At 66.5% G+C, this 42,329-nt stretch carries 31 protein-coding genes, 1 tRNA gene and 3 pseudogenes (1 of these 35 only partly in view); 24 read left to right on the forward strand and 11 right to left on the reverse strand.

What is annotated here, in order from left to right:
- Together IPP98_15725 and IPP98_15730 are read right to left on the reverse strand one after the other, a co-directional pair.
- Window positions 1–748, reverse strand: the 5' portion of a protein-coding gene (locus IPP98_15725; GenBank protein MBL0180541.1) for a TolC family protein. Its footprint begins 578 nt before the window's first position; only the first 748 of its 1,326 coding nucleotides appear in the window; the start codon lies at window positions 746–748; its stop codon lies beyond the left edge, outside the window.
- A gap of 314 nt (window positions 749–1,062) precedes the next feature.
- A complete protein-coding gene (locus IPP98_15730) occupies window positions 1,063–1,251 on the reverse strand; it encodes a hypothetical protein (GenBank protein MBL0180542.1) in 189 nt (62 codons plus the stop codon).
- Between the two features lie 9 nt (window positions 1,252–1,260).
- Here IPP98_15730 and IPP98_15735 point away from each other — a divergent pair, with 9 nt between their 5' ends.
- From IPP98_15735 to IPP98_15755, 5 genes are all read left to right on the forward strand, one after another.
- Entirely contained in the window at window positions 1,261–3,210 is a 1,950-nt protein-coding gene (locus IPP98_15735; GenBank protein MBL0180543.1) for a copper-translocating P-type ATPase, read from the forward strand.
- Window positions 3,207–4,232, forward strand: a complete 1,026-nt coding sequence (locus tag IPP98_15740) for a type II glyceraldehyde-3-phosphate dehydrogenase (GenBank protein MBL0180544.1) — start codon at window positions 3,207–3,209, stop codon at window positions 4,230–4,232. The genes IPP98_15735 and IPP98_15740 overlap by 4 nt, the downstream gene beginning before the upstream one ends.
- Window positions 4,233–4,342: 110 nt before the next feature.
- A complete protein-coding gene (locus IPP98_15745) occupies window positions 4,343–4,624 on the forward strand; it encodes a hypothetical protein (GenBank protein MBL0180545.1) in 282 nt (93 codons plus the stop codon).
- Window positions 4,625–5,099: 475 nt separating this feature from the next.
- Window positions 5,100–5,387 (forward strand): helix-turn-helix transcriptional regulator, encoded by a 288-nt coding sequence (locus IPP98_15750; protein MBL0180546.1) that lies wholly within the window; start codon window positions 5,100–5,102, stop codon window positions 5,385–5,387.
- A gap of 43 nt (window positions 5,388–5,430) precedes the next feature.
- Complete coding sequence (locus tag IPP98_15755) at window positions 5,431–6,150, forward strand: cation transporter (GenBank protein MBL0180547.1); 720 nt, start codon at window positions 5,431–5,433, stop codon at window positions 6,148–6,150.
- A 224-nt stretch (window positions 6,151–6,374) separates the two neighbouring features.
- Here the strand turns inward: IPP98_15755 and IPP98_15760 are convergent, their stop codons facing one another.
- The gene (locus IPP98_15760; protein MBL0180548.1) at window positions 6,375–6,773 is read right to left on the reverse strand and encodes a DUF2911 domain-containing protein; all 399 of its coding nucleotides are present in this window, start codon (window positions 6,771–6,773) and stop codon (window positions 6,375–6,377) included.
- A gap of 61 nt (window positions 6,774–6,834) precedes the next feature.
- On the reverse strand, window positions 6,835–7,167 hold the full coding sequence (locus IPP98_15765; GenBank protein ID MBL0180549.1) for a YnfA family protein: 333 nt from the start codon (window positions 7,165–7,167) through the stop codon (window positions 6,835–6,837).
- Between the two features lie 805 nt (window positions 7,168–7,972).
- Between IPP98_15765 and IPP98_15770 the strand changes: the two genes are divergently transcribed.
- The 9 genes and pseudogenes from IPP98_15770 (at window position 7,973) to cadA (ending at window position 23,794) form a co-directional block, all read left to right on the forward strand.
- Complete coding sequence (locus tag IPP98_15770; GenBank protein MBL0180550.1) at window positions 7,973–9,247, forward strand: TolC family protein; 1,275 nt, start codon at window positions 7,973–7,975, stop codon at window positions 9,245–9,247.
- 367 nt (window positions 9,248–9,614) lie between these two features.
- Window positions 9,615–10,751, forward strand: coding sequence for an efflux RND transporter periplasmic adaptor subunit (locus IPP98_15775; protein ID MBL0180551.1), 1,137 nt, complete (start codon window positions 9,615–9,617; stop codon window positions 10,749–10,751).
- Entirely contained in the window at window positions 10,741–13,893 is a 3,153-nt protein-coding gene (locus IPP98_15780; GenBank protein ID MBL0180552.1) for a CusA/CzcA family heavy metal efflux RND transporter, read from the forward strand. Before IPP98_15775 ends, IPP98_15780 begins: the two co-directional genes overlap by 11 nt.
- Window positions 13,890–14,475 (forward strand): annotated as a pseudogene (locus IPP98_15785) (HupE/UreJ family protein). The gene IPP98_15780 and the pseudogene IPP98_15785 overlap by 4 nt, the downstream one beginning before the upstream one ends.
- Window positions 14,476–14,494: 19 nt before the next feature.
- Window positions 14,495–15,125, forward strand: a pseudogene (locus tag IPP98_15790) (transmembrane anchor protein).
- 746 nt (window positions 15,126–15,871) lie between these two features.
- Window positions 15,872–17,101, forward strand: a complete 1,230-nt coding sequence (locus IPP98_15795; GenBank protein MBL0180553.1) for a TolC family protein — start codon at window positions 15,872–15,874, stop codon at window positions 17,099–17,101.
- Between the two features lie 35 nt (window positions 17,102–17,136).
- Window positions 17,137–18,261, forward strand: a complete 1,125-nt coding sequence (locus tag IPP98_15800) for an efflux RND transporter periplasmic adaptor subunit (protein MBL0180554.1) — start codon at window positions 17,137–17,139, stop codon at window positions 18,259–18,261.
- Window positions 18,262–18,277: 16 nt separating this feature from the next.
- Window positions 18,278–21,396 (forward strand): annotated as a pseudogene (locus IPP98_15805) (efflux RND transporter permease subunit).
- Entirely contained in the window at window positions 21,389–23,794 is a 2,406-nt protein-coding gene (gene cadA, locus IPP98_15810; GenBank protein MBL0180555.1) for a cadmium-translocating P-type ATPase, read from the forward strand. The pseudogene IPP98_15805 and the gene cadA overlap by 8 nt, the downstream one beginning before the upstream one ends.
- 224 nt (window positions 23,795–24,018) lie before the next feature.
- Here the strand turns inward: cadA and IPP98_15815 are convergent, their stop codons facing one another.
- From IPP98_15815 to IPP98_15830, 4 genes are all read right to left on the reverse strand, one after another.
- A complete protein-coding gene (locus IPP98_15815; protein MBL0180556.1) occupies window positions 24,019–24,561 on the reverse strand; it encodes a hypothetical protein in 543 nt (180 codons plus the stop codon).
- A 462-nt stretch (window positions 24,562–25,023) separates the two neighbouring features.
- Window positions 25,024–25,305, reverse strand: a complete 282-nt coding sequence (locus IPP98_15820; protein MBL0180557.1) for a hypothetical protein — start codon at window positions 25,303–25,305, stop codon at window positions 25,024–25,026.
- 577 nt (window positions 25,306–25,882) lie between these two features.
- Window positions 25,883–26,857 carry a hypothetical protein gene (locus IPP98_15825; protein ID MBL0180558.1) on the reverse strand — a complete coding sequence of 325 codons (975 nt, stop codon included), beginning with the start codon at window positions 26,855–26,857 and terminating at the stop codon, window positions 25,883–25,885.
- A gap of 17 nt (window positions 26,858–26,874) precedes the next feature.
- Window positions 26,875–27,081 (reverse strand): hypothetical protein, encoded by a 207-nt coding sequence (locus IPP98_15830; GenBank protein ID MBL0180559.1) that lies wholly within the window; start codon window positions 27,079–27,081, stop codon window positions 26,875–26,877.
- Window positions 27,082–27,655: 574 nt separating this feature from the next.
- Here IPP98_15830 and IPP98_15835 point away from each other — a divergent pair.
- The 4 genes from IPP98_15835 to IPP98_15850 all read left to right on the forward strand — a co-directional run bounded on the left by IPP98_15835 (window position 27,656) and on the right by IPP98_15850 (window position 31,144).
- Entirely contained in the window at window positions 27,656–28,735 is a 1,080-nt protein-coding gene (locus IPP98_15835) for a site-specific integrase (GenBank protein ID MBL0180560.1), read from the forward strand.
- Window positions 28,736–29,176: 441 nt separating this feature from the next.
- Window positions 29,177–29,251, forward strand: a tRNA-Arg gene (locus IPP98_15840).
- 154 nt (window positions 29,252–29,405) lie between these two features.
- Complete coding sequence (locus IPP98_15845) at window positions 29,406–29,789, forward strand: TM2 domain-containing protein (GenBank protein MBL0180561.1); 384 nt, start codon at window positions 29,406–29,408, stop codon at window positions 29,787–29,789.
- Window positions 29,786–31,144 carry an MATE family efflux transporter gene (locus tag IPP98_15850; protein ID MBL0180562.1) on the forward strand — a complete coding sequence of 453 codons (1,359 nt, stop codon included), beginning with the start codon at window positions 29,786–29,788 and terminating at the stop codon, window positions 31,142–31,144. Before IPP98_15845 ends, IPP98_15850 begins: the two co-directional genes overlap by 4 nt.
- Window positions 31,145–31,149: 5 nt before the next feature.
- Here IPP98_15850 and ypdA read toward each other — a convergent pair whose 3' ends face one another.
- Together ypdA and IPP98_15860 are read right to left on the reverse strand one after the other, a co-directional pair.
- A complete protein-coding gene (gene ypdA, locus IPP98_15855; protein ID MBL0180563.1) occupies window positions 31,150–32,184 on the reverse strand; it encodes a YpdA family putative bacillithiol disulfide reductase in 1,035 nt (344 codons plus the stop codon).
- A complete protein-coding gene (locus tag IPP98_15860; protein ID MBL0180564.1) occupies window positions 32,181–33,545 on the reverse strand; it encodes an alkaline phosphatase family protein in 1,365 nt (454 codons plus the stop codon). The genes ypdA and IPP98_15860 overlap by 4 nt, the downstream gene beginning before the upstream one ends.
- 183 nt (window positions 33,546–33,728) lie before the next feature.
- On the opposite strand from IPP98_15860, the gene IPP98_15865 reads away from it, so the two are divergent.
- The 6 genes from IPP98_15865 to apaG all read left to right on the forward strand — a co-directional run bounded on the left by IPP98_15865 (window position 33,729) and on the right by apaG (window position 40,467).
- Entirely contained in the window at window positions 33,729–34,631 is a 903-nt protein-coding gene (locus tag IPP98_15865) for a hypothetical protein (GenBank protein MBL0180565.1), read from the forward strand.
- Entirely contained in the window at window positions 34,631–36,664 is a 2,034-nt protein-coding gene (locus IPP98_15870; protein MBL0180566.1) for an acetoacetate--CoA ligase, read from the forward strand. The genes IPP98_15865 and IPP98_15870 overlap by 1 nt, the downstream gene beginning before the upstream one ends.
- Window positions 36,665–36,700: 36 nt before the next feature.
- Complete coding sequence (locus IPP98_15875) at window positions 36,701–37,627, forward strand: phenylalanine 4-monooxygenase (GenBank protein ID MBL0180567.1); 927 nt, start codon at window positions 36,701–36,703, stop codon at window positions 37,625–37,627.
- 102 nt (window positions 37,628–37,729) lie between these two features.
- Window positions 37,730–38,857: a 4-hydroxyphenylpyruvate dioxygenase gene (hppD, locus tag IPP98_15880; protein MBL0180568.1), complete on the forward strand. Its 1,128-nt coding sequence runs from the start codon at window positions 37,730–37,732 to the stop codon at window positions 38,855–38,857.
- Window position 38,858: 1 nt separating this feature from the next.
- Window positions 38,859–40,052 carry a homogentisate 1,2-dioxygenase gene (locus IPP98_15885; protein MBL0180569.1) on the forward strand — a complete coding sequence of 398 codons (1,194 nt, stop codon included), beginning with the start codon at window positions 38,859–38,861 and terminating at the stop codon, window positions 40,050–40,052.
- A gap of 16 nt (window positions 40,053–40,068) precedes the next feature.
- Window positions 40,069–40,467, forward strand: a complete 399-nt coding sequence (apaG, locus tag IPP98_15890; protein MBL0180570.1) for a Co2+/Mg2+ efflux protein ApaG — start codon at window positions 40,069–40,071, stop codon at window positions 40,465–40,467.
- A gap of 190 nt (window positions 40,468–40,657) precedes the next feature.
- On the opposite strand, the gene IPP98_15895 is transcribed toward apaG, so the two are convergent.
- The gene (locus tag IPP98_15895; GenBank protein MBL0180571.1) at window positions 40,658–42,211 is read right to left on the reverse strand and encodes an STAS domain-containing protein; all 1,554 of its coding nucleotides are present in this window, start codon (window positions 42,209–42,211) and stop codon (window positions 40,658–40,660) included.
- Between the last annotated feature and the right edge of the window lie 118 nt (window positions 42,212–42,329).

Raw genomic sequence — 42,329 nt, forward strand, 5'->3', positions numbered from 1 at the left:
CAAGGGCCATCCGCTCGAGGGAGTCGGCAACCGCCAAGTCTGCCGGAAAAGCTGGCAGGATGGGCGATGGTACCGGGGTGTTGGATGGTTGATCAAGCAGGGCGTTCAACCGAGCGGCGGCGGCTCCACGCATGGCCCGCATCCGCGCAATCTCCTCGGTCATGCGGTCGACTTCAATTTGCGCGCGCAACACGTCCGCCTGACGCCCTTCGCCCACGGAATACATTGTCCGTGCCGTCGTGCCGATGTCACGGAGCAGCGCCTGGGTGGCCACCGCCACTTCGATGCTGCGGTCCACCTGATAGAGCTCGTAGAAGGCCATGGCGCCCCGAGCGCGAAGTTCCCAAGTCAGTTCGGCGGCGCGGCTCGCCGCTGCCCCCGCCTGCGCCGCCGCCACGCGACCCGCCAGCCCGAGTTGACCGGCGATCGGGAGCATCTGCATCACCTGCACTTGATTCATGCCGAGCGGATCCTGCAGGCCGAAACCAGGAAGATTCCGGTTCATCAAGCCGAACTGGACTTGCGGATCTTGCAGCGTCCGGGCCGGGTCGACGCGCGCGGCGGCGGCGGCGGCCATCTGGCGTGCCGCCTCGAGGCGAGGATTCTGTCTGTCGAGGATCGTGAAGACGTCGGCGAGGGAGAGACCGCGCGTTGCGCTGCTGGTCGGTGTCTGCGCCGCCACCGCCGGCGCGAGCAGCCAGAGCCCGATGATCCACAACGCTCGTCCCCACCGCGGTAGTTGCTGCACTCACTGCCTCCTCGCGTTCATGGACTTGTCGGCCGAGGGCCAGGCGACGAACTCCGGCGAGAAACCTATTGGGCACGATGGGTGGCGGCCATGAAGGACAGATTAAGGAGCGTTGAGTTTGTCGGGCGCGTATGCGCGAAGAAAGTCGCTCTCTGGGACTAATTGCTTTGGGGGAGAACACGGCCCGGAGGAGTGTGCCACACTCGGCGATGCTGGCAGGGCATCAACATTTCTTAACCTTCTCGTCATGGCCTCTTTCGAATCGGCTCCTATCCTTGAGTGATCAGCGCACGCCGTACCATGACCATGAGTCGTCAGGTTTTCCATTGTTTGACATCGGATGATTCACGCAGCGCGCGACCCACTGGAGGATCGCTCACATGACGGACGCAGGCCAGGAACACAGCCATCACACTATGCAGGCCAGCGCTTCCCCCGACGTGGACGCCGCCCATGAGAAGGCCGATCCGCCACACGGAAGTCATGACCAGCACGCCGGCCATCGTCCGGAAATGTTCCGCGATCGGTTCTGGCTCTCGCTCGCTCTCACCGTGCCGGTCGTCGTCTGGTCGCGACACGTCGAGGAGCTGCTGGGATATGTGGCACCGGTCTTCACCGGCTCGGCGTGGATTCCAGCGGTACTGGGCACGGTGGTGTTTCTCTACGGCGGGTTGGTTTTCCTGAATGGGGCACGGCGGGAGCTGGCGGCGCGTCTGCCGGGAATGATGACGCTGATTGCCCTCGCCATCACGGTGGCATTTGTCTTTTCCTGGGTCGTCCAGCTCGGCGTGATCACGGCCGATGCCCTCTGGTGGGAACTCGCCACCCTGGTCACCATCATGCTGCTCGGTCACTGGATCGAGATGCGCTCGATTCTCCAAGCCCAGGGTGCGCTCCAGGAGCTCGCCAAGCTGCTGCCGGACAGTGCCACTCGGCTCGCTGGCGAAGTTGAAACAGTGGTACCCGTCAGTGCGCTCCAGAACGGAGATGTGCTCCTGATTCGCCCCGGTGAGCGAGTGCCTGCGGATGGAATCGTGCGGAAAGGGGAGAGCGATCTCAACGAATCCATGATCACCGGCGAATCGAATCCGGTTCGGAAGCAGGAGGGGGACCCCGTCATCGCAGCGACCATCAACGGACAGGGGTCGCTGCGCATCGAAGTCACCGGTACGGGCGACAAGACCAAGCTGTCGGGCATCATGCGCCTCGTGGCCGACGCCCAGAAGTCCAAGTCCAGGGCGCAGCACCTGGCCGATCGCGCGGCGCAAATCCTGACCGGAGTGGCCATCCTCTCCGGCATCGCCACGCTCGTTGTCTGGCAGTCGCTGGGGGCAAGCATCGACTTCACAATGGTTCGTGTCGTGACCGTTCTGGTGATTGCGTGTCCCCACGCGCTCGGGTTGGCCGTGCCATTGGTCGTCGCCATCTCGACCACGATGGGCGCCCGGAACGGTCTCCTGGTGCGTGATCGACGCGGACTGGAAGAGGCCAGAAACCTGAACACCGTGATTTTCGACAAAACGGGAACCCTCACCCTGGGTGAGTTTCGCGTCGTGGACTTGGCGGTCGCTGACGCGGGGACCGAGGACGCCATGTTGCAGATCGCGGCGAGTGTGGAAACGGAATCCGAACATCCCATTGCCCGCGGCATCGTCAAGACGGCGGTTGACCGGAAGCTCGACGTCACGATCGCCAACGGTTTCCGCGCACTCCCCGGCAAGGGCGTCGCCGCTTTGGTCGGCGGGGCCGAGTATCACCTCGGCGGCCCGGCACTTCTCGCGACCGAGAACGCGCAGGTGTCAGCTCCACTGCAGCAAGCCGCGGACGCCGCGGCCAGCCGCGGTCAGGCCGCCATCTATCTGATCAAGGATGGCAGGGCGATGGCGGTGTTTGCGGTGGCCGACGCGATCCGAGAAGAGAGTCGTGAGGCGATCAGGGCCCTGCACGAGCGTGGCATCGAGGTCGCAATGCTGACGGGCGACGCGCAGGCGGTGGCCGACGCCGTGGCCGCCGAATTGGGGATCGACACGGTCTTCGCCCAGGTCCTCCCGGGCGACAAGGCCGCCAAGGTGAAGGAACTGCAGGCCCAGGGGAAAAAGGTGGCCATGGTGGGCGACGGGGTGAACGATGCGCCAGCGCTTGCGACGGCGGACATCGGGATTGCGATCGGTGCGGGTACGGATGTGGCGGTGGAGGCCGGGCACATCGTGTTGGTGCGTTCGGATCCCAGGGACATTCCGCGGATCATTACGCTGTCACGAGCGACCTACCGGAAAATGCTGCAAAACCTCTGGTGGGCGGCAGGCTACAACATCGTCGCCATTCCGCTGGCGGCCGGAGTCCTCTCCGCGTGGGGTATCCTCCTCACACCGGCGCTGGGTGCGGTGCTGATGTCGGCGAGCACGGTGGTCGTGGCCGTCAATGCGCAGCTGCTGAAGCGGGTGAAGCTGGAGGCACCGTGATCAGAGTTGCCGTCAATGGATATGGCGTGATCGGTCGCCGCGTGGCGGACGCAGTGGTGCTGCAAGCCGACATGGAGCTGGTGGGGGTCGCCGATGTGGCGACCGACTGGCGTGGTCGCATCGCGGCCCGTCGGGGCTTCCCACTGTTTGCGGCCACGACCACTGCGCACACCGAGATGATCGCCCGCGGATTTGAACCCCGGGGCGATCTCGATGCCCTGCTCGACGTGGCCGACATCGTCGTGGATTGCACGCCGAAAGGTGTGGATGCCGGCAACAAGCCTCGGTATGAGCAGGCAGGCATTCGAACAGTTTTTCAGGGTGGTTCAGCGCATGAGCTGGCAGGCCACAGTTTCGTGGCGAGCGCCAACTACCGCTCCGCACTCGATCGCCGAATGACCCGCGTGGTGTCGTGCAACACCACGGCCACGGTGCGTACGTTGTTCGCGCTGCAGCAGGCAGGGCTTCTCCGACGCGCGCGGGGTGTGCTGGTGCGGAGAGCCACCGATCCTTGGGAGAGCCATCGGGGCGGCATCCTGAATACGATGGTGCCGGAGCCGGACATTCCGAGCCACCAAGGGCCCGACGCGAAGACCGTGATCCCAGGGCTCGACGTCATCACGATGGCATCGAAATCCCCGCAGAATGTCGCCCACCTGCACCATTGGATGGTTGATCTCACTCGCATTGCGAGTCGGGATGAAGTGCTCGCCGCGTTTCGAGCGGTCCCGCGGATCGCCTTCGTCCGGGTTGATGATGGGGTCGAGGCGCTCAATGTCACCGCCGAGATCATGAAGGAAATCGGACGGCCACGGGGTGACATGTGGGAGGTGGCAATCTGGGAAGACATCCTGGCGGTGGAGGGTCAGGAACTCCTCTATGCGTATCAAGTGGATAATCAGGCCATCGTGGTCCCCGAGACCATCGATGCAATCCGTGCCCTCATGGGGACGGAGCGGGACGCCAGTCGGTCCATCCGGATGACGAATGAGGCCCTGGGCGTCTGCCAGGAGTTCCCATGAGCAACTGCGGCGTGGCAAGTGGGTGGCCGGGCTTCTGCGACCAGGCGTGCGACCGCCGGACCTGACAACGGACAATTGCGATTACCCCCGGGATGGAGCGGCCACCAATCATGATAAACACTAAGGTCTTGGCTTGGTCTTTGGGTGTGTTCGGGGCCGTGATATTCATCACGTGCGTGCTCTATGGTTTGATTGCACCCGAATCGCTGCACATGGGCCGCGCCCTCGGCGTCCTCTTGCCGGGGTTCACCTGGCTCACGCCGTCCGGACTGCTTATTGGGCTGGTCGAGGCGTTCCTCTACGGGGCATACGCTGGCCTCGTGTTCGCCCCGATCCACAACGCATTGGCGCGCCGGTGGGGAGGCGTCGGGCTACCTGCAGAAAACCAATAACGTGTTCCCCGCAAAGCAACGGGCGATCAGGTTGCGGACGCAGCGTCATGCTCGCGTCGCCCCCGTTGTCCAGCAGAGCTTCGTCGCCAGCGATCGGACCTAAGGCGCGCGGCGCGTGTGGCGCGATGTGCTCGCAGCGGGTCATCCCGTGGGAACTATCGCGAGCGTGAAGAGGACAGCCCCGAGCCGTTGCGGCGCGGGTAGCCGCCGACGCGCTAGCCCGTGTGTCATGAGTGATACTCCGGTCCAGCGTGCATCTCGGATGTCGAACGCTGGGGCGCAGATTCCGAAGGAATGGTGGATGTTCGTGCCTACAGGTTACCTTGTTTGTATGAACAGTTATTCACATGAGCCGCCGACTGGCATGTCAATTAGCGGTCCAACCCCCCACGGATCCTGCCAGATCCGCGTTCTTGACCGCGACCGGCTTCATGCCGCACGAGCACGCCTCCCTGCACCCCAAGACTCGGCCCGGGTGGCGAGTATCCTCGGGGCGATCAGCAGCCGAACTAGAGTCCAGATCCTTTTCGCTCTGGGGCATGCCGAACTGTGCGTCTGCGAGATTGCGGAGTTAACCGGAACGTCCCAATCGGCAACATCCCATGCGCTTCGAAAGTTGCGAAGTGCCGGGGTGGTCGTATTCCGTCGCGACGGGAAGCTTGCGCACTACCGCGTGGCCGACGTTTCGGTGTTGGAACTCGTCCGCGCTGCGTCCGCGATACTGAATAGCGACCGGCCGGAGCGCCAAACTCTTCGGTCATGACACCATTTCTTGAAGACGCGGGGCGGTCTCGGGCACCGGCGATATGCCAAGCGTTGGGCGTGATCGTCGTGCAGCGCCTGACTCGCGTCGCGCCTACTTTTGCGGGTTCCCAGGCGTCGCTCGTGGCTCCGCTTCTAACGCGAGCCCTTTCGACAAATCCGGGGACACATCATTGACCCTTCAGCCGCCTGAAAGCGGACACGCCCCCGGATTAGGCAAGTCGGACGCGTCGGTTCTGCGCGTGGCTCTCGCCCTCAACGCGACGATGTTTGTAGTTGGCCTGGGTGCAGGGATCATCGCGGACTCCCTGGGCCTGGTGGCGGATTCGCTGGACATGCTGGCGGACGCGGGGGCGTATGGGCTGAGCCTCGCGGCAATTGGTCGGCCCATCCATTTCAAGACGAGGGTCGCGCGGATCAGCGGGATCTTGCTCTTGGTCCTGGGCGCTGGCGTCTTGACCGACGCGATTCGTCGATCGGCTGGGGGGAGCGATCCTGATAGCGGAATCATCATCGTCATCGCCCTGGCCTCGCTGGTCGTCAACGCCTTCGTGATCAGGCAGCTGACGCGATTTCGGCGAGGAGAGGTGCACCTTCGTGCAGCGTGGCTGTTCACCCGGGCCGACGTGGTCGCCAACCTCGGCGTGATTTGCGCAGGCCTCATCGTGATGGTGACAGGCAGCGCTGTGCCGGATCTGATCGCCGGGGTGGCCATCGGTTTGTACGTCATGAACGAAGCGCGAGGGATCCTTCGTGCCACCTGAGGGAGAAGACCCCCAACGGCTAAGGCACGCCCGAGTATGGAACGGTGTCGTAGCATAGGTGCAGTGACCCCGGGGCGGCGCATCTGTGGCGCGCAGTTGTAGCGAGGCCCGCGGCTCCACAACTACGGTATCTCGATGCAGAAGGCGAGGACCGTGTACACTGTGGGTCGCACGGCGGTGCCGTGGTCAAGGCGCCGGACCGTGCGGTCAATCGGCGTGCCCCATCATTGCACTCCGCGATTGACCACAATTTGCCAGTCGCGCGAATTGGGGATCGCGGTCACCGTGTGCCATCCGGCCTCGACGGCCACCCCGGCGATGGTGCCGGCCGTCGGCAGGAAAATCGCCGTGGCCTCGTCCGCACCCATCCGCAATGGTGCCCCGAAGGGGACCAGTCGGCTCATAACGGGGCGGCCGAGCTTCCGCGGGCGGCTGTAGCACGCCTTGACCTGATGATTGCCGAGCAACACGGACGTCGAATCGAACGGACTGGCACGAATCTCCAGATCCGCGCGCGGCCCCTGGACCCAGCGTGGCGGCAATGTCGCCGGGGTTTGTGCCGAGGCGGCACCGATTGGCGGCAAGACCGATGCAATGCAGAGGATGCCGAAATGACGGGTCATGCAGAGGGCTCGACGTCGCGTAGGAGAAACGGAGAACCGTTGGTCGCTACGTGGCCTGGACTCAGCGGGACGGGGCACCAAGGATGATGATCAAGAGGCCGGTGAGAATGACGGCACCGCCGAGCAGATCGCTGGGCCGTGGTGACACTCCGTCGACGACGCGGAGCCACACGAGTGCCGCCACGACGTAGACGCCGCCGTATGCCGCGTAGACACGCCCCGACGCGGTGGGGTGCAGGGTGAGCAACCAGGCGAAGGCCGCCAGTGACAGGGCAGCAGGAAGGAGGAGCCAAGCGCTCCCCCGTTGCCGCAACCAGAGGTACGGAAGGTAGCAACCGATCAACTCGGCGAGGGCTGTGACACCGAAGAGCGCAAGGGTCCGGAAGGGATTCATGCCCCAAGCCCACCGATCTGCAGGCTGGCCTTCCGGCTGCGGACGCCCTGCCATTGCTCGCGCCGATCCATGACACTCCCCACGTTCGGGTGCGACCGTCACCAACCTTGCCAATGACTCGGTTGCAACATATCATCGGATGACTATGCCACGCCTCCGGTGGACCGCTCACACCCTGATCGCACTGCTGCTTGCTGCCGGTGGCGCACAGCCGGCTGTGCAGCTGTGGCATCTCGCTGTGCACGCGGGCGCGGCCCTGGACCACGGAGAGCATCATACCACGAAGCAGGACCCGGTGGGTGACTCCACCTCTCACATCGAGGCCCAGGCGCTCAGCCACGAGCACCTCTCTTTCGATTCCTCGTTCCGGACACCACCAGATCAGTTGACCATCATCGGCCCGCCGACTGGTGCGCCACTGGTTATCCGGCTGGTCGTCGCGACCGCGACAGCCCCGCTCCCCGCACCACCCGGACACGTTCCGAGGCCTGAACCAGGCCACGACGTGCGATCCCGCCCCCCGCCGACCGTCTGACCCGGCGTGGCCATCAGGCCGCGCCCGTTGTGCATCCCCATATCACCACCCCGCGTTCACGATCTCGGCCCGGCCGGGCCGTGTCGTTCGTCCTCCTCAGGGGCAACCCGGAGTCTGGCTACTGTGAGCTGCAATTCTGGCAGGACACTTCTGCGCGACACAGCCTTGGGTCGTCGATGGCTTGGCGCGCTGATCGCCGTGACATTGGTCGCGGGCTGCGGCACGGCGGGCGTGGCCCCGTCCACGCGCCCCGTGGCGCGGAGCGAACCGATGACACCGGAGGGTTCGTCGTCGGAACGGCGTGCGGACAATCCTGTTGGCGACATCACCCTCCAGGACGCGATCTCGCTGGTGGTGCGACAGCGTCCCGAGCTGGCGGCGTTTGGATGGGAGCGGAGTGCGCGCGACGCACAGCTGCGCCAAGCGGGAGCCTATCCCAACCCGGTCGTCGAGGGCGTCGCCGAAAATGTGGCTCCCAGCGCTGCCCTGCGCCCGTTCAGCGGCGTCGGCGGCGTCGTGCAATCTCAGACGACCGTGACGCTCTCGCAGCTGATCGAGCTTGGTGGTGAGCGTTCGGCCCGTCGCGAGGCCGCGACCGCGCAGCGTGATGTCGCGACGGCGGACTACGACCTCGCGCGACTGGCCGCGCAGGCCGACGCGACGCAAGCGTTCCTTGCGGTCTACGTCGCGCAAGAGGCCGTGGCACTCGCGGACCAGACGGTGCAGCTGGCACAATCGGCCGAAACGAATGTCGGGGCGCGGGTCGAGGCCGGCGACTTGGCGCCGATCGAGTCCACCCGCGCCGCGGTGGTGCGCGCGGCGGCAGCAGTTGAATTGGCACGCGCGCGGCGCGACTTGGCGATGCACCGCGAACGCCTCGCGGCGATGTGGGGGAGCTCGACCGCCACATTCGGGCGGGCAGTCGGGGATCTTCCCACACCGCTCGAGCCCCCCGTGCTGAGCGCGCTCGCCGCACGTCTGCCGGAGGCTCCCCAGGCCATCCGTCGCGCGGCGCTCGTGCGCAGCGATCGGGGACTGCTCGCACTCGAGCGCGCGAAGCGGATTCCGGATGTGGCGCTGGCGGCTGGCCTGCGACGCTTCGGTGACTTGCAGGGCCAGGCCTATGTCGTGGGCGCCACGCTCACCTTGCCGCTGTTTGATCGCAATGGGGGAGGTATCGCCGAAGCGGTCGCGCGGGTCGCCAAGGCGGAGGAGACGTCGCGCGCGGACCAACTGCACGCGGGGGTTGCCGTGGCCGCGGCGCACCGGGCGGCCCAGACCGCATTCGACGAACTTCGTGCGCTCGACACCACGGTCCTCCCCGGAGCCATCGCAGCCTTTGACGCCGTGACCGAGGGCTTTCGGCTTGGCAAATTTGGGTATCTGGACGTCCTGGAGGTGCAACGCACCCTGATTGCCTCCAAAGGACAACGGTTGCGGGCACTGTTGGACTACTACCATGCGACGGCGGAGCTTGAGCGTTTGCTCGGAAGCCCGATCGATCCCACCCCACGCCCGTCTCCGCCACCCGGCGAGGAGTCGTGATCATGTTGCGAACCAGGACGACGACCGTCATCGTCGCGATCATCGGCGTGGGGCTAGCCTTGACCGCGCTCATCCTCGTCAACGGGCCGCGCGGCACGACGAGTGAAGCCGCCGAAGCCGCCGAGGCGCCGGCCTACCCTCGAGGTCCCCACGGCGGTCGCCTGCTTTCCGAGGGGCGCTCCAGCTCGAGGTCACCATCTACGAGACGGGTGTCCCTCCGCAGTTCCGGATCTACCCGTTCGATGGGCAACTCCAACCGGTGCCACCCAGCGCGGTCGCCTTGCAAGTGGAATTGCACCGACTTGGGGGGCGCATCGACCGTATCGCGTTCCGGTCGGAGGCAGATTATCTGCAGGGGCAAAATGTTGTGGAGGAACCCCATTCGTTCGACGTCAAAGTCTCGGCCACCTATCGGGGGCAATCCTACGCCTGGAGCTACGCGCAAATCGAAGGGAAGGTCGAACTCGGGGCCGCGCAACGCGCCAGTGCCGGGATCGTACTCGATACCGTCGGTCCCCGCCGCATGGTGACCACGATCGACCTCCCCGGCGAGGTGAAGGCCGATGCGACCCGGCGCGCCGAGGTGGCGCCGCGCGTTGGTGGCGTGATCATCGCGGTCCTCAAACAGGAAGGCGATCGCGTGGTCCGTGGCGATGTCCTCGCCATCATCGAAAGTCGTGAGTTGGCGGACGCCAAGAGCGCGTACCTCGTGGCCGAGCGACAAGTCGATTTTGCGACGACGACGCTGCAGCGTGAGGAGGCGCTGTGGCAGCGGAAAATTTCGCCCCAGCGCGACTATCTCGCCGCGCAGCAGGCGTTGGATGAGGCCACTCTCCGGCTTCGGGTTGCCGGACAGGGGCTGGTGGCCCTCGGGCTGCCGCCCGATGCGCTGCCGACCCTCCGCAACGAACCGCCCGAAGCGGCCGCTCGACTCGCCATTCGGGCGCCTCGTGCCGGCACCGTCACGGTCCGGGCCGCCTCCGAGGGGGAAACGGTGTTGCCCAACGCGAGCCTCTTCGTCGTGAGCGACCTCGCCGCGGTCTGGGTGGAAGCCGCCGTCCCGGCCGCCGATCTCGGCGTCGTGCGCCAGGGCCAGGAGGCCGTCGTGGTCTCCACCGATCTGGCGCGAGAAGTCCCGGGGCGCATCAGCTTCCTCGGGCCGGTGATCGGTACTGCCTCGCGGACCGCCGTCGCTCGCATCGTGTTGCCCAACACTGGCGGGGAGTGGCGGCCGGGTCTGTTCGTCACGGTGCGCATCACTCGGGAGGCCACGACGGTCCCGTTGGCGGTCGCGGCCGAAGCAGTCCAGTCCTTCCGGGATTGGCAAGTCGTCTTCGTCCGCCATGGCGACTGGTTTGAGGCGCGTCCGCTGACGCTGGGGCGGAGTGACGGCGCGTGGGTGCAGGTGTTGAGCGGGCTCGTGGCAGGCGATGAGTATGCCCGCGCCAATAGCTTTGCCGTCAAAGCCGAGATTGGGAAACTCGGAGCCACACATGACCACTAGCACGGAGCTGACGTGGATTGACCGCCTGCTGGCCGTCTCGATCCGCCAGCGTTGGGCCGTGCTGGGCGGCACGGTGGTGGTGGCGCTCCTCGGCGTCTTCAGTGCCACTCGTTTGCCGATCGACGCGGTGCCGGACATCACCAATGTCCAGGTCCAGGTCAACACGGAGGCGCCGGGCTATTCGCCGTTCGAGGCGGAGCAGCGCGTGACCTACCTGGTGGAGACCGCGATGGCGGGCTTGCCCGCACTCCAGGAGACCCGCTCCATCTCGCGCTACGGCCTGTCGCAGGTCACGGTGATCTTCGAGGACGGCACCGACATCTACTGGGCTCGGCAACTCGTCGGCGAACGCATCCAGGAGGCAATGGCACGGATGCCGGCGGGCCTCGCCCCCAGCATGGGCCCGATTGCGACGGGGCTCGGCGAGATCTTCATGTGGACCGTGGAGCCAAAGCCCGGTGCCCTGAACGAGGACGGGCGGCCCTACTCGGCGATGGACCTTCGGACCATCCAGGATTGGATCGTGCGACCCCAGCTGAAGACGGTCCCGGGAGTCGCCGACGTCAACACGATCGGCGGCTTCACCAAGCAGTTCCATGTCACGCCGGACCCTGGGAGGCTGGTGGCTTACGGGTTGACGGTGCGCGACGTCCTCGGCGCCTTGAGTGACAACAACAGCAATGTCGGCGCCGGCTACATCGAACGTCGTGGTGAGCAATACCTGATCCGCGCTCCGGGCCAGGTCGCTGGCCTCGATGATATCCGCCAGATCGTGGTCGGCATGCAAGGGAGTACGCCGATCCGTCTCGGTGATGTCGCTGGCGTGCAATTGGGTGAGGAACTCCGGACCGGCGCGGCGACCGAGAACGGCAAGGAGGTGGTACTCGGTACCGTCTTCATGCTGCAGGGCGAGAACAGTCGCATCGTCTCGCAACGGGTCGCGGACAAGATGGTGGCCATCAACCAGACGCTTCCCGCGGGTGTCACGGCCAAGACGGTGTACGATCGCACCACGCTGGTCGATGCGACGATTGAGACTGTCCAGCACAACCTCGTGATCGGGGCGTTGCTGGTGATTGTCATCCTCTTCCTCTTCCTGGGCAACGTGCGGGCCGCGGTGATCACCGCCTTCGCCATTCCGCTCTCCATGCTCTTTGCGATGTCGGGGATGGTGCTGGGCGGGGTCAGCGGAAACCTCCTCAGCCTCGGCGCGCTGGATTTCGGCATCATTGTCGACGGCGCCGTGGTCATGGTCGAGAATTGTCTTCGACACCTCGCGAGGCGGCAGCACGAGACCGGTGCTCCGTCGGCCCGTCAGGAGCGGCTTGACGTCGTGCTGCGGGCGGCGCGCGAAGTGTGGCGCCCAACGCTCTACGGCCAACTGATCATCATGGTGGTCTACCTGCCGATCCTCACCCTGACCGGCATCGAAGGGAAGATGTTCTACCCCATGGCCTTTACGGTGCTGGCGGCGCTGTTCGGCGCCATGGTGCTGTCGTTGACCTTTGTCCCGGCCGCGGTGGCGATCTTCGTGACCGGTCGCGTCTCCGAAACGGAAAGCCGCCCGATGCAGTGGGCCGTCCGCGCGTACCGGCCGACGCTTATGGCCGCACTGCGTCACCGGACCATCACGCTGACGGCCGCCGCCGCCCTGCTCGTGGTCACCGGGGCGATGGCCACCCGCCTCGGGAGCGAGTTCCTCCCCAGCCTGGACGAAGGGGACTTATTGGTGCACGCGCTTCGGATCCCGGGGACGAGCCTGTCTACCGCCGTCGAGATGCAGCACACCCTCGAGCGCAAGCTCATGACGTATCCAGAAGTCGCGTATGTCTTTTCCAAGATTGGGACGGCGGAGATCGCAACGGACCCGATGCCACCCAGCGTGGCGGATACCTATGTCATGCTGAAGGCTCAGGGTGACTGGCCCGATCCCGGGCGCTCCAAGGCCGACCTGGTGGCGGAGTTGCAGCGCGATCTGCTTCAGCTGCCCGGCAACAATTACGAATTCATCCAGCCGATCCAGATGCGGTTCAACGAACTGATCGCCGGCGTCCGAAGTGACGTCGCCGTCAAGGTCTTCGGCGACGACGTCGAGGTGCTCGCCGATGTCGGGGACCGCATCGAGGCGGTCCTGTCATCGGTGCCCGGCGCCGCCGACACCAAAGTGGAGCAGACGACGGGGCTGCCGATGCTGACGGTCCGGTTCCAGCGCGAGGCGATGGCACGCCTCGGGTTGACGGTCGCGACGGTACAGGAGGTCGTGGCGGTCGCGTTCGGTGGACGGACGGTCGGAGAGGTCTACGAGGGGGATCGCCGGTTCGACATCGTGGTGCGACTTCCGGAGAAGGCGCGGACAAACATCGAGGAGATGGGGCGCCTGCCAATTCCGTTGCCCACCGGCTCGACGGCGGCATTCGTTCCACTGGATGCGGTCGCAGACATTGAGATCGCCCCAGGGCCGAACCAGGTCAGCCGTGAGAACGGGAAGCGGCGCGTCGTCGTCACGGCGAATGTGCGGGGTCGTGACATCGGATCGTTCGTGGCAGAGGCCGAAGCGCGCATTGGTGCGACGGTCACCATCCCCGCCGGCTACTGGACCGCGTGGGGCGGACAGTTTGAGCAGCTGCTTTCGGCGCGATCACGGCTCCAAGTGGTGGTGCCTGTCGCCCTGCTGCTGATCTTTGGCTTGCTGTACGTGACCTTTGGCGGCATCCGCGATGCGTTGTTGGTTTCCACGGGCATTCCGCTTGCACTCACCGGCGGGGTGCTCTTTCTCTGGGTCGGCGGCATTCCGTTTTCGATCTCTGCGGCAGTGGGGTTCATCGCGCTCTCCGGGGTGGCGGTGTTGAACGGGCTCGTGATGATCACCTTCATCACGCGATTGCGCGCGGAGGGTCATTCCCTCGACGACGCCGTGCTGCATGGCGCGGTGGCACGGCTGCGGCCGGTCTTGATGACGGCCTTAATAACGTCCCTCGGCTTCCTCCCCATGATGCTTGCCACAGGTCGAGGTGCTGAAGTTCAGCGGCCGCTCGCCACCGTGGTGGTCGGCGGAGTGCTCTCGTCGACCCTGCTGACGTTGGTGATCCTCCCGGTTTTGTATCGCCTGCTTGCCCGCAAGGAAGCGGAGCAGGCGGCATGAGCCGCGGGCACAGGGGTGGCTGGCAGCTGCTACTCGCCGTGGTCGGCGTGACGCTGACGCCAGCCGTCGCCCAGGCACACGGCGTGGCGGCGGGCGACAAGGGGTTCATCCAGGAGAGCGCCGGCATGCTGCTGGTGCCGTTTGCCTACCTCGGTGCGAAGCATATGGTGACCGGCTACGATCACCTGCTTTTTCTGTTCGGCGTCATTTTCTACCTGTATCGCCTCAAGGACGTGGCGATCTACGTCACTTTGTTTGCGATCGGCCACTCCACGACGCTGCTGCTCGGTGTCCTGACCGGCGTCAGCGCGAGTCCCTACCTGATTGACGCCATCATCGTGCCTGGCGACCAAGATTCTCGATTTCGAGATGTCCCCGGATGGGATGATTCCCAATCTGCTCGCCTTCAACGTCGGCGTCGAAGTGGGGCAACTACTCGCCCTCAGCGCGATCCTGATCGGGATGGCGTACTGGCGCCGCACGTCAGGCTTTGGTCGCCACGCCTACACCGCGAACGTCGCACTCATGACGGCGGGTTTCCTGCTGGCGGGCTACCAGCTCGCTGGCTACTTCCTGACCTGAACACTCCGAGGATCGCCCGATGGTGCCGCACCCCGACGAACCACCGCCGAACGACGCCCAGTCGGCGCATCGATTGCGCCGCTCGACCCTGCTCGCCGCGCTGGTCGCGGTGACGTTGCTGGTGACGACGGTCCTCCCCGCGGAATATGGTGTGGATCCGACGGGGGTGGGCCGGATCCTCGGGCTCACCCAGATGGGATTGATCAAGCGATCGCTGGCCGCCGAGGCTGAGGCCGAGGCCGCGGCAGCGGCGAAGGCGTCGCCGCCCGACAGCATCGCGCCCACCTGGCGGAATGTGCCTCCGGTCGCGGTTGCCCCGCCGGATACGACTCGCCATGTCACCACGGTCACGCTCGAGCCGAATCAGGGGAAGGAGATCAAGCTCCGGATGCGGAAGGGAGCCCGAGCCGACTACTCCTGGTCTACCGACCACGGTGTGGTCAATGTCGATGCGCACGGTGACGCCGTCGGCAGGCCAAGCTCCTACCACGGCTATAAAGGGGGCTCGAGTGTCGGGGCCCGACCAGGGAACGCTCGTCGCCGCGTTTGACGGCAATCACGGGTGGTTCTGGCGCAATCGTGGCACGACGCCGATCACGATCACGCTGGTGACACAGGGCACCTACGAGGCCGTGATTCCGCCGCGGTGACTCGCGGGGTCCCGCAGCCTGCAGGGCCGCTGTTGACATCGGGTAGCGGCCCGGCGTTCTTCTCTCGGGAGTGCCTGCACGTGCAGGCCGCCCTTTCTTGCCTCGGAGCCACGCCCTGTCGCGACACCGCTGGATGTCCTGGATAATGGTTGTGCTGATGGCGGGTTCGATGGTAGAACCTGCCTTTGGCGCGCTCCGGGACGGTGCTGTGCACCATGAGGCGAATGGCCTCAGTGCGGCGCACGCGCTGGTAGCCTCCGGCGATCATGGTCACGAAGATGGCCCTCCGGGCGCCGCACACCCCCACGGACCTCGGCACGAACATGGCACTGGTGCCGACCATTGCACGCATCAACATGGCGTGCCATTCGCGTCCGCCATGACGCCGCCGCCGTCGGTCGGGTTGACGACTGAGTCCCCGCTACGCGCCCTCCGTCCGCGACTCCCTCGCATCGCCCCCGTGGTGCTGTTCCACCCCCCACGAGCCTGAGCCTCCCCGGCTGACGTCGCGGCGCCATCGCGCCACCGTCCAGCCCGCGTCCCACGCACACAATCGTCCATTGTCCTGAGATGTCCCGTGCCCGGGCACGCGCGATGCGCGCGCTTGCGCACCTGGACCGCTGCGGACTTCACGAGGGGAAGGCATGCAACCGATTCCACTGATCGCGGTCCACGCGGTCATGATCCTGATGTTGTCTAGCAACCGTCACGCGCCTGCATTTCCACAGGGGCCGCAGATGAGTGGCATGCCATCGCCACCGGACACGATCGTGCTGACGCTGCGCGAGGCGGGTCGCCTCGCGTTGGAGCGCGAGCCTGGGCTCCAGGCCGAACGTCAGGGCGCCGCGATTGCGCGGGGCGAATACCGCCAATCTCGATTGGACGGGCTGAACCCCGCGATCGATTTCCAGCAATACGAGACCGGGGCGCTGGGCGGGACGCAGGCGTACACCGTGGGTCTCTCGCTGGAGCTGCCGTGGGCAGGTCAGCGTGGGCTCCGGATTGCCGCGGCGCGCGCCGGAATGGAGCGGGCGAACGCCACCACGGCCGATGCCGTGCGCCTCGCGGAAGCCACGGTCTCGCTGGCGTTTTTCGGGGCGGTGGCGGCTGAGCGGCGCTTGCAGCTCGCCGAGCAGATGGCCGCCGCCTCCCAGCGATTCTTCGATCTCACCCGGATCCAGCTCCGCGAAGGCGAGATCAGTGCCCTGGAGGCCAACCTCACGGACATCGAATTCGGGCGCAGCAGGGCGCGTCTCCTGGCGGCGCGTCGCGACGCGACGGCCGCGCTGCTCGAACTGCGCCGATTGATCGGTGTCTCCTCAGTGACACCGATCCGGCTCGTCGACGCGGCGTGGTCGGCACCGACGGCGGTCCCCCTCAACGAAGACTCCCTGATCGCGGTGGCGTTGGCAACACGCCCCGATCTCGAGGCCGGGCGTCGGCAGCTGGCGCAGTCCGCCTCGTTGCGTCGGCTTGCCGCCCGGGAAGCAATTCCCACTCCGCGGCTCAGCGCGTTCAACCAGCGGGATGCTGGGGAACAGGCCTCACGTTTCGGGCTCGGGATCTCGGTGCTGCTCCCCGTCGTCGATCGGGCCCAAGGCCGGGTGGACCAGGAGGAGGCGCGCGTCGCGCAGGCGCGATCGCGCGTTGCGGCACTCGAGTTGGCCGTTGGCGCGGAAGTCGCCGAGGCCTATCGCACCCTGCAAGCGGCGACCGAAGAAGTCTCGACGCTGGAGTCCCTTGTGCTGGGGCCCGCCCGACGGAACCTCGCCCTGGTGGACTCTGCCTATCAAGCCGGAAAGCTTGCGCTCCCAACGGTGCTCCTGATCCGCAACCAACTCCTCGATGCCGAATTGGATTTCTGGCGCGCGTGGCAGGTCCATCGTGAGGCGCTGGTGCGTCTCCATCTCGCCACGGCCACGCCGATCACCCCTGTTCCGTCGTCGCGCGCCCCCTCCGCTGAGGACAACCGATGAATACCCCCATCCGCCATTTGGCCCCTGTTACGGCCGTGCTCCTGCTCCTCACCGCATGCGGCGATCGTGCCGTGCCGTCGACGGAGGAGGTGGCGGCCACGACGTCAGCAGACAGCGCGGTTGCGGATGAAGTCCGCATCGACAGTGCGGCGGCAGCTGAGTTCGGCATCCGGGTAGACACCGTCGCGAGCGTGAGCGGGGAGATGCTCTCGGTCACCGGCTCGGTGACCTACGATGCCAACCTCGTGAGTCATATCGGCTCGAGGGCCGCCGGGCGCATCCTCACGCTACGCGCCGATATCGGCGACCAAGTCACGGCGGGATCGGTCCTAGCCATCCTCGAGAGTCCCGAGGTTGGGGAGGTGCGGAGTGATGAACTCGAAGCCGAGGCGCTGCTCGAAATCGCCCAGGAAAACTTCAATCGCGAGCAGCGGCTCGAGCAGCAGGGCATCTCCAGTCGCAAAGAATTGCTCGATGCCAAGGCCGACCTTCGGCGTGCCGAGGCTGCGCTGCGGAGCTCCCGGGAGCGACTCCGGGTGCTCGGCGCCGGCCACGGGAGTGGCGGGGAGTTCGGGTTGACGGCGCCGTTCGCGGGGGTCGTCGTAGAGCGGGGGGTGAGTCGCGGCGAGATGGTGGGGCCCGAGGATCAACTCTTCGTCGTCGCGGACTTGCGCCAAGTCTGGGTGCTCCTCGACATCTTCGAGCGGGATCTGCCGACGGTTGCCCGCGGACAGCAGGTCCTGCTGACAACCACCGCCTGGCCCGATCGCGAATTCACCGGACAGATCGTCCATGTTGGTGCAGTTCTCGACAGTGCGACGCGGACGGTGCGCGCACGCATCGAGGTCCCCAACCGCGACGGAGCCCTGCGCCCGGGGATGTTTGCCACGGCGGTGATCGCGCCACGGGCTGGTGGCCAGGCCTTTCCGGTTGTGCCACAAGATGCAGTGCAGGAGCTGGAGGGCCGGAAAGTGGTCTTCGTCCCGGGCGAGCATCCCGGGGAGTTCGTCGCGCGTACCGTCCTGCTCGGTCGACCGACTGGGGGCACGCGTGTGATGGTGCTTTCCGGGCTCAAGGCCGGCGAGCCGGTGGTGGTGGCCGGTGCCTTCATGTTGCGCTCCGAACTCGCCAAGGGCGAGATCGGCGAGCACGGGCATTGACCGGGGAATCAGACTCATGAATCGCGTGATTGCCTTTTCCCTGTCCAATCGCTTGCTGGTCCTCGCCCTGACACTCGGGCTGGCTGGCATCGGAATCTGGTCGGCGCTGCGACTGCCGATTGATGCCGTCCCGGATGTGACCAACGTGCAGGTGCAGGTCAACACCAACGCGCCCGCGCTATCGCCGGTTGAGGTCGAACGCCAGATCACCCTGCCGGTCGAATTGGCGATGTTCGGGTTGCCAAATCTCGAGGAAATTCGCTCCCTCTCCAAATTCGGACTCTCCCAGGTCACCGTCGTCTTCCACGACGGCACCGATATCTATTTTGCCCGACAACAGGTCCAGGAGCGACTGCAGCTCGCCCGCGAGGCCATCCCCGCCAGTCTGGGGAACCCGGAAATGGGGCCGACAAGTACCGGCCTCGGCGAAATTTTCCAGTACGCGGTCGAGGCCGATTCCGGTTCGACGATTGATGCGACGGAACTGCGGACGATCCAGGACTGGATCGTGTCGATGCAGCTGCGCACCGTCCCGGGCGTCGCCGAGGTGAACTCGTTCGGCGGCTTCGAGAAGCAGTATCAGGTGTTGGTGCGTCCGGAGGCCTTGATCCAGTATCAGTTGACGCTGGATCAGGTCTTCGAGGCCATCGAGACGAACAATCTCAACGCGGGAGGCGGTTACATCACGCGCGGCGCCGAGCAATTGGTCGTCCGCGGCGTGGGGCAGGTGCAGAGTCTCGACCAGATCCGGAGCATCGTCCTCAGCAGCCGAGAGGGCGTCCCGGTACTGGTCCGAGATGTCGCTGACGTGACGATCGGGCACACGATCCGGCAGGGGCGGTCACCAAGGATGGTCGTGGCGAAGTGGTCACCGGCATCGTGATGATGCGCATTGGCGAAAATGCGCGGACCGTCGTCGGCGCCGTGAAGGAGAAATTCGAGGCGGCCAAGTCCACCCTGCCGGATGGGGTGACGATGAAGCCGTTCTACGACCGGACGGAACTCATCGACCGAACCATCGGCACGGTGGAGCGCAACCTGATCGAGGGCGCCGCGCTGGTCGTGGCGGTGCTGTTTCTCCTGCTGGGAAACCTCCGAGCCGCGTTGATTGTCGCGCTGGCGATCCCGCTCTCGATGCTCTTCGCCTTTAGTGCGATGCTGCAAGCGGGCATCGCCGGCAGCCTGATGAGCCTCGGCGCAATTGACTTCGGCCTGGTGGTGGATGGCTCGGTCGTGATGGTCGAAAACGCCATGCGGCACCTCGGAGAGCGTGAGCACAAGAAGCGAGGGTTCCTCGAAACCGTGCGCTTCGCCTGCGGGGAGGTCGCCCGTCCGATCCTCTTCGGCGTCGGCATCATCATCGTAGTATATCTGCCGATCCTCAGTCTGGAAGGCGTTGAGGGCAAGCTCTTTCGCCCCATGGCGCTGACCGTGGTCTTCGCGCTTGCCGGCTCCCTGCTCCTGACCTTTCTGCTGACTCCTGTGTTGATCGCGTTCGGGCTTCGCGGACCGATCGTGGAGAAGGATGTCTGGTTCATGCGGCATGCCAAGCGCATCTACCAGCCAGCCCTGGAATGGACGCTCGCGCACAGTCGGCGAGTGCTGGTGCTGTCGGCCGCAGCGGTCGGACTCTCGGTCGCGGTCATTCCATTTCTCGGATCGGAGTTCATTCCCCGACTGGACGAAGGCTCATTCGCCCTGCAGATCCTGCGCTTGCCGAGCGTCTCGCTGGAGGAATCGGTCCGGCAGTCGACGCTGATCGAGGCGCGCCTGCGAGCGGCGTTCCCCGACGAGGTGACCGACGTGGTCAGCAAGACCGGGCGTGCGGAGATTGCAACCGATCCGATGGGCGTCAACATCTCCGACGTGCTGGTGATGCTGACCCCGCCGGACCAATGGACGCGGGCGACGGGGAAGGCCGAACTCGAGGCGGAGATGACGAAGGTCCTCGAGGGCATTCCCGGTGTGGTCTTCGGCTTCAGCCAGCCGATCGAGCTCCGCGTCAATGAATTGATCGCCGGCGTGCGCTCCGACCTCGCGATCAAGATCTTCGGTGAAGACCTCGACGTGCTCCGCACCAAGGCCGACGAGGCGGTCGCGGCGGTGGCCCGACTCGAGGGAGCGACCGGGTTCAAGGCACAACAGTTGACCGGGATGCCGCAGTTGCAGATCAGCGTCCTGCCGGAGCAACTTGCCAGGTATGGCATCAACTCCGCGGACGTGATGCGCACCGTCGAGGCCATCGGTGGGGCCATCGCCACGACCGTCCTGGAGGGCCAGCGACGCTTCGAGCTGTCGGTCCGCTTTCCTGAGTCCGTGCGGGCAAGTCGCGAGACGATCGCGGCGCTCCTGGTGAGCGCGCCTGGTGGCGAACGGGTTCCACTCGGCCAGCTGGCGAGAATCGAGGAGGTCCAGGGTCCCTCGGACCTCAGCCACGAGAACGGCTCTCGCCTCGTCATCATCGAGGGGAATGTGCGCAATCGGGACATGGGGTCGTTTGTCAAGGAAGTCCAGGGACTCTTCAGCAGCGGGGCGATCACGCTGCCGGCCGGGTACCGGGTCGAATTCGGCGGACAATTCGAGAATCTCGAGCGGGGCACCAAGCGTCTCATGCTGGTGGTGCCGTTGTCCCTCCTGCTGATCTTTCTCTTGCTCTTCGCCACGTTCAATTCGTTGCGTCAGGCGGCGCTGGTGTTCACCGGGATCCCGCTGGCCATCGTCGGTGGTGTGCTCGCACTGCTCACGCGCGGCATGCCGTTCAGCATCAGCGCCGGGGTTGGTTTCATCGCCTTGTTCGGGATCGCGGTGCTGAACGGCGTGGTGCTGGTGAGTTACCTGAACGAGGTGCGGGCCCGTGGCGCCTCGCTGGAGGATGCGGTCCGGGAAGGCGGAATGACTCGACTCCGCCCGGTCCTGATGACGGCCATGGTGGCGAGCCTGGGCTTCCTGCCGATGGCGCTCTCCCACGGTTCCGGCGCCGAGGTCCAGCGACCGTTGGCGACCGTCGTGATCGGGGGATTGATCACGGCCACGCTGCTGACGCTGCTGGTCTTGCCGCTGCTCTACCTCATCATTGAACGCCGTGCGGCCAGCACGAGCGACGAAGCCGATGCCCGAGGAGGACTCGATGACTGAACGCCTTCGAATGGAACTGGCACTGCTGCTCCCCGACCTCCCCGGCGATCAGGATGCCTGCATGCAGCGGCTCACCGACATCCTCGGCGCCGAGCCCGGCGTGACCGAGGCCCACATCGTCCCGCCGGAGGGGGCGACGCCGGGACAACTCTGCCTGCACTTCGACCCCGCCCAGCTCTCGCTTGCGGAGGTGCGACGGGCGGCGCTCGCGGCCGGCGCCAGGATCAGCGCACGCTTCGGCCACGTGTCGGTGGCGGTCCGGATGATCGGCGCCGAGGATGCGGCGCGACGCCTCGTGGAGGAGCTCAGGGCGGTGCCTGGTGTGCTCACGGCGTCCATCAACCTGCCCGCGCAACAGGCGTTCGTTGAGTTCGACCGTGAGCTGACCTCGCTGGAACGCATCCAGGAGGCGGTGGGCCGCCTGCCCGGCGTCACGGTGCCGAACGCCGGTGCCAACGCCGACCGCGGCGCAGAGGTACCCCCGTGGTATCGGCGGCACCGCGAGTTGGTGTGGAGCCTCCTGTCTGGCGTTCTGCTCTTCGCCGCCTATAGCGGAGCACGTTGGGGCGGTCTGCCGGGAGCGGCGGTCCGCGTGCTCTATGGGGGTGCCTACCTGTTCGGCGGCTTCGATCTGGTGCGGCACACCGTCGCGGCGGCGCGCAAGGGGCGCTTTGCGTTCGACATCGACCTGTTGATGCTGCTCGCGGCACTTGGTGCAGCGTTGCTCGGTGAATGGGCCGAAGGCGCATTTCTGCTCTTTTTGTTTTCGCTGGCGCATGCCTTGGAACATTACGCACTGGGGCGGGCCCGCAACGCGATTCGCGCACTCGCGGAACTCGCGCCGCGGCGCGCGGTCGTGTTGCGGGGTGCCGAACAACACGAGATCCCCGTGGAGGAGGTGGTCCCCGGCGACCTGGTCGTGATCCGTCCGGGTGAACGGCTCCCGGTGGACGGCGAGGTCACGCAGGGCAACTCGAGTATCAACCAGGCGCCCGTCACCGGGGAGTCCGTGCCGGTGGAGAAGGCGCCGGGCGACGAGGTATTCGCCGGAACGGTGAATGGCGAGGGCGCGTTGCAAGTGCGCACGACCCGGGCTGTCGGGGACCGCACCCTCGATCGGGTGGTCACGCTGGTCGAGGAGGCGCAGGCACAACAGGCGCCGACGCAACGCTTCACGGAACAATTCGAACGGGTGTTCGTGCCCGTGGTGCTGATTGCCGATCTGCTCCTGATTGTGCTGCCGCCCCTGCTTGGTTTCTGGGATTGGTCAACGTCTTTCTACCGTGGGATGGCGCTGTTGGTGGCCTCGTCGCCGTGCGCCTTGGCGCTGGGTACACCGGCGGCGGTCCTGGCGGGGATCGCGCAGGCTGCTCGCCACGGTGTCCTGATCAAGGGAGGGGCGCATCTCGAGAACCTTGGCCGGCTGCGGGCGCTGGCCCTTGACAAGACGGGTACCCTGACGCGCGGCGAGCCGGAGGTCACCGACGTCATCGCCTTCGCGCCGACGTCCGAGTCGGAACTACTTGCGCTCGCCGCAGCCGTCGAACGGCATTCGCAGCATCCACTTGGTGCCGCCGTGGTTCGGGAGGCTGACCGACGTGCCCTGGTGATGCCCGACATTGGTGAGGTCACGAGTGTCAGCGGGCAAGGCAGCCGATCTACTCTCGGGGTGGAGCCGATCGCGCTCGGCAATCTCCGGCTCTGGGAAGCGGACGGCGTGGTTGTCCCGGGCGAGGTCAGCCAGGCGGTCGCCGGATTGCAGGCACGCGGACGGAGCACGATCACCATGCGGGTCGGGACACGCTGGATGGGTGTGCTCGGGCTCGCGGATCAACCGCGTCCGGATATCCGGGAGGTCCTTGACCAACTCCGCCGGCTCGGCATTGCCCCGATCGTGATGCTCACTGGCGACAACCAGGGTGTCGGGGATGCCATTGGGGCGGAAGTCGGTGTCGATGCAGTCCAAGCGGGGCTCATGCCCGAGGACAAGGTCACGGCGGTCAAGGACCTGCTGGCGCGGCACGGGATGGTGGCCATGGTCGGCGACGGCGTGAACGATGCGCCGGCCATGGCGCGCGCGACCATGGGCATCGCGATGGGCGGGGCCGGCACCGATGTGGCGCTGGAAACCGCCGATGTGGCGTTGATGGCCGACGACCTGGGGATGCTGCCCTTCGCGGTGAGCCTGTCGAGGAGTGCGCGAGGTGTCATCCGTCAGAATCTCTACTTGTCACTGGCCGTGATCGCGATCCTCATCGTCGCGACGACGACCGGTACCATGGGCATCGGTCCGGCCGTGCTGGTGCATGAGGGGAGCACCTTGTTGGTCATCGCAAACGCCCTCCGCCTGCTGCGGCACCGACCTCGCGGTTTGCTCCCCCGTGTCGCAACAGGGTAGGGCGGGGGAGCCAAAGGCCATCCCGGAACCGAGGAACCGTGACAGCGTCGATCTGGGCTGGCCCCGATAACATGGACACCTAGTCAGGTAGCTCGACCTTCCTGCGCAACGGGCGATTTTTATGGGTAACGTCCAAGGACCCCGGGAGCCCCCCCAATAGTCATCTGGCGTACCGCGTCGTGAACAACGAGATGATGAGTGCGCGCACGCCCCGGCCCATGAGCTCAACCCCCGGCTACTCCCCCAATGGCCTCAGCAGCCCGGGCCGCCTGGATCTCCTTCCACTGGGCTAGGCGCTTCGCCGACGCCCTCTTGTCCCGACGCGCCTGGGCCCGCTTGGCCCGCGTAAAGTCGTATTCCCGGACCATGTACTCGGCATAGGCACCTCCCTCGTCACCGCCCTCGTCCGCCGAATAATCCACGTGGCACATCTCGTTCACGCGAAGCTCAGTGATCGCCGCCTCGACCTGGTCCTTCCCGATGTACCACCGGTCGGTCATTTCGATGGTGGGCACGTCGGCCGGGTGGATGTCCCGCATCGCCCGCCGCCGGTTCGCGGCGAACATCCATGCGCAGGCCTCAACCCAGCGGCGGCATGCGATCACGCACACAAAGTCCTTGCGGCCATCTGGGCGAAACGACTTTCTGTCCCACGCGGTCACGAAATACAAGCGCTTGGGCAGCGCGGGCGGGGTGCCGTATGGCCGGCCCCGCAGAAAGAGGTCGAGTGCGCGGTCGCGGGTGCGGCGATCAGAGATGGTTGACATGGTGGTGGGCTCCAGACACCAGGGGTTTGTCGGGCATCTGCCCGACCCCATCACCATACGTCAACCGGGGGGGGGCCTAGAATCCCCCATTGAGCTGCCTCTGATCACCGCTTCAAGCCGGTCATCGGGCTGTCGATCTCGGACAGGTCCAGATGCCCTCCCCAGATTGTCTAGGGTGCGCCGATGATGGTCCCTCAAGCGGTGGCACTGCCGGCCTCCCGTCCTAAGAGTTCGGCGAGGCGGCGGTGGCCAGATGCAGGTCTCCGGTGGTGGCGCCCAGCGCTGCGGCAGCGGCGTTGATCATGCCCCAGGATGCCCAGCGGGGCAGGCCCGTGAAAGTGGCGAAAGACGAAAGTGGGGCATGCCTCGATTTTCGGGGACTCTGAAACATCAATGGGGCAAACGAAACGCCCCCCCGGTGAGGGCGAGGCGCTCGGACATCGGATGATGGGCGACGCAAGGTTAGGCGTCCATGGTGGCGGCGGGCCATTCTGCCCAAACGCACGTCGCGCGGTACATGCCGTGGTTCGTTCGGCCGATGAGCGCGGTTCGATTGGCACGCTTCTGCGCGTCCCCATATCGAATGTTCGTGTTGACGATCAGGACCGCCTCGGGATGGTCTGCGAGCACGGCCGAAAGGCGCTGAATTCGGCCTGCCTGCGCCTTGCCACTGTATCCCACGTCGGCGAGCATTTCAGTGGCGGTGGCGATGAGGGCGGCGTTGGGTGCGATGGTGGCGGACATAAGGCGGCTCCAGGATCAGGGTTGGTGATGCGTCGGCGATGACCGACATGAGCACCATGCCAGAGCGCCTGGTACCTCGCCAACCCCCTGCAGGGCACGGGCGGAATGGAGGGGCGTTCACGCGAGCCGGTCCCATTGCGGATGCCTCTTACGTCTGCCAGCACGGACCTTCGCAGGCGCAAGGCCCCCCAAAGCTTGGTGCGGCACGATACCGACTGCCGATCGGTGTGGCGCGGTATCGGGGCTGACGGATCACACCGCCCATCCCGCTGGCGGCGGTGCTCCGCATGCGTGTGGCGCGGTGGTGCAACTAGGAGGGAAGATCGAGTGGCGCAGCGCCGTCGGGGCGCGTCCTCGTCACCCCGTTCCCCAGCTTCGCACCATTCGGGGGCGTGGTCGGAAGTCGTAGGATGACTCCGAGGCGAACCTCTAACCCCCGGCGCAGAGCGCGGCGAGTGCGTCGGGCCCAGCCGACCATGCCAGCAGGCTCCGATCCCCCGGGCCACGGGGGCTCGAAGGCAAGTTGAGCTTGGCAATGCGCGCGCACTGTTCGTCGCTCAACTCGACATAGCCGCCATCATCCAACGCCATAGGTCCCCCTCTCGTAGTCATCCCATCTCATCGGCGGGGCTGGCTCGACGCCCGGGACGTGTTCGGGTGAAATAGTTATGCGCCCGTGATCACGGATGCCCATCGCCATGGCAGAGATCAGCGCGTTCTCGATCGTGCGCGCTACCAGGCTCAGGCCCAACCGCACGCCGCCCTTCGGATCGGTCAGCGCCGCGCGCTGGAGCGTGCGTAAGGCCATCGCGCTCCACTGCACATCATACCCACACATGCCCGAGGTGATCGCCGCATCCGTGTTGGCGCGACTCACGACGATCGATCCGATTTCCACCGGCGACAGCGGTGGCAAATAGATGGGCGTCCACAGCGAGGCCACCGATGCGTGCATGCCGGCTTCGCGCAGCGCGTCCGGGCTAACATCGCAACCCTCGCCGATTCTCAAACGGGGCAGGGTACATGTTGCTACCAGCGGTGGTGTCTGGCCTGGCGTCAGGCCCCCTGAGGCAAGGCTGAGGAGGTCCTGGGCTTGGTGTTCCAGCCTCTCAAGGGTGTTCCCGCTGATGCGTGGAGGTGCGCACACCGCGCTATCCAGCCCATCGATCGCTATGACGCTCCGCCCCAACCCCGGGGTCACGACGGTGCGCAGGTTGAGCCCCTCCCACCCCGAAGGCGATAGCGTGTTGCCCGCGATCGGAATGATCTCGCGTCCCATGGCCATGCTGACGGCGTGGAGCATCTGAGACTTGCCCGAACCATTTCCGCCTATGATCAGGATCCTCGGGATGCGTCCCATCTTCTTGAGGCGCGCGGCCATCATGGCGGCGAGCGCGACTTGGTGATCCCGGCCCTCCACCCCCGCGGCGCGAATGCACGCGATACAGTCGTGCCAGGTGTCGGACAAGGACCGCTCCTTGGGGAAAACGAACAACCCGTCGGAATCGTCGTCCGGCGGGTCGTTCTGGTGGTCCTTCGATCGTCTCGTCATGCGCCATCATACCGCGCTCAGAAGGGCAATCGGCCGTCCCCCGGGCCCGGGTTGAACGGGATCCCGTAGCGGAGCAGGACCTCGAGTTCGTGGATGTCGTTGGCGGCTTCCGCGGCGGCCTCGGCCTCATCTTCGTGCATCACCGGCGACCCCTGTTCATCGACCACCATATAGCCGTCCTCCTCTGGGCTGCCCTCGACGTGGTCGGGCCGGGTGAGCGGCACGCGGGGGTGTAGGCCGGGGTGGGGGCCTTGGACAGCCCCAGGGCGGCGAGGGTTGTGTGGAAAAGATTGCGCATGGTGGGCTCCGAGGGGGTGGGTGATACCCCCAGATCGCAGGCCAGAGGGGGGTGCCGCCAAGGCCCCGATGGGGTCAAACGCGTGCGGTATGGTGGCCCCATGATCGATTACTTGGCCAGCCCGACCTCGCCCTCCCATCGTCTCCCCATGCAGACGACCCCCGCCCCCGCGGCCACCCTCGACCGGGAATTCATGCCCTTGCGTGAGTTTGCCCAGCAGTCGGGGCAGGAGCTCAAGCCGCTCGTGGTGGACGCCCGGATGGGCAAGCTTCCGTACGCCTGGAAGCCACGCCCAGACAGCGACCCCACCATGGCCAAGTCGTGGGTGGTGCACCTGCCCACCCTGCGGGCCGGGTTCGAGGCGCCGCCGGCAGACGAGGGGGATGAGGTTGCCCCGCTCCCCCGGCGCCGGGTAGCTTCCGCGCGGCAGCCACGCCGTGTAACCAGCCGAGCCTCGGCGCGGTTTGAGGCGGAGGCGGAAATCGACTGGGGGGCCGTGCGTGCCGCGACAAAAGCGAGCCTCCAGCGAGGTGCTGCTCAAAGGGGTTGACCGGTACCTCATTCCGGACCGCCGCTCCGCCGTCGTGTGGCGGCACGGCGCCTGGTGGCTCGACCACCGCCAGCTCAAGCTCGCCGCGATCAATCAATCCAAGCTCACCCGCCTCCATGCGGTCGACGCCATCCGCACCAACGCGGCGCTCAAAGCGGCCTTCGAGGCCGGCGACGCCCTCCTGTCCGAGCTCTCCCGGGAGGTCCGGGCCCACCAAGAGGGGGCCTCCGGGGCGGGCGACCGACTCAGCTTGGTCGACGGATATCACGAATGGGTGGCAGCCCGCCACTTCGCCGACACCGAGCGCGCCGAGGGCGCAACGACACGGCAGCAGCGCAACATTGCCCGGGCCTCGGTCACCCTGATTCAGCACGCCCGCGAGGCGCTCATATTCTGCTCGGAAGAGGGTCGGGTGACGGCCCGCGTCGTCTCGTCGCAGGACACGCTCGCGTACGCGAAGGTGCTGGCCAAAAAGTACAAGTCCGAGAACTCGCAACGCTCCCGATGGAAGGCGCTGCAGGCGTGGTTCTCGTGGATGATTGCGGAGAAGGGGGTGCAGACCGTCGGCAACATCTTCCCGCGCGGGAAGGGCCCCAAGGTGACGCCGCGGGTGCGGAAAGACAAAGACACGTTCCCAGTGCTGCGGGACGTCGCGGCAACACTCGACGCGCTCACCTACCTGGCCCAGCTGGACCGGCGCTATCTCCCCGCCTACATCCGGATGCACCTCATCGCCTACACTGGGTGCCGGCTCGCCGAGACTGCGCACATGCGGTGGGACGGTCTAAGGCTGGGGGGCGAGGTGCCCAGCATCACAATCATCGAGACGAAACGGAAGGGCCACGCCACCCGCGTCGTGCCGCTGTGGCCGCGCCTCGAGGCCGCCCTGGGATACTACGCCCGCCGCCTTACGCTGGAGGGCGCGGAGGTGCCCACACACGGGCTGATCCTTCGTCCACGGGTCCAGGACATCTCGGACCCAGCAGCGCGCGGGCGATACTGGGCAGGCGGGGACGGCGGAAGTGGCTGACGACGGCTGACCGCATTGCTGCGCTCGAGCGCGGCCACATCAAGGCGGCCGGCTCCTACGCCCCGTACCGTGCCCTGAAGCGCGCGGCCCGGAGGGGCGGGTTCGTGGTGGCGGGACCACAACACATGCGCGCGATCGCCACGACGATGCTCGAAAGGTCTTGCAGCCGGGCACCCAGCAACCGTATCCAGCGGAGACCGTGGGCCAGCTCCTGGGGCACAGCCTCAGGGTCCGGGGAGCGCCACTACCTTCCGTAACGACATCGACCCGATGAAGCCCCGGACGACGCTCGATTATCATGGATGGGCCGATGTGCCGTATTGGGAGCCCGGGCCCTGACGAAGGAGCGGTTCCGGGAGAGCTCCACGCCGAGCCGCCGGGGTCGAGTCGCCCAAGGGCGAAGAAGCCCAGGAGAGGAAGGCGGCAGAAGGCCGCGAAAGGGCCCCCGTAGCTCAGCTGGATTAGAGCACGGGCCTTCTAATCCCGGGGTCGCAGGTTCGAGTCCTGCCGGGGGCATTTGTAACCAGAATCTGTAACCAGTGCATTGTCGCCCCCGCAAAGCCAGCAGTGGCGCGGGGCATGATGGGTGGATAACGTGAGCCCGCCATCCTTCTAAGCTGCCGGTCGCAGGTTCGACTCCTGCCGGGCGCACTCTCAGCCAAGCCAGAGCATGACCGACGATCTCTTCGCCTCACCAAAATCCAGACTCGTCGCCCAGCTGCTCGCCGTCTTCCTCGGCGTCTTCGGCGCGCACCGCTTTTACGTCGGCAAGGTCCAGACCGGCATCCTCCAGGCGTGCACGCTTGGCGGCCTCGGGCTCTGGTACCTCTACGACAACATCCTGATCGCCGCCGGCTCATTCCGCGACGCCGAGGGGAATCTGGTGGCCAACTGGGAGCCCGAGAGCGACCGCCTGATTCCGCCGGGGACAGCGGCCGCGATCTTCGACGAGCTGGACGCACTCCGCGCCGAGGTCACCGAGCTCCACGATCGGGTGGCATTCGCCGAGCGGATGATCGAACCGCCTGCCCGGCGCGACTCGACCCAGGCGTGACCGCTGGCGCCCTGCCGGCGTCGGTGTCCCCTCCCAACGCATATCGGCCGCTCCTCCGCCTGGCCCTCCCCATTGTCGGCGTCAACGTCGGCATGATGCTGATGGGCGTGGTCGACACCGTCATGGTCGGCCGCCTCTCGCCGCAGGCACTCGCTGCCGTCGCGCTCGGCAATCTGTACGGCATGGCGGTGCTGATGTTCGGCCTCGGCATCCTCCTCTCCCTCGATCCGGTGCTGTCGCAGGCGCACGGCGCCGGTGAGGACGAGACGGTCGCGCTTGGGGTGCAGCGTGGTGTCGTGTTGGCCATTGTCCTGTCCGTGCCGCTCGCCGGCGTGATGTGGTTCGCCGAGCCGTTCCTGCGGCTCGTGCGGCAGCCGGCGGATGTCGTGCCGCTCGCGGGCACCTACTGTCGCGTGCTGATTCCCGGCGTCCTCCCGTTCCTGCTCTTCACGGTCGGGCGACAGACGATGCAGGTGCTTCACCGGGTCCAGCCGGTGCTCTGGACCATTCTGGTTGCCAACCTCGTCAACGTCGGCCTGAACTATTGGCTGATCTTCGGTGGCGCCGGCGTGTCGCCACTCGGCGTGGCCGGCTCCGCGGCCGCCACGGCCGCGTCACGCGTGGTGATGATCGTCCTGCTGCTGTTCCTCGCTCGGCGCGAGTTGGGTCCGATGCTCCGCCCGGTGCGGCCGCGGCTGCTGCAGGCGGCGCCGTTCGCGACGATGCTGCGCATCGGGGTGCCGATTGCGCTGCAGGTCGAGATCGAGATGGCGGCGTTCTCGATCGTCGGCCTGCTGATGGGGATGTTCGGCACGGTGCAGGTGGCTGGCCATCAGATTGCGCTCAATCTCGCGTCGCTCACCTTCATGGTGCCGATGGGCGTCGGCATGGCGGCGTCGGTGTTGATCGGGCAGGCGGTGGGGCGGGGCGATCGGGCGGCGCTGCGTGCGGGGACGCGCGCCGCGCTCGTGGTGGGCGCCGGCTTCATGGTGCTGACCGGTCTCCTCTTCCTGCTGGTGCCGCACTGGATCGCCGCCTTCTACACCAACGCCGAACCGGTGGTGGCCTTCGCGGCGGTGCTACTGCCGATTGCCGGAATCTTCCAGGTCTTCGATGGCATTCAGGTGGTGTGCATCGGCGTGCTGCGCGGTTTGGGTGATACCCACACCCCGATGCTCGTCAACCTCGTCGGCTTCGGCATGCTCGGCCTCGCAACCTCGACCTGGCTGGCGTACCGCACCTCGCTTGGGCCCATTGGCCTCTGGTGGGGGCTCGTCGTTGGTCTCGCGGCCGTCGCGTTGATTCTGCTGCACCGGGTGCGTGCGGCGCTGAGGCGGCCGCTGCAGCGGGTGTAGCGCCCCTACTCGCCCACCGGCCGCGGTGACGCCTGGTACTTCTGCTCCGCCGCCTGCCGACTGCCCTGATCACCAAAAATCTTCTCGCCGTCGTAGCGGCCATTCTCGATGAAGACCTCCGAGATGAACCGCCCCGCGCCCACGCTCCCCGCCAGATAGATCCCCGGCACGCTCGACTCGAGCGTCTCCGCGTTCATGAGTGGCCGGTCGCCGGCGTCGTCGAAGGCGATGCCGAGCTGACGCTGCAGGGCAAAGTCCGGGTGATAGCCCGTGAGCGCGTACACCCGGTCCGCCGGTACGTTGACCGTTGTTTCGTCGGCCGTACGAATCCGCACTTCGGTCGGCGTGATCGCCAACACTTCCGCGCCCATGTGTGCCGCGATCTCACCCGCCGCAATCCGGTTCTCGAGGTCCGGTCGCAGCCAGTACTTCAGGCTCGGTTTGAACGCCTCGCGCCGATACACCAGCGTCACCCGCGCACCCGCCCGGAAGCACTGCAGCGCCGTCTCGACCGCCGAGTTCTTCCCGCCGATGACCACCACATCGAGGCCGGCCGTCACATGCGGTTCGTCGAACCAGTGTGACACGTGCGGCAACGACTCCCCCGGAACGTCGAGCATGTTCGCGTGATCGAAGTAGCCGGTGGCCAGCACCAGTCGCTCGCAGCGCACCGTCCGCGGCCCGGCAGCGGTGCCCAGCGTGCACTCGATGCGCCCGTCGCGCCGCTCCGCATGCACCAAGCGCGTGTACGGCTGTACTGCGAGCTTCTCGGCGCGCACCACCCCACGGTAGTAGCTCAGCGCCTCCTCACGCGTTGCCTTGGCACCACTCGTCACGAGTGGGTGATCGCCGATCTCGAGTCGCTCCGGAGTCGTGAAGAAGATCATCCCGATGGGATAGCGGACGATTGCGTCGGCAATCGCGCCGGCGTCGATCACCAGCGCGCCCACGCCACGGCGCTTCGCCGCAATCGCGCAGGCGAGGCCGATCGGTCCGGCGCCGACAATCAGCGCCTCGACTTCCATGGGGAGTGGCTTCACTTCAGCTCCGAGGCCGGAATCGCCCGCTTCCAGCGGACCGCGCCGGTGCGATCCTGAATCGTGATGGTCAGCACCCGCTCCTTCAGTGGACCGGTGACCTCGAGCAGGCCGAAGTTGCGTTCACTGACGATCGTGCCGTCCACGCGGTACGCGTTCGGTTCGGTCTTCCACCCGGTCGACGGCCCCGCCGTGAGGGGCGACACAGTGAGGTCGTAGAGAGGGTAGCTGCCGCCGCGGTCCATCTTGCTCAGCTCGGTCCAGTGCTTGTCGCCGGTCAGGAAGATCACGCCTGGAACACGCTCCTGTTGCAACCGGTCGAGCAGGAAGGTGCGCTCCGCACCATACGTGGCGTAATTCTCGAAGGTCACGGAGTTGTTCACCGTCTGGCCACCGATCACGACCAGCTTGAACGTGGCCCGCGATGCCTTGAGGCCGTTCAGCAGCCACTCGATCTGGTTGCGCCCCAGATAGCTGTGATCGCCCGTCACCCGGCCCTGCCCGTCGCGGTACCAGCGGTTGTCCATCAGGAAGACATCGACGTCGCTCCACCCGAACGTTGACGTCACGCCACCGCCGCCATCGGCCCCGAGCGGAGGATTTCCCCAGAAGAGTTCGAACGCGGCGCGGGTGAGGAAGCGGCCGCCGTAGGAGCGATCGCTGTCGTTGGGGCCGAAGTCGTGGTCGTCCCACGTCGCGTAGTGACTCGTCGCGGCCAGCAGCGGCTGAAGCTCAGGTAGCGAGCGCGAGTGGGTGTAGCGATGGAAGACGCCGGTGCGGGAATCGAAGTCACCCTCGCGCAGGTAGGCATTGTCTCCCATCCAGAGCATCAGGTCCGGACGGCTCCGCGTCACCGCGCCGAGGATGTCGTAGTCGCCGCCGTACGGGGTGCCAGGGCGGTCGAATTCGGGCTCGTTCACGTAGAAGCAGGAGGCCACCGCGATCCGAACCGTCGGCGGGTCGGTGCGGTACTGCCAGAGCGTCGGCGTCGCAAAGCGGAGTGCGTAGGGACGCGGAACTACAACGCCATTGATCCGGAGTTCGTAGCCATACACATGCCCGGGCTTCACGCTGTCGGCCTGGACCTTGGCTACATGGGCCGTGGCAGGGGCGGTTCGGACCGACTCGCTGGTGTAGCGCCGGGTCGGGGCAAGCGAGTCCCAGTAGACAAATTGGACCACGGCCGGCCGGGTGGTCTGCGCCCACAGCGTCACCTCGCGCATCTGGGAGGCACCGACCATCGGTCCGGACTGCAGGATCGGAGTGGTCGCGGGCGTTCCCTGGGCAACGAGCCGGGGGCCGAAGAGCACCGAAGTGGCCAGGAGAACACGGGCCAGAGGAGCAAGGCGAAATGGAGTTTGCATGGTGGTTATGATCGTCCATTGTTGTTTGCGAGCGCAAATCCCGGCGACTGGTCGGGCATCCCGTTCTGCCCCCGACACTACTAAGCTCTAACAGTGCAGCCAACCACGCCATTCACCGTCGGGCCTCCCATCGAGCGAGGCCGTAGTTGGGGTGCGCTCAGCACGAGCGCCGCCCTCCACGTCGTGGTGGTCCTCTGGCTGATCTTCCGCCCCGCCTCGGCGCGCTCGCTCCCGACGATTGAACGGAATCCCGGGGAGGACCGACAGGAGATTGCCTTGGCGCCCCCGGCCAACCCGGCGCCGAAGGCGGAACAGCAGCCCGATCAGCCGCAACCGCAGCCGCAGCCGCAGCAGGAACAGCCCAAGCCGGAACCGCCGAAGAAGTCGACGCCACTCGGTCCGGACTCGAAGAATCCCGACGCGCTCGTCCCCAAGGAAGCGGGGCCGGAGAAGCCGCAGATCGATCCGGATCAGATGAACGTCAACAAGCCGGAGCCGCCCGCCAAGGTGGAGACGCCGCCGGCCGAGCCCGAGGCGGCACCGACCCAGGCCCCCAAGGGGGTGCGCCGCATTGCCACCGCGTCGGATATGGTGAACAATCTGACCGCCAAGGGAGTGCCGCTCGACGACAACGGGAAGCCGCGCGACATCCTCACCGCCGGCACCCGCAACTCGAACACGGCGGTCGCCGCGGCGGCTGGCGCGATGGGTCGCGTCGGGCCGACGCAGCCCGACTACCGCGACTGGCGCCCGTCGTTCCCCGAGGCGGCTGGGCGTTGCGTCGAGATCCCCGATCTCGGCAAGAATCCCGATGGCACTCCGGTACTTGCCACGGTCATCGGGCGCGTGCTCGGCGACGATCACCGGACCCCGCTGGCGGGGGCGCACCTCCAGATTGTTGGCACACCGTTCTCGACCTTCTCCAACGGCAACGGCGAGTATCGTCTCGAGTTCGATCCGAAGTTGCTCGAACGCTGTCGCGTGCAGTACGTGCGCGTGGCGCGCGAGGGCTTCAGCGGTCAGCTGCTCACGCTCTCCATCGGTGAGCGCATCATGAGCGACGACGTGGTGATGCGCCGCCGCTGATGGACGCCGCCATGCCGCAGTGGATTCCGAACCCGGACCGGGTGGCGTCGTCCCATCTGGCGCGCTTCCTCGCCGCCCGCCGTGCCGAAGGGATCGCGCTCCCGCCACACGATGACGCCGAGGCGTTCCACGCCTTGCATGCCTGGTCCGTCGCGGACCCCGCCGCCTTCTGGACAGCGGTGTGGCACGATGGCGACGTCCTCGCCGATCGTCACCCCAACGGCGAAGCGTGGAGCACGGTGGTGGTCGGCCTGGACCAGATGGCGCCACCCGCACCGCAACGTGGCCCGCGGTGGTTCCCCGGCGCCCAACTCAACTTCGCCGAAAATCTGCTCCGCCATGACGGTGACCACGACGCGATCGTCGCCTGGGACGAGCGCGGCGCATTGACGCCGTGGAGTTGGCGCCAACTTCGGGAAATAGTTGCGCGTGCGGCCGCCGGTCTCGCGGCGCTCGGCGTCGGCCCGGGCGACCGCGTGGCCGGCTGGTTGCCGAACATTCCCGAGACCATCGTCGCGATGCTCGCCACCAGCGCCCTCGGTGCCGTGTGGACCTCGTGCTCACCGGACTTCGGCGTCGAGGGGATCGTCGATCGATTCGGGCAGACCACGCCGCGGGTGCTCTTCTTCTGCGACGGCTACGGCTACGGCGGCAAGGTGCACGACTGCGTGGCGCGCGCCGAGGAGTTGCTGCCCCGACTGCCATCGGTCGAGCATGCGGTGATGATCTCGTATCGCGGTGCCGCCATCCTGCCGGACGATCCGCGCATGTCCACGTGGACACAACTCCTCGGTGACGGTCCAACGCCAGCGCTGCGCTTCACACGCCTCCCATTCGATCATCCGCTCTACATCCTCTACTCCTCGGGGACCACCGGCCTGCCGAAGTGCATGGTGCATGGGGCAGGGGGGACGCTGCTGCAGCACCTGAAGGAGCATCGCCTGCACGGCGACCTGCACGCGGGCGAGCGGCTCTTCTATTTCACCACCTGCGGCTGGATGATGTGGAACTGGTTGGTGAGCGGTCTCGCCGTCGGTGCCACGCTGGTGCTGTATGACGGCGCGCCGATGCCCTCGCACGATCCGGCGATCCTCTGGCGACTCGCTGCCGCGGAGCGCGTGCAGCTTTTCGGGACGAGTGCCAAGTATCTCGCCCTCGCCGAGAAGGCGGGGCTCGAGCCGGCGCGAGACTTTGCGCTGGATGCCCTGCGTACCGTCTTCTCCACCGGTTCACCGCTCGCGGCCGAGTCGTTCGACTGGGTGACGCGCGCCGTCGGTGCGGTGCAGGTGGCCTCCATCTCCGGTGGGACCGACATCGTCTCCTGCTTCGTGCTCGGCAACCCGATCTCGCCGGTCTATCGCGGCGAGATCCAGGGACCAGGGTTGGGGATGGCGGTCGAGGTCTTCGATGCGGTGGGGCAGCCGGCACCGATCGGCGAGGCAGGGGAGCTGGTCTGCACGCGGGCCTTTCCGTCGATGCCCGTCGCGTTCTGGCACGACCCGGACGGCGCGCTCTACCGGGCCGCCTATTTCAGCGAGTATCCCGGCGTCTGGCGTCATGGCGACTGGATCACCCGGACGGTGCACGGCGGCTTCGCCATCAGCGGGCGGAGTGACGCCACGCTCAACCCGGGGGGCGTACGCATCGGCACCGCGGAGATCTATCGGCAGGTCGAGACGATTCCCGAGGTGCTGGAGAGCCTGGTGATCGGGCAACGGATCCCCGGCAGCGCGGACGGCGACGTCCGGGTGGTGCTCTTCGTCCGTCTGGTTGAGGGGGCCACGCTGGATGGGGCGCTGGTCGACCGGATCAGCCGCCGGATTCGTCAGGGGGCCTCTCCGCACCACGTCCCGCGCGTGGTGCTGGCCGTCCGGGACATCCCCCGGACCCGGAGTGGCAAGTTGAGCGAGCTGGCGGTCCGCGACGTGGTGGAAGGGCGTCCGGTCAAGAACGTCGGGGCGCTTGCCAACCCCGAGTCGCTGGAGGAATTTCGAGATCGGGCAGAACTGCTCCAGGTCCAGCCTCCCCATTAGTTTTCCATCCGAGTTCCATCCCTCTCGGAGGCCCGTTTGACCACCACCGCGGCAGTCCCCGGCCTCACCACGACCCAAGCGCCATTTATCGAGCAGGCTCAGGCCGAAGGGCGGCTCTATATCGACCAGCCGTACGAGCTCTACTCCGAGGCGAATCACGACGTCTGGCGCAGGCTCTATGCGCGGATGGGGGAGCGGTGGCAGCAGTATGCCAACCATCGCTTCCTCGAGGGGCTGGAAACGCTCTGCCTCGATCCGGAACGGGTGCCGCGCCTCGAGGACGTGAACAAGTTCATGGCGCCGCTGACCGGCTTCCGGGCCAAGGCGGTGAGTGGGTACGTGCCGGCGTACATGTTCTTCGATTGCCTGCGTCAGCGCGCCTTCCCGACCACCATCACGATTCGCGATGGGGCCGTGCTCGACTACCTCCCCGAGCCCGACATCTTCCACGACATCGCCGGCCACGTGCCGATGCACACCGACAAGGCCTTTGCCGACACGCTGGTGATGTTCGGCGAATGTGCCAAGGCGGCGGCAGAGCGGGTGGCGACGATCGAGGATGAGCACGAGCAGTTGCAGGTGCTGACGTCGGTGATCAAGGCAATGGCGCGCTTCTTCTGGTTCACGGTGGAGTTCGGCCTGATGCGTGGCACCACGCCCGGCGAGCTCAAGGTGTATGGCAGCGGCCTGCTGTCGTCCTATGGCGAGATCGCCCACGCGATCGAGTCCCCCGCGGTGCAGCGTTTCCCGCTGCAGCTCGAGTGGGTCGTCAACCAGTACTTCGAGATCGACCATTACCAGCCGTTGCTCTTCGTGGTCGATTCCTTCGAGCACCTGTACGCCGAGATTGAGCGCCTGATCGAGTGGGTGCGGGAGGGACGGCTCGACCACGTCTCCCCAGGCGAGCCGGCCATCAGCGAGGCGGACCTCCGCTCCTTCCTTGTCGCTGCGCGGTCCGCGTGAACCTGCGCGCGCCGCGGCCCGGGCATCGTCGCACCGATCCAGGATGGCAGCGCGTCGCCGACTGCCCCCTTTCGTCTTTCTGAACGCGACCCGGAGTACCTCATGACCGCCACTATCACGCAGCCTGACCTCTCGACCGCGCACGACGCCTTCCCGATCCACGGGACCGACTACATCGAGTACTGGGTCGGCAACGCCAAGCAGTCGATGCTCTACTACTGCTACGCCTTCGGCTACGAGCTGATCGGCTATCGCGGCCCCGAAACCGGTGTCCGTGATCGCGCCTCGTATCTGCTGATGCAGGACAAGATCCGCCTGGTGCTCACCACGCCGATGGGGCCCGAGGGCGAGATCGCCGAGCACATCCACCGTCACGGCGACGGCGTCCGCGACATGGCGTTCTGGGTCGAGGATGCGCGCGCGGCCTACGCGGTGGCCATGGAGCGCGGCGCGGTCTCCGCCGGCGAGCCACGCGTCGAGCGGGACGAACATGGCGAGGTGATCATCGCCGGCATCCGCACCTACGGCGACACGATCCACTCGATCGTCGAGCGGCGCAACTACACCGGGCTCTTCCTGCCGGGGTTCGTCCCGATGACCTCGAGCTACCAGTCGAAGTCGACCGGCCTCAAGTACGTCGACCACTGCGTCGGCAATGTCGAGCTCGGCAAGATGAACAGCTGGGTCGAGTTCTATGAACGCGTCCTCGGTTTCACCAACATCCTGACCTTCGACGACAAGCAGATCACCACCGAATACTCGGCGCTGATGTCGAAGGTGATGAGCAACGGCAACGGACGCATCAAGTTCCCGATCAACGAGCCGGCCAGCGGGAAGAAGAAGTCGCAGATCGAGGAGTACCTGGACTTCTATCGCGGCCCGGGCGTGCAGCACGTCGCGATCGCCACCGACGACATCATCACCACGGTGCGCGATCTCCGCTCGCGCGGCATCGAGTTCCTGCGGGTGCCGGCCGCGTACTACGAGACGGTGCTCGACCGGGTGGGGAAGATCGACGAGGACATCGCGCCGCTGGCGGAGCTGGGCATCCTCGTGGATCGCGACGACGAGGGCTACCTGCTGCAGATCTTCACCAAGCCGGTGCAGGATCGCCCTACGCTCTTCTACGAGATCATCCAGCGGAAGGGCGCCAAGAGCTTCGGGGCCGGCAACTTCAAGGCGCTGTTCGAGGCGATCGAGCGCGAGCAGGACGCGCGGGGGAACCTCTAGCATGCCGATCTATCACCTGATGGGCGAGGTGCCCCGCAAGCGGCACACGGTCTTCCGGCGTCCCGATGGTGGGCTCTATGCCGAGGAGCTGATGGGGCACGAGGGGTTTGTCGGGACCGCTTCGCTACTGTACCACATTCACCCGCCCACCACCGTGCTCTCGGCGCGTCGGTTGCGGCCGATCGTCTGGGAGGCGGACGACGAGACCTCGCTGCGCCACCGCCACTGGCGCACGGCGCAGGCGCCAAAGGGTGGCTCCCTCGTGCTCGACCGCGTGCCGATGCTCTTCAACAGCGACATCGCCATGCTCTGGTCCGAGCCCGATGCCGCCGTCGAGCCGTTCTACCGGAACTCGCAGGCCGATGAAGTCGTCTACGTCGTCGAAGGGGAAGGGGTGCTAGCGTCGGCGTTCGGCATCCTCCCCTTCAAGCCGGGTGACTACGTCGTCATCCATCGCAATATCACCCATCAGTGGCGCTTCGACCGCAGCAAGGGCGCGCCGAAGTTGCTGGTCATGGAGAGCGCCGGGCACGTCCGCTTTCCGACCCGCTATCGCAACAACGTCGGCCAGCTGCTCGAAGGTGCACCGTATTCGGAGCGCGACATCCGCCGGCCGACGCACCTCGAGCCGATCGACGAGCGCGGCGAATTCCCGATCGTCGTGAAGCAGTACAAGGCGCTCAACGAACTGCTGCTCGACCACCACCCGTTCGACGTCGTCGGCTGGGACGGCCACTTCTATCCGTGGGCGTTCAACATCCACGACTTCGAGCCGATCGTCGGGCGCATTCACCAGCCGCCGCCGGTGCACCAGACCTTCCAGGGCGACGGCTTCGTGATCTGTTCGTTCTGCCCGCGGCCGTACGACTTCGACCCGAACGCCATCCCGGCGCCGTACAATCACAGCAACGTCGATTCCGACGAAGTGCTGTTCTACGCGTCGAGCGAGTTCATGAGCCGGAAGGGGATCGAATACGGCAGCGTCACGCACCATCCTGACGGCTTGCCGCACGGCCCGCATCCGGGCCGGGCCGAGGCCAGCATCGGGGCCACGCACACCAACGAGCTGGCAGTGATGATGGACTCGTTCCGGGCGCTCAAGATCGCCAAGGCGTCGCAGCCGTTCGAGGACCTGAATTACCACCGCTCGTGGGTCGAGCAGCAGCACGGCGCCTTCAACCCGCCGACGAGCTGAGACGGGGCGCGCCACGATGCCACGGCGGCTGTATTACGCCATCACCGACGGGATCCGCGTCACCGTCGAGCCGCGCTTCGTGGCGGAACAGTCGCGCCCGTCGATGGGGCACTACGTCTTTGCCTATCGGGTGCGCCTGGAGAACGTCGGTGAACGGGCGGCGCAGTTGCTCGCCCGCCGCTGGCTGATTCACGACGACATCGGGCACGACAGCGAAGTGGCCGGGGAAGGGGTCGTCGGCGAACAGCCGATGCTCCTCCCCGGCAGCGTGTACACCTACCAGTCCTCGGCGGTGCTGCGCGCGTCGAGCGGCTGGATGGAAGGGGAGTACCACCTGGTGCGCCCCGACGGCGAGTCCTTCGACGCGACGATTCCGAGGTTTTATCTGACGGCGGATGAGGTGGCGACCAACTAGGGGCGAGCAGCGAACGGCGAACGGCGAACAGCGGAGAGGGTGAAGCGTAAGAGGTGAAACGGTCGCCATTCGCGATCCCGTTTCACCTTTCACGTCTTACGTCTCGCCGTTCGCCGTTCGCCGTTCGCCGCTCGCTTCTTCCTGCCATCTCCCCACCGCCCGCTCCACGCTCAGCGCCCGCTCCAATCCCTCACGCTGCAATGCAGCGGCGGTGGCGCCCGTCCTTGGTGAGGAACACCACGCGCGTTCCGTGACTCCGGCTCTGTGCCTCGAAATCCTTGAGGATGCGGGCCGTGGTGACGTCGAGTCCGGGAGCGGCAGCGAGGTCGATCAACAACAGCTTCGAGGGGTCGGGGAGAACGTTGAGGGCACGTCGCAGCGTCTCGGCGCCGCCGAAGAAGAGCGGTCCGCGCACCTCGAGCAGGCGGACACCGGCCGGCAGCCAGGCGCGGCGAATCAGCGCCTCGCTGTCGTCCTCCTCATCGCCCGTGATGACGTGCGTGGCGGTGGTCATCTTCTGCACGAAGAGCAGGGCGGCAAGCGCCATCCCCATGCCGATGCCGACGGTGAGGTCGGCCATCACCGTGAAGCCGAAGGTCGTGAGCAGCACGGCGGCGTCGTTGCGCGGGCCGCGCGCCAGCCGGAAGAACGAGTGCCACTCGCCCATGTGCCACGCCACCACCAGCAGGATGCCGGCGAGGGTCGCCATCGGGATGAGTCGAGCGAGCGGGCCGGCCACCAGCAGGATGATCAGCAGGGTGGCGGCGTGCACCAGCCCGGCAATCGGGGTGCGGCCGCCACTGCGGATGTTGGTCGCGGTGCGGGCGATCGCGCCGGTCGCCGGGATGCCGCCGAAGAAGGGCACGGCGAGGTTGGCGATTCCCTGCGCCACCAGTTCGGTGTTGGCCCGGTGGCGGAAGCCGGTCATCGAGTCGGCCACCACGGCCGCCAGCAGCGATTCGATCGCCGCGAGGAGGGCAATGGTCGCCGCCGGCGTGAACAGCTCGCCCAGGCGCTCCAGGGAGACGTGCGGCACGCTCGGCATCGGCAGGCCACGCGGCAGGTCGCCGAAGCGGGAGCCGATGGTTGCCACGTCGAGGTGCAGCAGCGAGACGGCGGCGGTGGTCACCACCAGGGCGACGAACGGCCCCGGGACTCTGATGCCGGTCCGGGGCCAGAGCAGGAGGATCGCCAGGGTGGCCCCGGTGACCCCCACGGCGGTCGGGTCGATCGTGCCGATTGCCCCGGCCAGGACCTGGATCTTCGGGAGGAAGGCGGCCGGGACCTTCTCCACTCCGAGGCCCAAGGCGTCGGCGAGCTGGCCGAGGGCGATGATCAGGGCGATCCCGCTGGTGAAGCCGGTGGTGACGGGGAGGGGGATGTAGCGGATCAGGGCGCCGGCGCCGAGGAGGCCGGCGACGATCAGCATGCCGCCGGCCAGGAGGGTGGCCACCAGGAGGCCGTCGAGGCCGAATCGCTCGATGGTGATGGCCACGAGGACGACGAAGGCGCCGGTCGGGCCGCCAATCTGGACCCGGGAGCCCCCGAAGCCGGCGATCAGGGCACCGGCGATGATGGCGGTGACGAGGCCTTGTTGGGGGGTGACGCCCGAAGCGATGCCGAAGGCGATGGCGAGGGGGAGGGCGACGATGCCGACAATGATGCCGGCGGCGATATCTCGGCCGATTTGTCCGGGGAGGAGCTCCCGGCGGAGATCGACAAGCTGGGGACGGAATCGATACATAAGCTCGCAACATAGCAGGCACTTGCGCGAAAGAAGGGTCTCCTCTAGGTTTGCCGTCCCCCGAGGAACGGGTCGCTGGAAAGAGTGCAGGGGCGGTCGGAAAGCCAGTTGTGACAAG

It is taken from the genome of Gemmatimonadota bacterium, assembly GCA_016720805.1.
Lineage (GTDB): Bacteria > Gemmatimonadota > Gemmatimonadetes > Gemmatimonadales > GWC2-71-9 > Palsa-1233.

Coding starts and splice junctions, on each gene's coding strand:
- IPP98_15870 (MBL0180566.1), top strand. CDS start 34,631: ATGGACGCCGCCATGCCGCAGTGGATTCCGAACCCGGACCGGGTGGCG.
- IPP98_15845 (MBL0180561.1), top strand. CDS start 29,406: ATGACCGACGATCTCTTCGCCTCACCAAAATCCAGACTCGTCGCCCAG.
- IPP98_15895 (MBL0180571.1), bottom strand. CDS start 42,211: ATGTATCGATTCCGTCCCCAGCTTGTCGATCTCCGCCGGGAGCTCCTC.
- IPP98_15770 (MBL0180550.1), top strand. CDS start 7,973: ATGACACCGGAGGGTTCGTCGTCGGAACGGCGTGCGGACAATCCTGTT.
- hppD (MBL0180568.1), top strand. CDS start 37,730: ATGACCGCCACTATCACGCAGCCTGACCTCTCGACCGCGCACGACGCC.
- IPP98_15780 (MBL0180552.1), top strand. CDS start 10,741: ATGACCACTAGCACGGAGCTGACGTGGATTGACCGCCTGCTGGCCGTC.
- IPP98_15760 (MBL0180548.1), bottom strand. CDS start 6,773: ATGACCCGTCATTTCGGCATCCTCTGCATTGCATCGGTCTTGCCGCCA.
- IPP98_15860 (MBL0180564.1), bottom strand. CDS start 33,545: ATGCAAACTCCATTTCGCCTTGCTCCTCTGGCCCGTGTTCTCCTGGCC.
- IPP98_15730 (MBL0180542.1), bottom strand. CDS start 1,251: ATGGCCGGCGTGCTGGTCATGACTTCCGTGTGGCGGATCGGCCTTCTC.
- cadA (MBL0180555.1), top strand. CDS start 21,389: ATGACTGAACGCCTTCGAATGGAACTGGCACTGCTGCTCCCCGACCTC.
- IPP98_15765 (MBL0180549.1), bottom strand. CDS start 7,167: ATGAATCCCTTCCGGACCCTTGCGCTCTTCGGTGTCACAGCCCTCGCC.
- IPP98_15825 (MBL0180558.1), bottom strand. CDS start 26,857: ATGACGAGACGATCGAAGGACCACCAGAACGACCCGCCGGACGACGAT.
- IPP98_15735 (MBL0180543.1), top strand. CDS start 1,261: ATGTTCCGCGATCGGTTCTGGCTCTCGCTCGCTCTCACCGTGCCGGTC.
- IPP98_15815 (MBL0180556.1), bottom strand. CDS start 24,561: ATGTCAACCATCTCTGATCGCCGCACCCGCGACCGCGCACTCGACCTC.
- IPP98_15755 (MBL0180547.1), top strand. CDS start 5,431: ATGCCAAGCGTTGGGCGTGATCGTCGTGCAGCGCCTGACTCGCGTCGC.
- IPP98_15820 (MBL0180557.1), bottom strand. CDS start 25,305: ATGTCCGCCACCATCGCACCCAACGCCGCCCTCATCGCCACCGCCACT.
- IPP98_15885 (MBL0180569.1), top strand. CDS start 38,859: ATGCCGATCTATCACCTGATGGGCGAGGTGCCCCGCAAGCGGCACACG.
- apaG (MBL0180570.1), top strand. CDS start 40,069: ATGCCACGGCGGCTGTATTACGCCATCACCGACGGGATCCGCGTCACC.
- IPP98_15745 (MBL0180545.1), top strand. CDS start 4,343: ATGATAAACACTAAGGTCTTGGCTTGGTCTTTGGGTGTGTTCGGGGCC.
- IPP98_15795 (MBL0180553.1), top strand. CDS start 15,872: ATGCCATCGCCACCGGACACGATCGTGCTGACGCTGCGCGAGGCGGGT.